The following is a 56925-nucleotide window of genomic DNA, read 5'->3' as shown; positions in this document are numbered from 1 at the left end:
AGTTCTTGTATATCAACGGTTTAAGCCGTGCACAATCCTACCCAAAATCACGAATTAAGGTTCTTTTATTAGAAAACGTGCACCCAGGTGCCGTACAAGCGTTCAAAAAAGAAGGATTCCAAGTAGAACTTTTGAAAGGCGCATTAGATGAGGACGAATTGATCGAGAAGATCAAGGATGTGTCTATCATCGGATTGCGTTCGAAGACGAATTTAACTAAGAAAGTATTAGAACACCCGAATGCCTCTCGTTTGATGTGTGTGGGCGCGTTCTGTATCGGTACGAATCAAATCGATCTTGTGGAATGTGAGAAGCGCGGGATCGCGGTGTTCAATGCGCCGTACTCGAATACGCGTTCGGTAGTGGAATTGTCGATCGGTTTGATGGTGATGTTGACGCGTAATATCTTCGAGAAATCGACGAAAATGCACGCGGGAGTTTGGGATAAATCGGCGACGAATTCCTACGAGATTAGAGGAAAGAAAATTGGTTTAGTGGGTTATGGAAGCATCGGTACACAGATTTCCGTGATCGCGGAGGCGCTGGGTATGGAGGTGTACTTCTATGACATCGTAGACAAATTAGCTTTAGGTAATGCCAAAAAATGTAGCAGCCTAAAGGAATTATTATCACAAGTAGACTTCGTGAGTTTACACGTGGACGGACGTAAGTCGAATACGAATATCATCGGGAAAGAGCAGTTCTCTTGGATGAAAGACAATGTCATCTTCTTGAACTTGTCTCGTGGACACGTGGTCGAGATTTCGGCTTTAGTGGACGCAATCAAGTCAGGCAAGATGTGGGGAGCAGCGATCGATGTATTCCCGTATGAGCCAAAGACGAATGACGAAGAGTTTATCAATGAGTTGCGAGGATTGCCTAACGTAATTTTGACACCGCATATCGGTGGAAGTACGGAGGAGGCGCAGGCAAATATCGGTGAATTTGTTCCAGCGAAATTATTGCAATTCATGAACAACGGTAGCACCTATGGTTCTGTGAACTTCCCAGAATTGCAATTGCCGCCGTTAGAAAACGCACACCGTTTATTGCATATTCACCACAATGTGCCGGGGATTTTGGCCCAAATCAACCAAATCTTTGCGAAATACCACGTAAATATCATCGGTCAATACTTGAAAACGACGGAGAATACGGGCTATGTGATTACGGATGTGGCCAAAGAATACTCGGAAGAAATCGTCAGCGAATTGAAGTTGATCGACAACACCATTAAGTTTAGAATGTTATATTAATATGAGCACCTTTTTTACACCCGGCCCTGCGGCCTTGTTTCCTACGGTTCAGTCCCATTATATGGAGGCTTTTCGCTTAAACCTCGGTTCGATTTCCCATCGTTCCGCGGCTTTCCGTAAGATATACCAGCACGCAGATGAGCAATTGCGCGAATTATTCGCCTTGCCTAAGAGCCACGCAGTCCTGTTTACGGGATCTGCAACGGAGGTGTGGGAGCGTATCATCATGAATACGGTGGAACACGAAAGCTTCCACTTAGTGAATGGATCCTTCTCGAAGAAGTTTTTTGACTTCGCGAAAGACCTGCACAAGTATGCGAATTCGATGCATAAGCCTTTTGGCGAGGGTTTCGATGCGGCAGAGGTCGAGGTTCCAGAATATGCAGAATTGATTTGCTGTACCGCGAATGAGACGAGTTCTGGGGTTCAAATGCGCGCTGCAGAGATTCACAAGATCAAGAAAGCGAACAAAAACAAGTTTGTGGCGGTGGATATGGTTTCCTCTGCACCTTATCCTAATCTGGATTTCGGATTAGTCGACTCTGCGTTTTTTAGCGTTCAGAAATCGTTCGGAATGCCAGCTGGTTTAGGCGTTTGGTTTGCGAATGAGGCGATGCTGGAGAAATCAGAGCGCATGAAAAAACACGAAGGTATTGTAGGGACGTATCACTCGCTTCCGAGCCTTTGGGAAAATTACAAGAATTTTGAGACGCCAGAAACACCTAATGTGATGGCGATTTATGTATTAGGCAAAGTGGCGGAGGATTTTAACCGAATCGGCGTAGAAACGATGCGTAAGGAGACGGATAAAAAAGCGAAGGCCTTGTATGATTTTGCCAAAAAATCAGATAATTTCGAAATATTCGTAGAGAACGAAAATCACCGTTCAGCGACCGTGGTGGTGTTAAATTGCAAAGAAGGAAGCTCGAAAGTGATCTCTACAATCAAGGAAAGAAGTGATATGATTATCGGTTCAGGATACGGAAAGTTAAAAGAAACCCAAATCCGAATCGCGAATTTTCCAGCAGTAAATTTAGAGCAAGTTCAGTCTTTAATAGCTGAATTAAGTTCTTTATAATAAACCTAGAACTATGAAAAACGGAGCACCCATTCGCTGGGGTATATTAGCATGTGGCGGAATTGCCCGTAAATTTGCGGACGATTTAGCCTTCGTAAAAGACGGTTATTTAGCTGCCGTTTCATCCAGAGATATTTCTCGTGCGCAAGAATTTGCGTCCCATTACGGACCAGATGTGAAATGCTTTGGTAGCTACGAATCTATGCTTTCGAGTGGCGAAATTGATGTTGTTTACATCGCCTCTCCTCACGGTCTACATCACGAACATACCTTATTGTGCCTGAATGCAGGACTTCCGGTACTTTGCGAAAAAGCATTCGCGATTAATTCGAAGCAGGTAGCAGAGATGATCAAGACTGCACGTGATAAGAAAATATTCTTAATGGAAGCTTTGTGGACCCGTTTCCACCCATCGATTGTCAAGTTGCAAGAAATTCTAGCTTCTGGCGTAATCGGTGATATTGTTCACCTAGCGGCGGATTTTGGCTTCCATGCGCCCTACGATCCAGAGGCACGTTGGTTTAGTCCCGCATTAACGGGTGGTTCCCTTTTAGATATTGGAATCTATCCTTTATTTATCTCCAAATTCGTTCTAGGAAATCCCCTCGAAATGAAGGCGACGGGTGTTATGGCGCCTTCTGGTGTGGATATGAATACGTCGATTGCCTTGAAATACAGTTCAGGCGTGACGGCGACTTTGTTCTCCACTTTTGCGACTAAGACCGATACGACTTGTGAAATTCACGGGACGAAAGGTAAAATCCACATGCATTCACGCTTCCACGAAACGAAAGGAATCACGGTTACGATTCACGAAACAGAGGAGGAAACGTTCTACGAAACGGAGCGTCTAGGCTGGGGCTATAGTTATGAGGCGGAGGCGGTGCAAGCAGATTTGCGCGCTGGACGTACTGAAAATGCTTTGATGACGCATGCTTTCAGTACGGAATTAATGGCTTTATTAGATGAAATTCGTGCTCAAATCGGTTTAAAATATCCTAATGAATAAGATCCTACTTTTCCTTTTATTGTCTTTCGGCGTATTCGCCCAAAATCGTTTCGAAAAAGAGATTGTGGTCTACGAAAAGCAAGATTCTATCGCATTACCTGCTAAAGGGATGAAGCTGTTTATTGGCTCCTCTAGCTTCCGTTTGTGGAAAAGCTTTGATGCGGATACGAAGGGAATGAATGCTTTTAACCGCGGTTTTGGCGGAAGTACCTTGAAAGATGCCTTGTATTATTTCGATCGGATGGTGGTAAAATACCAGCCCTCTTGGGTTTTTATGTATGAGGGGGATAATGATTTAGCATCTGGCACTAGTCCAGAAGAAATCGCAGCTCAATTCGAAGAGTTCTCTAGCCGACTAGCAAAGCAGGTTCCAGGAGCTAAATTAGTCTTCGTCTCTACTCGTCCAAGTCTAGCACGCGAGACAATGAAAGCAAAGCAACAGGATTTAAATCAACGCATAGCGGCTATTTCAGCTAAGAAAAAAGGACATTATGTGATCGATATGCACTCGCCTTTTTATAATGCAGACGGATCCTTGATGCAAGATATTTTCGTCGCTGATAAATTGCACCTGAATGAAAAGGGCTATGCGATTTTTGCGAAGCAAATTCAAAATTTTGTAGAGAAACATGCCAAATAGAGATGTTTTAAAAGGCGATTGGTTGCCGAATATTTCGGTGGACTGTGTCATTTTCGGATTTCAAGAGAATCAATTAAAAGTGCTTCTGTTGAAATTTAGAAATAGTGATATTTGGTCCTTGCCTGGCGGGTTTATTGGAAGAGAAGAAGATGCGGATGATGCCGCAAAACGCATTTTGTGGCAGAGAACAGGTCTTGAAAATATCTATTTGCAGCAGTTTCACACCTTCGGTGATTTGAAACGGAATATTGGTGCGATTGAAAAGCACGAAGAGATTAATCTCGCCATGGGTCGCTCGAAAGAAGATTTGAAGTGGTTATCCCATCGCTACATAACAGTAGGCTATTACGCCCTGGTGGAATACTCGAAAGTAAACGTAGAATTAAATGATGTCTCAGATGATTCTGCCTGGATGGACCTAGATCAGATTCCTGACTTGTTTTTAGATCACAACGAAATTATAAAAACGGGATTAACCCATTTGCGTAGTTCGATTGATACGAAATTAGCCGCCTTCAATTTGTTGCCTGAGACCTTCACGATGTCAGAATTGCAACATGTTTATGAGACGATTTTAGGTAAAGAATTAGTTCGTACAAACTTCCAGCGCAAGATGTTGAGCCTGGATATTTTGGAACGTATCGAAAAGAAATATACGGGAGGAGCACACAAGGCACCTTATTTGTATCGTTTGGACAGAAAAAAAGCGGAGGCTTTTTTGTCCTCCGCTTCTTAAAGCTTATCCCATGTTATGGTAGACGTTTTGCACATCGTCGTCTTCTTCTAGACGCTCGATGAGTTTTTCTACGTCAGCTACTTGAGCATCTGTTAATTCTTTCGTTTCGTCTGGGATGCGTTCGAAATCAGCACCCATTAATTCGTATCCTTTTTCCTCAAGGAATTTTTGAATCGCACCGAAAGCGGTGAACTCACCATAGATATTAATTTGATTCGTTTCCTCGTCTAAGAAAACCTCATCACCACCTAGGTCAATTAAATCAAACTCTAATTCTTCTAGATCGATCTCAGGCTTCGCTGCGATTTTAAATACTGATTTGCGAGTAAAGATGAAGTCTAACATCCCTGTTGTTCCTAAACTTCCGCCACACTTCGTGAAAGAAGAACGAATGTTTGCTACGGTACGGTTGATGTTATCTGTCGTGGTTTCTACTAGGATGGCGATACCATGTTGTGCGTATCCCTCATAAACAATCTCTTTGTAATCTTCTTGGTCTTTCGAAGTGGCACGCTTGATGGCACGTTCCACGTTTTCCTTCGGCATATTTACCGCCTTCGCATTTTGGATGATGGCACGTAAACGCGAGTTAGAGGAGGGATCCCCACCACCAGCTTTTACAGCAATCACAATATCTTTACCGATTTTAGTAAAGGTTTTGGCCATCTGGCCCCAACGTTTGAATTTTCTCGCTTTTCTAAATTCGAAGGCTCTTCCCATAGTTCTGTATTTTGAATTGCAAAAATAAAACATGCTGATGGAATTCCGCTATTAGAGCTAAAAAAAATCGGCCCACAGAACCGGGTTTAATAGCTGATAAATTTGGCTAAATTGCGAGGATGAAAAAATTCCTCTTCCTATTTTTATTGATTAGTGCCTCGACTCTTTTTGCACAAAAGAAGAATGAAAACTTCAAAATGCATATCAAGCAAAGCACGGGTGCGATTAAGATTGACGGAGTGCTGGATGAAAATGCTTGGTTTCAGGCGGCAGCTGTCAGCGATTTTATGATGTGCAATCCCTTCGATTCCCTTTGTGCTCAGGTGCGGACGGATGTGAAGATGACCTACGACGATAAGTATATCTATATTTCAGCGGAGTGTTTCTTGAAGGAGCCCGGCGCCTTTGTGGTGGAATCAATGAAGCGGGATTTTAGTTTTGGGGTGAATGATAATTTTTTAGTCTTTATTGATACGTTTGAGGATAAGACGACGGGTTTTGCATTTGGGGCGAATGCGGCCGGAGCGCAGTGGGATGGCCAAATGTCTGAAGGATCGAAGGTAAATCTTAACTGGGATAATAAATGGGAGTCGGCGACGACTTATAAGCGGGATTCCTGGATTTTCGAAGCGGCGATTCCGTTTAAATCCATTCGCTACAAGGGGAATGTGAATCGTTGGGGGATTAACTTTTCCCGTTATGATTTGAAGGCCAAAGAAAAGTCCGCCTGGGCCCCTGTTCCACGCCAATTCCCAACCGCTTCATTAGCCTTTGCTGGCGTCTTAGTTTGGGATACTCCTCCACCCACGCCTAAAAAGAATATCTCCTTAATACCCTATGTGCTTTCGGGGGTAACAGCGAATTATGAAGTGAAGGATCCGGCAACGATGCGTAACCAAATTGGGGGCGATATCAAGGTGGCCATCAACTCAGGTTTAAACCTGGACATGACTTTGAATCCTGATTTTTCACAGGTGGATGTGGATCGGCAACAAACAAACCTGGATCGATTTGAGCTTTTTTATCCAGAGAAACGCCAGTTTTTCATTGAGAATTCTGATCTATTTGATGGGTTTGGAACCGATAATATTCGACCATTTTTCTCTAGAAGAATTGGTTTGGCTTTGAATCCGAAAACCGGAATTTATGAGCAAACTCCCATTACGTATGGGGCGCGTTTGAGTGGAAAATTAAACCAAGATTGGCGGATAGGTGCCTTGAATGTGCAGTCTGAGCGCATTGATGCTAAAGGTGTTCCTACCCAAAACTACTCCATGGTTGCGCTGCAACGCAAGTTGTTTGCCCGATCGAATTTTGGGGCTTATATGGTGAACAAGCAATCCTTCATTGATACGGATTTACAGCGCACGAATGGATTTCAATCCTATAACCGGGATCTAGGATTTGAATATAATCTGGCCTCGGCGGATAATTTTTGGACAGGGTCTTTGTTCTATGCGAACACGATTAGTCCTTTGCAAAAAGACCGGAGTTTTTCCCAAGCTGCTTCTTTGGCTTACAAAGACAACAACTGGACATTTGCTGTAAAAGAATCCTGGGTAGGGGAGAATTACAATCCTGAAACGGGTTATGTTCCGCGTGTGAATTATTTCCAGACTCAATTAGACGCTGGGAAGAATTTCTATCCAAAAAATAAATCCACCAATATATTTTACACGACCTTGTCCGCGATGTATATGAGTTACTGGAATAATCAAGGGAATTTTACCGACAATACCTCCTATTTGGCCTATGAAGGGACGATGAAGGACCGGTCTACATTTGGGGCCTATTTATCTTACGACTACGTGAAATTACTGTACGATTTCGATGCGACTCGAATGGGAAATACGGCCTTGAAAAAAGGGACGGAGCATGATTGGTATGCATTAAACATGCGCTACATGTCGTCGCCTATTAAGTTGTTCACTTATTCATTGACGTCTCGTTTTGGTGGATATTATGGCCAAGGCTGGCGTACCGGAATTACTGCTGATATCGGCTATCGCTTCCAGCCTTTCGGTAGTTTGTCTGTCGCAGTTGATTATAACGATATCGTGGATGTGGCTATTCCAGGAACAGAATTAACTGCAGCGAAAAAAGTATCGTCTAATTTTTGGATTATTCGTCCTAAAATTGACATTACTTTCTCGAATAAATTATTCTTTGCCACCTTCTTTCAGCTGAACCAGCAAACGAAAAATATCAACCTAAATGCACGTCTGCAATGGCGTTATAAACCCGCATCTGATCTGTTTTTAGTCTACACGGATAATTATTTTCCGGAGATCATGCAAATTCGTAACCGCGCTTTGGTGTTGAAATTGAATTATTGGCTTAATTTGTAATCAAAATAAAAAAACATCTCTATGAAAAAGTATTTATTGCTATTAATTAGCTTCATCTCATTCAGCGTATTAGCGCAAAAACCAGCTCCTTCACCAGCTGCTGTAGCCTCTCAAAAAGTAGGTAACACGGAAGTAATGATCAAGTATGCACAACCTTCAGTGAAAGGTCGTTTGGTATTTGGTACAAAAGAAGCGAAAGCTTTAGTTCCTTACGGAGAAGTATGGAGAACTGGTGCAAACGAAGCGACGACGATCGAAATTTCAAATGACATCACAGTTCAAGGCAAGACTTTAGCGAAGGGCGTTTATTCTTTATTCACTATTCCAGGTGAAACAGAATGGACTATTATCTTCAACAAAGACGCTAAAATGTGGGGTGCTTATACCTACAAAGAGGCGAATGATGTACTACGTGTGAAGGCACGCGTTAGCGAGCACGCACACACAGAGCAATTCACAATTGGAATCACGGCAGCAGGCCAAGTGACTTTAGATTGGGATAAAGCATCCGTATCTTTTTACTTGAAATAAAATCAAGTACTTGATAAAAAAGCGACTCAGTGATGGGTCGCTTTTTTTATTGCCAAAATTCGTTTGAATTCCACATTCCTTTGGCTATTTTTACTCGCAATTGACGATAAATAGAGAATATATGAAAAAGGTATTGATAGCGGAAGATAGCTCAGTAATCCAAAATCTAGCGAAGAAGATTTTAGAATTTCAAAATTTTGAGATCCATGCCGTAAAAAACGGACAACAAGTTTTAGACGAATTAGCCAAGGCTGAGTTCGATATTATCTTGTTAGATATCAATATGCCTGTCATGGATGGTATGGATTGCGCTCGTGCGGTTCGTGCGTTAGCGGATGCTAAAAAGGCGGCAATTCCGATGATTGCGATCACAGGAAATGCACGTAACTATTCAATGGACGATTTCAAGGCGGCGGGATTCAATGATTTCTTAGCTAAGCCTTTGAACTTTGATTCCTTAGTTTCTCAGGTGAAAGCCTTAACAGAATAATCCCATGTCCCCTACCAAGGTAACGTTTTTAGGAACGGGAACTTCGCAGGGGATTCCGATGATTGCTTGTGGATGTGCGGTATGTAAATCTACAGATGAGCGAGATAAGCGGCTCCGGGTTTCGATGCATGTCGAAATAGGAGGGAAGAGTTTCATCATTGATACAGGTCCTGATTTCCGTCAGCAAGTTTTGCGTGCTGGAATCTCTCGTTTGGATGCTGTTTTATATACCCATGAACACAAAGACCATACGGCAGGTATGGATGATGTGAGAGGGTTTAATTTCCACCAGCGGTCTTCTATCCCGCTATACGCGAGAGCACAAGTCATAGAGCAGTTGAAACGGGAGTTTTCTTATGCTTTTGGCGATAATAAATACCCTGGAGTTCCTGAAATTGATGTGTATGAGATCGATGGCCAACCCTTTACCGTGCAGGGAATCGACATTCAGCCCATTTTCGTAAAACACTATTACCTCGATGTGTTGGGATTCCGTTTTGGCAAGTTTGCCTATGTTACGGATGCGAATTTCATAGCCCCAGAGGAACAAGATAAACTGCGAGATTTAGATGTGTTGGTGATTAATGCTTTGCGTAAAACAACCCACGTTTCTCATTTTACACTGGCCGAAGCTCTCGAATTAATTGCAGATTTAAAGCCTAAAAAGGCCTACATTACCCATATTAGCCATCAAATGGGCTTGCATGCGGATGTAATTACCGAATTGCCCCTGAACGTTTCATTAGCCTACGATGGGCTTACCTTAGACTTTTAATATGTCCTGTAAAGCTGTTTTATTCGATATGGATGGCGTGATTGTAGATAATCTACCTTATCACGTGGAGGCTTGGTTGCTGTTTTGCGAACGAAATTCCATCCCCCTAACGAAAGAAGTATTTTACAAGGAACTGAATGGGATGAATTCGAAGGACACCTTCGAGTGGTTTTATAAAAAAGAGATGACGCGTGCTGAGGTAGAGGTATTAGAAGAGGAGAAGGAATTATTGTACCGGGAATTTTATGCGGCGCACAGAAAACCAGCGGAAGGGCTTTTGGAATTTTTACAAGAATTGCGCTCAAGAGGAATAAAAACGGCCTTAGCTACTTCAGCAGGACCTGGAAATATTGATTTCATAGTGGATGGCTTAGGCATTCGGGATCAATTTGATGCCATCATTGGTGGTGCTGAGGTGACGAAAGGAAAACCTGATCCAGAAATTTATATAAAAGCAGCAGCCCTCGTGGGTGTTGCGCCTATCGATTGTTGGGTGATCGAAGATTCCTTGCAAGGAATTGCTTCAGGGCTCGCAGCTGGTGCTCGGGTGGTGGGGATTACTACGTCTCACACCGCAGAAGAATTAGCGCATACCCAAGTGATTGCCCCTAATTTTGTTGACTTATTTGCTAAAATAGCTGACCTATGAAAAAATTACTACTGTTGCTTTTGTTGATTTGTTCGGCAACCTATGCTCAGAAAGGTCGCTATAAAATGGAGATGGTACCGGGTAAGATGATCGAGGAGTATACGCCGGAATACCTAGGCTTGAAACGGGATTTGCCAGCAGGGTATACGGAATCGATGCGGGCTATTTTAGCACAAGCAGCCGCCATTAAAGTACAGTCAAGCACTCAAACTAAAGCAGCCGCGAACATCGTAGTGACCTATGAAACCGTTCCTCCGGCAGATGTAAAAGCAGTTTTTGAGAAGGCAGCGGCGACTTGGTCTACCGTTTTTTCGTCCGATGTTCCTATAAATGTTAGTGTAAAATGGGCTTCTCTAGCCTCGAATGTATTGGGTAGTGCGGGAGCCTCCGTGAATGTACGCAATTTCGTAGGGGCGAACCGATTGAATACCTTTTATCCGATTGCGTTGGCAGAGAAAATGGCGCATAAGAATTTGAATGGAACGAATCCTGATATTGTGGCCACATTTAATTCAGACTTTACCGCTTGGTACATTGGAACAGATGGCGTGCCGACCATTAATCAAATAGACCTTTATTCTGTTGTTTTGCACGAAATGGGGCATGGTTTAGGTTTCATTGGTCAAGTGAGCGTGGACAATGGCGAGGCGGGTTACAGTTATCCGGGGATATTTGATCAGGCGATGGTGAACACCGCGAACGTTGCCCTGATGGATACGAATAGCTTTAAGAATCCGTCTGCGGCACTTTATACGCAGGTGACTTCGGGTAAAATCAATTTATCTTCACCCTCGATTTTACGAAATAACGGCAGTGCAGGTAAATTGTACACCCCATCCACTTACTCAGCCGGATCAAGTATTTACCACGTTGATCAGGTGAAATACAAGGTAGGTGATGAGAATGCGTTGATGACTCCCCAAATCGCTCGCGGAGAGATTACACGTAGTATTGGCCCGATTGTGACTTCGGCTTTCAATGATTTTGGCTGGTATTCATCGAATTTAATTGGGGAGGAATACAACGATACGGAAGATCAGGCGAATGATAAAGTATTTTCGGTGAAGGTGTATTCGGACACGCTTTGGGAAGAATCATCTCTGAAACTCTATTTAGCCATTAATTCAAACACCTTTAACCCGGTGTCTACTTTTACGAAATCCGGAAATACCTATTCCTATACTTTACCAAAGAATGCTATCGCAAGAAATATAAAGTATTACTGGTACGCGGAGGAGAAATCGGGAAAGAAATTTGTGACGCCGGCGGAGGCCCCAGTGATCTCTGGGACGCGTTTTGGCAGCTTTTTTGAGTTTAATATTGCGCCTGATACCACGAAGCCAGAGGTCGTTTATTCTAATCCTTTGAAATATATATTTACATCTCAGACGAGCGTTCCGCTACCTACCTTGCTAGCGGCGGATAACATAGGAATCGACACGGTCTATATGGAATATTCCATCAATAGTGGTGCTGCGGTGCGTAAAGGATTTACGAAGGTGCCAGGATTATCCTTCAGTTATACGAATAGTTTTGAGTTTGCTTCTGGTTTATTGAAAGCGGGTGATGTGGTGAAATACCGCATTATTGTAAAGGATAAGGCTAAAACAACAAATACCGTCACCCTCCCAGCCACAGGCACGTATGATTTTACGGTCATAGGTTTACAATCTGTCGCGGCGAATTACAAACAGAATTTCGATACGCCTCCTACTGCAGATTTTTATTTAAAAGGGTTCTCCTTTGCTCAACCGTCTGGATTTAGTTCCTCCGGTTTACATAGTGCACATCCTTATGCAGATGGCTCGGAGGAGTCCTACAATGGGGCAGGAGGCTCTGACAAGTTCACGAATAGTGACGCGATTCTTTTAAAACCTATCACTGTTCGTGCGGACACAGCGAGAATATATTTCGATGAGGTGGTGTTAGTGGAACCTGGTGAAGCTGGGGCATCTTTCTTAAATCAAGATGGTTCAGTAAACCGTAGTTTCTATGATTACGTAATCGTTCAGGCTTCGAATGATAATGGCAAAAATTGGTATAATTTAATCAATGGCTGGGATTCGAATTTCTCTACGACTTGGTTGAATGCCTATAATACAGGTTTTGATGCCGCAGGGAATTCCTCCGGTGTAGGAACCTCTACCTTATTCAAAAAACGCGAAATCGATATTCTTTCCTCTGGTAAGTTTAAGGCTGGAGATCAACTCGTTTTCCGATTCCGTTTACATGCAGACGTAGGTGCGCATGGCTGGGGCTGGGCCATTGATAATTTAAATATCCAAGGCTCGGTGGCTCCACCACCTCCCCCTTTAGTACTTGCGACTGAACCGATGTCTTTAGTGCCGGAATTACAAGTATCCCCTAATCCCACTTCTCGCGTAGTTCGCGTGCAATTAGGACTAGCTTCACCGAACGAAGAGGTGCGTTTGGGAATTCTAGGTTCGCAAGGTCAATGGGTGCAGCAGGAAACACTACAGGTGAAAGGTAGCTTTTTAGATAAGCAAATGGATATTTCTTCTTTGCCAGCTGGAATGTATTTTGTTCAAGTGATGACGAATAGAAATGTATATAATAAGCGAATTATTGTGGTTCGCTAAGGCCTAGCAAAGCTTTTTACGTATCTTTGCAGTCTGAATCATTAAATGTAGCATTATGTCTTGGTTTTCAAGAAAAGAAAAAGGAATTGTAACCCCCACAGCTTCTAAATTAGATGCTCCGGATGGATTGTGGTACCAATGTCCTTCTTGTAAAAAAGCGATTCATACACGCGAACACCGCTTGTTTGCCTATACGTGTTCGAGTTGCAACTACCACGAAAAAATAGGTTCACAAGAATATTTCGAGTTATTGTTCGATAATTCTCTTTATACGGAATTAGATCCAATGATGGGCTCAGGTGATCCATTGGAGTTTACTGATACGAAAAAATATACGGATCGCATCAAAGCGACAGAATATAATACGGGCCTAAAGGATGCCGTTAGAACCGCTTACGGTGAAATCAATGGTTTGCCTATTTGTATTTCAGCGATGGACTTTAATTTCATCGGTGGATCGATGGGATCTGTGGTAGGAGAGAAGATTACTCGCGGAATGCGTCACTCTTTAGAGACAGGCAAACCCTTCTTGATGATCTCTCGCTCCGGTGGTGCTCGTATGATGGAGGCTGGTTTTTCTTTGATGCAGATGGCCAAAACCTCTTCCTTAATCGCCCTCCTCGCTGAAGCTAAGATTCCTTATATCTCTTTAATGACCAATCCGACGACGGGTGGTGTGACGGCTTCTTTCGCGATGCTAGGAGATTTCAATATCGCAGAGCCAGGTGCCCTAATCGGTTTCGCAGGTCCTCGTGTGATTAAAGAAACGATCGGTAAAGATTTGCCTAAAGGTTTCCAAAGCGCCGAGTTCGTCGAAGAACACGGCTTCCTAGATTTCATCGTAGATCGCAAAGATTTAAAAGACAAATTGAGTTCCTTGTTAGGGATGTTGAAATAGAAAAAAGCCAGCTGATGAAGCTGGCTTTTTTGTTTCTAAAGTGCATAAAAAAGCCCACTATTTCTAGCGGGCTTTTTCATTCTATGGTCTATTGAAATTACTCAGCGGCCACAACTTCTTTCGTTGCTGCTTTAGCACGAGATTTCTTTTCTTTCTCTGGAGCTGGAATTACATCTTCCACACCTGCGAAGATACGTCCGCAATGCTCGCAAACTAAGATTTTCTTCTTGTCTTTGATATCAGTTTGACGTTGTGGAGGTACTGAGCTGAAACATCCACCACAAGCACCACGCTTTACAAGAACAACCGCTAAGCCGTTACGTGCGTTATCGCGTAATTTTGTGTAAGATTTGAAAAGACGCTCATCAACAGATTTCACTGCTTTTTCGCGGTCTTTTAATGATTTTTGCTCGTCTTCCTCGCTTTCAGCGATGATTACTTGTAATTCGTTTTGTTTGATCTCAAGATCTTTCTTGCGCTCAAATAAGTTTGATTCAACTGAAGCAATTTCGTCGTTTTTGTTCAAAACTTTGAAGTCGATTTCTTTGATACGCTTATCTGCAATCTCCATTTCGATTCCTTGCAATTCAATTTCCTTAGAAATTGCATCGAATTCGCGGTTATTACGCACATTCATTTGTTGTTCCTTGTACTTAATAATTAAGTTATCGGAATTTTTCTTTGCGATTCTGTAGTTAGCGATTTGCTCTTCAAAATCAGCCACATCTTGCTGGAATTTAGCCAAACGAGTCTCTAAACCCATGATCTCATCTTCAAGATCACGAACTTCTTCCGGTAAATCACCGCGTACTTTACGAATGCTATCTAGATTAGTATCGATTGTTTGAAGCTTTAAAAGGGCCTCTAACTTTTGGGCAATTGTTGTTTCGGTAACTGTAGCCATTATTCTAATTTATTTGAATTGTCTAACCTCTCTCATGTTAAGCGAAACGGACCGGATTGGTATTGGTCTCACTTTTCAGAACGGCAAAATTACTAATTTTTTTTGATAAATAGTCATGTACTGCATCAATAATCATGACTTCTGATTCGTAATGCCCTACATCGATTAATAGACATTGATTTTCCGCATCAAAAAACTCGTGGTACTTGATATCTGACGTGATATACGCATCTGCTTTTTGCCTTATTGCTTCTTTAATTAAGAAACTTCCGGCCCCACCGCAGACCGCTACTTTGGAAATAGGCCCTTTAGGTAACGCGGTATGTTTTAAGGCGTCAAGGCCTAAACGTTCTTTGACAAAATGTAGAAAGGCTTCAGGAGCCAGAGGCTTCTCTAATATACCAATGTATCCTGCACCTACGTCTTGCCAAGAATTATCCAAGGAAGTGATAAAATAAGCGACTTCCTCATAGGGATGTGCGGATTTTAAAGCAGCTAAAATCTCACTTGAAAGATAAGATGGAAATACCATCTCCACTTTGACCTCGTTCACTTCGGATAGTTCGTTAGCTATTCCAGTATATGGATTTGCGTCAACGGACGGTTGAAAACGACCCTTGCCCTCCGAAGTAAAACTGCAGGAAGAATATTCGCCTATATTTCCGGCACCAGCCGCGTGCAAGGCCTCGCGAACAGCCTCCTCGTGAGACGCTGGCACATAATATTGAAGCGCTTTTAACGCCTCCTGCATGGGTTTCATCACTTGGCCTTGAATGCCCAGTTTCGAGGCTAAATGATAGCTAACGCCTTTAGGAGCATGATCTAGATTCGTGTGTGAAGCGTACAGCGCAATATTATTTTGAATGGCCTTGATGACCGTTCTTTCGACATACGAGGCGCCAGTGAATCGTTTTAATCCAGAGAAAACGATGGGATGATGCGAAATAATCAAGTTACAGCCCTTTTTGATAGCCTCTTCCAAAACCTCTTCCGTGCAATCGAGACTAATTAATATCCCTTTTGCGGTTGCATTTGCGTCCCCCACCAGTAAACCCGCGTTATCATAGGATTCTTGCCAGGCTAAGGGTGCCCAAGCTTCCATTTCCTGACAAATTTCTCTTATTTGCATGCTATACGTTCATTTTGACTGCAATTTAGGAAATCTAATGGTATATTTATCCTTTCAAATTTTTCAAACCCCATGCGAATTAGACCAGCTGCCCTCATCATCGAAAATAATCACGTGCTTTTCTTGCGCTACGATTATCCGGGAGGTAGCAAGTTTGCTTTACCAGGCGGAAATGTGGATGCTGGCGAAACCTTTCCTGTAACCATTGCCCGTGAATGTGAGGAAGAATTAGGGATTGAAGTGGAGGTGCATGATTTATTGTTTACAGGTCAGGTGCACGCAACGGACGATTTTTCTGCCTGTGTGCACGTGGTTTTCGAAGGTGATATCGTAGGAGGAATTCCACAATTGCATCCAGGTGAAACGACAGCAGACGATTTAGTGTGGGTGCCAGTTGATAAAATTTCGGAATTACATATCTACCCTGCCATGAATGACGCGATTCTTGATTTCGTGCATACCGGGAAGAAAGGGCAATACGTAGGGACGCTTAAGCAGATTTGGCTTTAATTTGATTTCCCACGAGTAAGCCGATTAATCCGGCTACTAGTCCATACCAAACTGCTGGAATTTCGGATGGATTAATGAAATGAAAGTATCCCCAGAAAACTAATCCCAAGACCATACTTAAGTGACTTCCCCAAGGAGTCGTTTTCTTCCACCAAAGTCCTGCATTTAGCGGAATGAAGAGGGAAACGAGGCTGAAGGCGGAGGCTTCGCCTACGAGTTCGAAGATGTTTTGGCGTTCAATAGCCATAATAATACAGGCCAAAGTCACTAATACCACCGATATCCGTATAAATAACAAAACGATTTTATCCGAAGGCTGGCGCATCAAAGGTTTCAACAAATTTTCCCCTAACACAGATGCCGGTGCTAAAATCGCCCCAGAAGTTGTACTCAACAAAGCAGAAAGCAGGGCTCCTAAAAACAAGACCTGCATCGCCCGCGGCGTGAATTTCATCACCAAAGTGGGGATGAGTAAATCGTCTTCAGCCAGTAGCGAAGGGTATAAACGAACGGCGATGAAGGCAATTAAAAGAGGCAATAGCGCCACCGTCAAGTACATGGCACCCGCTGCAATACTCGCTTTTGCGGCAATCATTTCATTCTTTGCTGACATAACCCGCTGAAAAATGTCCTGCTGCGGAATCGATCCGAAGCCGATGGTTATCCAAGCAGCACCATAAACGAGCCAATCTTTCCAGGTATTTTCTTTAGGTGTGGCTCGAAAGAAATCGGCAGGTTGAGAAGAGATGAGTTGATTGAAATCCGGGACTTTGGCCCATAATAAATAGGCTAAAAACAACAGCCCTGCAATCAAGATGATGTTATGAAAAAAGTCCGTCACCGAAATCGACCACATTCCACCCAAAAGGGTATAGGCCATCACTAATAGCGCGCCAATGATGATTCCCATCTCCACAGAAATAGGCAATAAAAGGTGCATGGTAAGCCCTAAAGCCACTAATTGTGCAGAAATCCACCCGAAATAGGAGGGGATCATGATGACTGCCGAAAGCTTTTCGGAAAAGGCGCCAAACCGCAGCCTAAAATAATCACTAAAGGTCAATACGGGTAAGGGATACAGTTTTCGGGCATAAATAGCGCCCACGAGAAATAAACCCAGCGCAGCCCCAAACGGCTCCTCAATAATCGCTAAAACACCGCCATGTACAAATTCTTTAGGCGCACCGAGTATAGTTTCTGATCCAAACCACGTGGCAAAAGTCACCATGGTCGCTAAAGCAAAAGGCAAAGAGCGCCCCGCTAACACGAAATCCTGCGTAGAATGCACCTTTTTGCTAGCCCACCAGCCCACGCCCAGGTTTAAAGCAAGATAGAAAATGACGAAAGCGACCAGCATTCTTTTAGGTAAAATGAGCCCAAAAATACGAAAACCTTTTACCTTTATTGTATGAAAAATCTAGCCTTTTTATTTCTGCTAGCTTTAGCCAGTTGCCAAAGCTCCCATTTGCAAATCGCTTTCAACGAATCAAGCCTTGCTCAGCGGTCGAGCGGCGTGATGATTAAGGATCTTTCGACGGGCAAAGTGCTCTTTGAAAAAAATGCTGACCAGTATTTCATGCCGGCTTCGAACATGAAGCTATTGACATTCTTACAAGCAAACCGAATTTTAGGCAACCAAATCCCTTCTTTCAAATACCGCGAAACAAAAGACACCCTCTTTTTCTGGGGAACCGGGGATATTTCAAATTTACATCCTGGTACAAAAAACACGGCGCTACGCGATTTTTTAGCCGCTTCATCGAAAGTGTTGGTGTATGGAGCACCTTTGAAACCGCTGCCTATTATGGGATCTGGCTGGGCTTGGGATGATTATAATGACCATTATTCGGCGGATATTTCGGACATGCCCTTGTACGGTAATTTAGTGAGCTTCTCCGCTGCTCAGCGTCGTTGGAACATTATGCCAGATGCCTTTGCTTCAGTGGCGAAAACGGGTTCCACGCTGGAAGTCAGAAGAAACCGCTTGAAAAATGAATTCACTTTGCCTGAATTAAAGACGGAAAAATACGGTGAGCAACAGGTTCCTTTCATGACTTCTCCCGATATGACGGCTTTTTTATTAAGCGATACGCTGCATAAATCGGTTGAAACTATGCCTTTAGCCGTTCATCCTGACGCCCGTATTTTCTATGCTGGCAAGATGGATAGCTTGTATGTTCCCATGTTACACGAAAGTGATAATGCGGTGGCGGAGCAATTACTCGTGATGATCGCTGCGGAGAAAGGTTGGGATCCGACTCAGGTGATTGATAATTTAAAGAAGGAACCCGGCAACGAATTCATGAAGGATATTCGCTGGATCGATGGCTCTGGTTTATCTCGTTATAATTTAATTAGGCCAAAAGATTTCATCTATATACTCGAGGCCCTAGCGCGCGAAGTAGCTCCGGAACGCCTGCATGCCCTGTTGCCGGAAGCCAATAAAACCGGAACGATGCGCAATGTACAGGACATTAACCCTGGTGTGCGTATTTGGGCGAAGTCAGGATCATTCGGTAATACTTATGATCTTTCAGGTTATTATAAAACCAAAGACGGTAAGACGCTTGCCTTCTCTGTTTTATCTAATTTAGGCAACACGTCGGTGAGGGAAATCAAGAAATCGGTGGTGGAGTTTTTGAAGGCGATACATTAAATGATTAATGGTAAGTGGTAAATGGAGGACTAAGCTGCGCAGCAGCGACTAAATCGCGAAGCGATGACTAAGACGAAGTCGACTAAACTAAAAACTTTCGATATACTAAATAGCTTACCGCCACAAATCCCACCACGTAAACCACACTCCCCAGATTAGTCACCAAGGTTCCCATTAAGAACAGGGTGGAGATAATTAATAATGTCCAAGGTAAAAAAGGATATCCCCATACGAGGTAAGGTCGCTTTAAGTTAGGCTCTGTAACGCGGAGACGTAAAAGAGACGCGAAGCCGGCTAAATAACTTGCTACGAAAAAGAAGGTCGCGATGTCTGAAAGACGTTCATTAATCTCTTTACCTGCTAATAGAAAAAGGCACGCGGAAAAGATGGTTAAATGAGTAGCGGTGGTGGGAGATCCGGCGGCGTTCACTTTTTCGGCGGCTTTGAAAAATAGGCCATCGCGGCTCATGGAATAGATTACCCGCGGGGCAAACATCACTTGGGTGTTCAAGATCCCTAAGATGCTAAGCATTAAAAAGACCGTAATCCAGCGGCCCATATCTGCCCCAAACAAGGCTTTCATCGCGTCTGCTGCCGCTAATTTGCTGGTGGATAGGGTTTCCAAAGGCAGGCTGTACAGAATCCCTACATTTATCAATAAGTAAATAAAGGCGACGATGATGACGCCGATGAACATGGATTTTGGCATGGATTTTACGGGATCCTTGTTTTCTTCTGTGAAATAACTCGCCGTGTGCCAGCCATCAAAGGCATAAAAAATGGACAAAAGGGCAGTCATGATACCGGTAGCGAGGGGGAGGCCTGTAGGGGCTTTGGCCTGCTCATTAAAAACGCCACCACCTCCATAAAGGAAACAGATGCCAATGAAAATCAACAGGGCAACGGCCTTAATGCCGCTGAGCCATTCCTGGGATTTGCCTGCCATCACCACACCTAATTGATGGAAAAACCACAAAATCGCTAGGATTCCGATGGCGCAGTAGACTAAATAGGGGCTTAGGGAGGGAAATACGATAATGAGGTATTCGCTGAAGGTGTATGATCCAAAACCGAGAGCGGTCACGGTACCTAACCAGCTGGTGAGGCCTACGAGGAATCCGATGTAGCGGCCAAAAGCACGTTCGGCATAACCGTACCAAGAACCTGCTTTGGGGATGGAAAGACTTAATTCTAGTAAGCAGCTTACGCCTAGCAGGGCATAAATGGCCACCAAAACCCACAGGCTAAGGATTAAACCAGGGTCTTGTAGGGAGGCTGCAATGGGGCCCGGTTTACGTAGAATCCCTGTTCCAACGGTTCCGCCTAGCGTGACAGCCACGCCAAAAGTCGTCCCCAGTACCTTCCAGAGCTTATTTTCCATGTAGAATGTATTGGCCTACCGTAGGGAAGTGATCCGAGTATTTGATGTTTCGAAGGGTTTGGAAGTTCGTTGCTTTCCATTCTTTCGAAAAGAATTGATCGTCGATGCGCACTAAATAAGGGCTGCGATTTAGGGTAAAACCAAAGCCTGAGCCTGCTTCTTCGAAGGAATTTTGTAGACGTTCACGGATGGTTCCATAGGCCCAGCCAGAAGGAGTTTCGTTCAAATCTCCCACTACTAGGATTGGATAGGGGCTCTTTTGAATCAGGCGATTAATCTTATCCATCTCCTTTTTGTGCTCGATAAAGCCCTTCCTAAGTGAGGAAATGATCCCGCGTCCTTCTTTCTTCGCGTCGGTATAATCTTGCAAACGAATTTTTGAGGTCATTTTGTTCACTCGAATACCCATCGACCAAAGCTGCAGGTTGATCACCCGAATCGTATCTTGATCCTTCACAATATCAGTTAGTAGATATCCATTCGCTGAATTTTCGAATTGTTCCCCTTCTTCGTGAATGATGGGGTATTTCGAAAATACGACTAAGCCCATCTTTTCGTGTGAATCGAACAATTGCTTTTTTAGTGGAATGAAGGCGTAATGGGGGTACTTTTCTTTTAAAAAGGAGACTGTATGATAGGCTTTGCGATCTGAATGGGAATAAAATTCTTGGAAGCATTTGATGTCCGCATCGTAATCGCGAATGAATTTTTTTAGGTCCTCTAATTGCTCTTTTTTGGCCTCATACTCGTTTGAATACATGCCAAAAACATTATAACTCATCACCGTCAGCGGTTTTTCTAAGGTCGCTACCGGCTGATTGAAGCTAATCGTTCTCCCGATAAATCCATATCCCAGCGCTAGCACGATTAGGGGTAAAAGCGCTCGCTTCGCTCGCTGAAAAGTCCAGTAAATCAAAGAAAAAAAGCACAACAACTGCGCATACGGCATCGTCATCATGATGAACCCCGCGAACCAATGCTCAACGATGAGCGAATAACTTAAAAGATAGGTCAGTAGGGTATAGAGGCACAATGGCAAGGTTCCTAACCAGATCAAGGAAGAGATGATTTTTTTCTTTAGGGGTGCCTTCGAGTTGCGCTTAGCCATACCCAAAGATACACATTGTCAACCATTTTATAAATTTTCGAATGAGGTTTGGGTTATTTCAAATTATTTTCTAATTTTGCAATCCCTTATAGGAAAGAATAATATTAAATAAAAGATAAATAAAAATACGATGGCAAAGGTTTGTCAAATTACAGGACGCAAAACTCAAGTAGGAAACAACGTTTCTCACGCTAATAACAAGACTAAGCGTAAGTTCTACCCGAACTTACAAACGAAGAAATTCTTCTTAGAGTCTGAAGGTGTTTGGGTTCGTATGAAGGTTTCAGCGAAAGCAATTCGCACAATCAACAAGAACGGTTTCGAAAAAACTTTAATTGCTGCTGCTCGTAAGGGTACATTAAGCGTTTAGTTTTCAAAATAATTATCGAAATTAGCCTTCCTGAAATTCAGGAAGGCTTTTTTTATTTGTACCTACCATGTTAAGCGATTTAGAATTCGAACGTTACCGCAAGCAGCTCAATCTGCCGGAATGGCGCAAAGCCCAGCAGATGGCTTTGAAGAACGCGTCTATTCTTGTAGTAGGAGCAGGTGGCTTAGGTTGCGGGGCATTACCTTTTCTGGCTGCAGCGGGGGTAGGGTCGTTGACAATTCTGGATGCGGATGTCATCGAGTTATCTAATCTAGCGCGTCAAGTGCTCTATCGCACGGAGGATGTAGGCGCTTCGAAAGCGCTGAAAGCGGCGGAGGCTTTGCAAGCATTGAATCCGACCATTGCCATCCAAGGAATCGCGGTGAATCTAACGTCGGAAAATGCTGCGACGTATGTCGCTCAGCACGACTTAATCATCGATTGCACCGATAATTTCAAAACGCGTTACTTGATAAATGATACCTGTGTGGAATGGAGGAAGCCTTTTATCTACGGCGCGATTCACGCTTGGGAAGGTCAGTTTGCGGTGTTTCATCCGTCAGGTCCATCCTATAGAAAGTTATTCCCGGTCGAACCGAGCCCACAAGAAATTCCTGCTTGCGATGAAGTAGGTGTGTTAGGTGTATTACCCGGAATCATCGGATTGTTGCAGGCAAAAGAGGCGATCTTCTACCTGGCGGGTTTTGAATCCCCCGCCCAAAAAAGTTTAATGACCTTCGATCTACGCGATATGCGTCTCAGCTCGTTTACGCTATAATATCGCCGTATAAGTCGAATTCTTCGGCTTTATTGATCTTCACATTCACGAAATCTCCCAAACGTGCGTATTGCTCAGCCGGAATCAACACCTCATTATCTACCTCTGGAGAATCAAATTCGGTACGCCCCACGAAGTAGCCGCTCTCTTTGCGGTCGACCATTACTTTTAGGGTTTGGCCTACTTTCTCTTGATTCAACTCCTCTGAAATACCTTGTTGCAACGCCATGATTTCGTCAGAACGGAATTGCTTCACATCTTCTGGTACGTCGTCATTCACTAAATAAGCGTGGGTATTTTCCTCATGGCTATAATTAAAGATACCTAAACGATCGAAACGCATACGTTCTACGAAAGAGTAGGTCTCTTCGAAGTCTTCTTCCGTTTCGCCTGGGTAACCGGAAATAAGTGTGGTACGTAACGCGATTCCTGGCACTTTCTCGCGAATGGTGTGGATTAATTCCTCGGTTTTTTCGCGGGTGATACCACGGCGCATGTGCTTCAACATAGCGTCTGAACCACTTTGGAGTGGCATATCGAGGTATTTACAGATATTATCTCGCTCTGCCATTGTCTCTAAAATCTCCACTGGGAATCCAGCGGGGTAGGCATATTGCAAGCGGATCCATTCGATGCCGTTGACATCTGAAAGGCGCTCTAAAAGTTCTTTTAATTTTCTGCCTGATTTGCCTTCGCCTTTCAAGTCTAAACCGTAGAAGGTTAGGTCTTGAGCGATTAAGATCAATTCTTTCGTACCTTTTTTCGCAAGTGACGAAGCCTCCTTTACTAATTCCTCCATCGGAGTAGAAACGTGTTTTCCACGCATTAAGGGAATGGCACAGAAACTACATGGGCGATCACAACCTTCCGCAATCTTCAAATAAGCATAATGTGCGGGAGTCGTTAATAGGCGCTCGCCCACTAATTCATGCTTGTAATCTGCCTTTAAGGCTTTCAGTAAACGAGGTAATTCATTGGTTCCAAAGAACGAGTCCACCATCGGAATTTCTCTTTCTAAATCATCCTTGTAGCGATGAGATAGGCATCCGGTAACGTATAATTTGTCGATTTTGCCAGCCTCTTTAGCGTCTGCATAGCGGAGGATGGTGTCGATCGATTCTTGTTTGGCATTATCAATAAACCCACAGGTGTTGATCACCACGATGTTCGCCTTGTCCTTTTTCGCCTCGTGCGTCACCTCTAATCCGTTCCCCTTTAATTGGGTGTAGAGTACTTCAGAATCGACTAGATTCTTCGAACAACCGAGGGTGATGATGTTGATGGAGGGCTTTGGGGCTACTTTGGTCTTCATGGATTTTTATATCAGCCTGCAATTTACGAAGTTTTAATGCCAAAATTGCCCGCAGCAGATACAATTGTTGGAGACTTTTAGTAGTATTGCAAAAATCATAAACCTAATAAACATGAACAAATTACTATTAAGTTGTGCAGCCTTCTGCTTCGCAATGACTTCATTTGGTCAAGGAATCAACGAATTGACTAAGGCAGAGAAGAAAAATGGCACCCAATTATTATTTGATGGAAAAACGTTCACAGGCTGGCATAGTTACGGCAAAGGGGATAAAGTAGGTTCTTCTTGGACGATTGAGAACGGTGTGATCGGTTTTGACGCAGCGAAGAAAGACGGTGGCGACTTAATTACGAATGAGTCTTTTGAGAATTATGATTTCTCAGTGGATTGGAAGATTTCTCCGAATGGAAATTCGGGTATCATTTTCAATGTGACGGATGATCCGAAGAAATATTACGCGACTTACGTAACGGGTCCTGAATTTCAAGTATTAGATAACGATGGCCATGCAGATGGTAAAATCACGAAACATCGTGCGGGTGATTTATACGACTTAATAAAGTCATACAAAGAAACGGTAAAGCCGGTGGGCGAGTGGAATACAGGCCGTATTGTGAATAACAAAGGTTTATTGCAATTGTATTTAAACGGAACCTTAGTGGTGGAAACACGCACGGATGACCAAAACTGGAAAGATTTGATTGCTGGTTCAAAATTCAAAGGAATGCCTGATTTCGGTAAAGTAATGGCAGGACACATCGCTTTGCAAGATCACGGCAACCAGGTTTGGTTTAGAAACATTAAGATTCGGAAATTATAAGAAAATGAAAAGGCCTCCTTCAATCGAAAGAGGCCTTTTTTATTGCTATCGCGCGTTGTCGCGGGATAGCGCGCGTTATCGCGCTAAACTCCCACGCTATTTCAGCCCTTTCGTCTTCGTCTTCACGCGCAATAGATTCATTTTCGAAGTGATAAAAAGCGTAGAACCATCCTCACCAAAACCCACATTTGAGTTTGGGTTCCCCGTTTCAATACGTCCTAATAATTTACCGGCTGGACTAATAACTAAAATTCCACCCGGTCCAGTCGTCCAGATGTTTCCTTGCTGATCTAGTTTCATGCCATCATAACCTCCGCGAATTCCTTGTTTGGCTAATTCTGAAGCATCGAAAAAGACTTTTGGCTCGCCTAGATTCCCATCTTTCCCTACCGGGAAAGCCAAGATGTGTGATTCTTGGGGTTCCGATGATCCTACGTACAAGATACTTTCATCTGGGTTCATCGCTAAACCGTTAGGTCTAGCCATCTTGTCGTATTGCAAAATCATGTCGCCCTTCTTGCTGATGCGAAAGACCCCTTGGAAAGGGAGTTCTTTCGCTGGCTCTTCCTTGCCGCGGCCTGGTAAGCCGTAGGGAGGATCTGTGAAGTAATAGTCGCCGTTTTTCGCTTGGATCACGTCGTTCGGGCTATTCAATTTTTTGCCTTCCCATAATCCGCTGAGGGATTTTTTTAATTCGGGTTTTCCCAAAGGCATTTCCGCTATACGTCTATTCCCATGTTCGGCAGAAACCAAGTTGCCTTTTTGGTTAATAATCAACCCATTCGCACCGGGTTCATAGGAATAATAAGTGGAGCCCGTATAACCCGATGGTGTTAAATAAAGCTCAGCTCCTTTTTCTGCAGTCCATTTGTATATTTTGTTCTCCGGCACATCTGAAAACAATAAATAGCCCCCTTTCTTCACCCAAACCGGACCTTCTGACCAGGTATAGCCTTCCGCTACAATCTCAATGGGAGTCGATGGGTCGATGAGTGTTTTCACGGATTCATCATAGACATGAATCTTGCCTATCGTTTTGTTTTGTGCCTGCACCGAAGCCTGTAAGCCCAGGATTGTGATGAGTGGCAGTATAAATTTTTTCATAGCGTTATCTGAGGTTTATAATTCGTAAATTTACCCAAATTCTCCACAAATGAAATTGATTTCAAGTCCAATTCTCATCCAGCAAATCACCGACGCCATTTCGACGCATTACGATGCCACCGAGGCGCGTGCGATTGCTTTTCGCTGTTTGGACGTAGGCTGGAATTTGAGTTCGATGGACATTATCCTGAAAAAGGAGGTGGAATTACCTGCTGATTGGCCCAGCCGTTTAGCGCGTCTCGCTACTGGCGAACCCCTGCAATACGTGATGGGGAAGACCTATTTCCGGGACCATTTATTTGAAGTTAATTCAGAGACCTTGATTCCCAGACCAGAGACGGAGGAGTTAGTGGAGTTGGTACTCGAGAAAGCCTCGAAAAATGCATCGGTTTTAGATGTAGGTACAGGATCTGGTTGCATTCCTATTTCATTGAAATTAGAGCGACCCTCTTTACAGGTAGAAGCTTGGGATATTTCCAGAGGGGCACTAGAGATGGCTCGTCAGAATGCCGAGACCCTGCGAGCAGCAGTTAGTTTCCAACAGCAAGACATTTTCGCTTGGCCTAGCTCGAATGGTCATTGGGATATCATCGTTTCGAATCCTCCCTATGTGACGGAAGAGGAGAAAAAGGAGATGGCGAACCATGTGCTGGATTTCGAACCTCATTTGGCCTTATTCGTGCCTAATGACGATGCTTTAAAATATTATGAAGCCTTAGCTGATTTTGCTATTGAGCGTTTATCGTATGGAGGATACCTGTGTTTAGAAATTAATCAATACTTTGGAACTCAAACCATGGAGCTCTTGTTTAGCAAGGGTTTCCAAGAGGTGCAATTGAAAAAAGACTTCAAAGGAAATGACCGGATGATTGTCGCACAAAAATCAGGTCTTTAAAATTTAACTCGTATTTTTGTTTCAACTAATAACCAATTAAAAATTAACAAGATGAATAAGACAGTATGGATTGTTTTGGGGGTAATTGCTCTCGTAATTTTTTGGGGAATTGGCTCACGTAATAGCATGGCTACCTCAGATCAAGATGTTAAGGCGAAGTGGGCGAATGTTCAAAGTGCTTACCAGCGTCGTGCAGACTTAATTCCGAACTTAGTGAAGACGGTTCAAGGCGTGGCAAATTTCGAGAAATCGACATTAACTGCAGTGATTGAAGCGCGTGCTTCTGCTACACAAATGAAATTAGATTCGAAGGATTTAAGCCCGGAGAATTTGCAAAAATACCAAGCGGCTCAGTCCTCTTTAGGCGGTGCCTTATCTCGTTTGATGGTGGTGGCTGAAAATTACCCACAATTAAAAGCAACAGAGAACTTCTCTGAGTTACAAGCACAATTAGAGGGTACAGAGAACCGCATAAAAGAAGAGCGTGATAATTTCAACTCTGCTGTTCAGGCTTATAATACCTTGATCGTTACCTTCCCCAATAGCTTAATCGCGTCATTCTCTGGATTTGCGGAGAAAGGTTTCTTCCAAGCGGAAGCTGGTTCTGAGAAAGCGCCGGAAGTAAATTTTGACGAGAAGAAATAAGCATGTTGTCAGAAGAACACCAAAACCTGATTTTGCAAGCCATCCAAGACGCTGAACTAAAGACGTCTGGAGAGATTCGTGTGCACGTGGAGAGTCATTGTGCTGGACACCCGATCGATCGGGCGAAGGAACTTTTCTTTCAATTAGGTATGCAGAAAACGGATTTGCAGAATGGGGTTTTGGTATATCTGGCCATGAAAGATCGCAAGTTTAGTATCATCGGGGACAAAGGAATCGACGCGAAAGTGCCGGCCGAATTTTGGGAAACCATCCGCGATGAGATGCGGGCCCACTTAGCAAAAAATGAGTTTGGTGCCGGTTTAGCGCATGGAGTAAAGCGCACAGTCGAAGTCTTAGCAGGCTTTTTTCCTTACCAGGCGGGAGATGTAAATGAATTGTCGAACGAGATCTCCTTTGGCCTCTAATTAGTTTCTATGCGCAAGCTTCTATTTCTATTTCTTTTTAGTGCGCGACTTTTCGCTCAAGAGGGTATTCCAGCAAAACCAGCTGGCTATATTCTCGATGAGGCTGGACTTTTAAATCCAGAGGAAGAGAATGCACTCGAGCAGAAAATGCGGGGCTATGCGGATTCTACTTCTACCCAGTTTGCCATAGTTCTCGTGAATTCGACGAACGGCCGTGATCCTTACGATTACGCGATTGATATCGGTAAAACATGGGGAGTAGGCCAAAAAGGCAAAAACAACGGCGTTGTCATTCTCGTAGCCATGCAAGATCGCAAGCTGCGTATTGTAACAGGTCGAGGAATCGAAGACGTCTTACCTGACGCCATCTGTAAACGTATTATCACTAGAACGCTAAAGCCTACTTTCAAAGCAGGCGCCTATTACCAAGGTTTAGATCAAGCAACTTCTGAAATGATGCGTCGCGCCAGTGGCGAATTCAAGAATGAAGACAGTGGCGAGGAGCCTCAAGGCATCCCTCCCTTCCTGATCTTTTTCCTATTTTTTATCGTCATTGCCATTATCAAAGCGGTTCGTAATCGCGGTGGAGGCGGAGGCCCTGGTTCTCGAGGCGGCGGTATGTTCTTTCCACCTATTTTCTTAGGCGGTGGAGATTATGGTCGTGGCGGTTCCGGTGGTGGCGGAGGCGGTTTTGATTTCGGTGGCTTCGGTGGAGGAGACTTCGGCGGAGGCGGTGCAGGAGGCGATTTTTAATTATCTTTGTCCTATGAATAAGCTCATTACCCAATCCCTTCAAGAATCACAGCAAGTATTAGCTGACTTTTTAGGCAATCCTGCGAAGATAGAAGCTATTGAAAAGGCGGCTGACGTATTAGTGGAAGCCTTGAAAAAGGGAAACAAGATTTTGTCTTGTGGGAACGGGGGCAGTCATTGTGATGCCATGCACTTTGCGGAGGAATTGTCAGGTCGTTACCGCGAGAATCGTCCAGCTTTAGCGGCAATGGCGATTTCAGATCCCTCACACATCTCCTGTGTGAGTAATGACTTTGGGTATAATTACATCTTTTCTCGTTTCATCGAGGGCTTAGGAAACAAAGGCGACGTGCTAGTGGGTATTTCTACCTCTGGGAATTCAGCGAATATCATCGAGGCAGTGAAAGCTGCGCAGTTAAAAGGAATGGAAGTTATTCTTTTAACAGGTAAAGATGGCGGTCAATTAGCAGGCTATGGTTGCCATGAAATAAGAGTGGACCACTTTGGTTACGCAGATCGCATTCAAGAAATCCACATCAAAGTGATCCACATTTTGATTCAGTTGATTGAATCTAAGTTGTTCTAATACGAGGCATCTCCGCCATCATCATCACCCATTACCACATCCACCATTTTGCGGAATAAATCGCCAATGCGAGGAGCTGGTTTCGAAGGTTTTGAATCGGTATAACCGGTTTCTTTCGCCATTTCTTTTACTGGTGCCGCAGCCATCGTAGATTCTTCCGCCTCTGCTGTTTCTTGCTGATCGTAATACACCTGAACTAATCCAATAACCGTTGCAAAAGAAGGGTCTTTAATTTCAGTTGCGATGGCTGGATTTGCCGAAGTGGCATTCGGATCACCGATGCGTGCATCAAGGCCGGTGTATTTTTGGAATAACTCATCAATATACGGCAATTGAGCTCCACCACCCGTTAGGACAAGACCCGCTTTCAATTGTTTGATGTCTGTCTGCTTCGAAATCTCCGCCACGATAATTGCGGCTAATTCCTTCAAACGCTCTTCAATGATGATCGCTAAATTCTTTACAGAAACTGGAGTAGCCTTGCGGCCTGCGATCCCCGGAATCATAACCACCTCACTAACTGGGATATCTTTTTGAATCGCTGATCCAAAACGTACCTTCAATGTCTCGGCATGGTCACGCGAAATCTCTAATCCAGATTGAATATCTTCCGTTACTAAATCACCACCCCAATTTAATACGGTAGCATGCTTTAAACGGTCGTTTTGGAAGATACTGATTTCTGTCGTTCCACTTCCTAGGTCGACAAGAACCACACCTTCCTGCTTCTCTTCTTTATTCAAAACAGAGCTAGCGGTCGCTAAAGAACTGAAATAGACATTTCCTTTCTTTAAGTGTTTCGTCTCCGCAGATTTCAAACATTGGGTTAATAACTCATTCTTGCTTGGATTCGCTGAAATGAAAACGAAATCGGCTTGAATCTTTTGGCCTATTTGACCGATAGGATCTAAGGTGTCAGGTAAATTTCCCACTTTAAAACCGATCGGTAAAGTATGTAAAACGCAAGGGTTTTTGTCTGCAAACGTACGTTTTGCTTCTTCAAAAAGGCTCATCACCTCGTTGTTTGAAACGGGTTCTCTTTCGTTCTTGCGTATTTTAGAAAGGCTAAACGGTTGCACTTTAATATGCGAACCAGATAGGTTAGAGGCGAAAAAGTGCTCTGAATTTTTCCCGTCTAACACGTGGGAAATTTGATTCATTGCCTCTGAAATCGCTGCCGTCGTCTTGTTAATATTGACAATCTCTCCGTTTAAAACGTTATTCGTATTAACGGACGAACCTGTCGCTAAAATTTCTAATCTGCCTCGGTCATTCTGCTTGCCTGCAATCGCTCTCACATGTGAGCTACCAATATCTAAACCGATAATTAAGTCGTTACGCATTATATGTTGTTTGTAGAACGGTTATTAAATTAAAACATTTGGCTATTATTCGCAAATAAGCTGATTCTTATATTTCAGCTGCACCCAGCTGTATTTATTCCAGCCTTTATTCGGTATTACTTTTTGATAGAATATGAATAATTTCTTGAATTTGTTTTCAATATTGATTGGTAGGCCAAAGTCAATCCGGGTCGTCCCTATCGTCGGAATTAACACGATTCCTCCGTCTTTCGCGACGATGATTTGGGAGATTTGGGCTTTCCAAAACTCATTATTTTCAATAAACTGAAAGAACGGAATCAAGGTCTTCCCTCTTTTATCCTGCAAATCTCTTTTGCCATCGAAATAAGGTCCTCCCGTTACGATAATCCGAGGAGTGAACAATGGACTCGTTCCGATGAATTTGCCATCCTCTGAAATGTATTGATCTGGAAAAGGGGACGTGCCGATCGTCGATCGTACAATACGCGCAATAGGCTTGTATTCCTTTACTGAAACCGAGATAACACCGCTGAAATCATGGTGAGCCTCACAAGATTTTACCAATGGAATGCGCTTAATACGCTCCTCAATTTGACGAAGTGAAATCTGGGTGATGGGTTTGTCTAGGAAATAATCTGTTCCCTGCTCAGAAACCATCAATTTGATGTCCTTCTTGCTTAAAAGGGCCTTCTCGTTCTCAGAGTCTAAGGTGATTTCCACCCCTTTGCATACCACCTCATTAAAGCTAATCTCGGCAAAAATGACCGCAGCAAGGACGAGGGCGAATAGAATCACCATCCCGATTACTTGCTTAATTAACGTCGTGTTTGCCTTCATTTTAAAAAATTACACTAAGATAAGCTCAATTTTAAATCATTCAAAAGAAGATCGATATCTCCAGCCCCCATCGTCACTAATAAGGCTGGTTTTTTCTCCTCAATTACGTTAAGCAGGTCTGCTTTTGAGATCACCTGCTTGTTCTCCAGATCGATTTTGCTCAATAACCAATCGGAAGTAACTCCCTCCATCGGAAGTTCGCGAGCCGGATAAATATCCAATAAATATAATTCGTCCGCAATCGCTAAGCTTTTTGCGAAGTCATCGATAAAATCTCTGGTTCTAGAAAATAAATGCGGTTGAAAAACGGCGGTAATTTTCTCGCCCGGATAGAGCGCTCTCACTGAGTTTAAGCAAGCGGCGATTTCCGTCGGATGGTGTGCATAATCATCGATCATGACATGATCGTCTGATTCTACATGGTATTCAAAGCGACGTTTTACTCCTAGGAAAGTAGAGATACCCACCTTGATTTCTTCCCCTGTCACCCCCACCTGCATCGCTAAGGCAGCCGCAGCTAAGGCATTTTCAATGTTGTGAAAGCCTGGAATACGCATCGGGATATCCTTCACCTCACCACCTAGGTATTTCATATCAAAAATCATTCGGTGGTCTTCAATGCGGATGTTGTGCGCTTGGAAATCTCCTTTGTCAATACCAAAAGTAGCATCGCCTATTTCAGAATGCAGGGTTAAGCCCTTTTTCTGGATAAAGAATCCATCTGCTTTGATTTGGTTGACGAATAATTGAAAACTTTCTAACACCGAATCTCCATCCCCATAAATGTCCAAGTGGTCTGCGTCTGTGGAAGTGACTACCGCAGCTTGCGGGTGAAGTGTTAAGAAGGAACGATCGTATTCATCGGCCTCGACCACGCAGACGATATTTTCTTTCGACTGATTTGGGATAAAATTCGTGCCATAATTCACCGTGATGCCGCCTAGGAAGGCCGTCACGTTTTTACCCGCACTAATCAATAAATGGGTTAATAGAGACGAGGTTGTTGTTTTTCCATGCGTTCCTGCCACGGCTAGGGTAGGAATTTGTTGGGTAATCCAACCTAGGATTTCAGATCGTTTGTATAGTCGAATGCCTTTGCCTACCAGGTGATTCATTTCTACATGATCCTTCGGAATGGCAGGTGTGTAAATAAATAAGCTGTGTTCAACGTCTTCTAGGCAGGCTTTCGGGATTAAATCAATGGAATCTTCATAGTGAATCTCCATTCCTTCTTCGGCTAATTTTTTTGTTAGCGGGCTCTCTGTCTTGTCGTATCCGGCCACGGGAAACCCGTTATGCAGAAACCAACGAGCGATGGCAGACATTCCGATTCCCCCAATTCCTAAGAAATAGACTTGTTTTAAATCACTAAGGCTTAACTCTTTTTTCATGCGTGTAGAATGGATTGGGCTATTTCGTGTGCTGCGTTTGGCTTGGCTAAACGAAGACTGTTTTTTTCTAGGGTACTTACATCCGATTGTATGGCTTTCAGGGCCTCCGAAATCAGTTGTTCTTTCACTTCTGTATCGCGAACGAGGATGGCGGCGTTTTGGGAAACGAGGCTCTTCGCATTTTCAGTTTGGTGATCCTCTGCCGCGCTAGGTAAAGGCACTAAAATACTGGCTTTGCCTAATAGGCATATTTCCGAAACGGAAGAGGCGCCAGCTCGGGAGATAACTAGATCTGCCATCGCGTAGGCTAAGTCCATTTCGTAGATGAAAGCGGAAACATAAGCGCTTGAAATCCCTTCAGCTGCCTTTTTTGCCGTCGATTCGAAGGCAATACCGGTCTGCCAAATCACCTGAACACCTGCCTCCCGTAAACGATCTAATCCGGCCAATATTCCCTGATTGATGGTTCTGGCCCCTTGGCTTCCACCAATAATTAAAATCGTTTTAACGGCTGGATCTAAGTGAAAGTGAGCCGCAGCCTGTTCTCTTTTTCCAACCGATTCTAGTAAATCCTTTCGTACCGGATTCCCACTTAAGGTAATTTTCTGTGCAGGAAAGAATCTCTCCATACCAGGGTAGGCCACGAAAATGTGCTCCGCCTTACTAGCTAGGGCTTTATTGGTAATTCCGGCAAAAGAATTTTGTTCTTGTATAAAATAGGGGATACCTAAAAAACGAGCAGCTAACAGAAGTGGCCCTGAAGCATATCCTCCCACTCCCACGGCCACATCGGGTTTAAAATCTTTCAAGATTTTGGCAGATAAAAATAGACTTTTAGCCAGCTTGAAAGGGAAGAAAATATTCTTCCAAACTTGAGTTCTTTGGATTCCCACGATGGGTAAGCCAATGATTTTGAAACCGGCTTTCGGTACTTTTTCCATCTCCATCTTTCCCTCTGCACCTACAAATAAAAATTCAAGGCTGGGATCGATTTCCTTCATGGCATTCGCAATAGAAATAGCAGGGTAAATGTGACCACCTGTTCCTCCTCCAGAAATAATGACACGTTTAATCGACATTAGGCTACAGAAGGTTGTGCAGGTTCAGGATCTTTATCTTTACTCACGGCTAAAATCAGACCTATACTAATGGCGGTAAAAATCAGGGAAGTACCTCCGGCAGATATCATCGGCATCGGTTGTCCCGTTACCGGACCCGCATCGACTGCTACGAGCATGTTAATGAAGGCCTGGAAGACAATCGAGAAAGTTAAGCCGGCAGATAGTAATCCCCCAAAAGGCTTGTTACTATACTGAATGGCCTTCGCCCCTCGGTACATAAAGATCAGGAACAGCAACGGAATGGCTAGTCCACCTACGATGCCATATTCTTCGATAATAATGGCGTAAACGAAATCGGATTCTGCTTGAGAAAGAATGTAGCGTTGTTGACTTTTTCCGGGACCTTTCGGGTGAATCGCTCCAGTGGCAATGGCATACAGACTTCGGGTGATTTGGTAATCCTCGTTCTTCGCTTTGTTTACTTTCGTTTCATTCTTGCCAATACGCTGGATGTAGTTTTCGATACGGGTTTTTACGGTTTGGGCTCTTTGACCAATTCCTAAACCTACAACACTCACCCCTAATAGGGCGACTACAATAATAATAAGATAGATTTTACTCGCTGGAACTCGCCCAAAAAACATCAGAATGATACTCGTCAAGAAAATCAGAATACTCGTCGAAAAGTTCGAGAGCATGATCAAGAAACAGGAGATGCCTATTTTAAACAAAATTCTGAAAAAGGAAACCCAAGTATACGCTTCAGGATCCGCCTGTTTTGAGGAAAAATCCTTTGCTAGGCTCGTAATAAGGCATAATTTCACCATATCAGAGGGCATAAATGAGATAGGTCCTAGATTCACCCAGCGATTCGCACCCCCTTTAGTTGCCCCAAAAACATAGGCCACCATCACTAATCCCCAAGACAAAAACAGCGCTAAATCACTAAACTTCGCCACTCGGCTATAATTCGATTTCGAGAAATAGGACATCAAATAAAAGGAGATTCCTAGGATTACTAAGGTCTTAATGAAACTCGAAAGTGGCTCGAAAGGGCCATCCATTGTCAACTTCGCTTTCGCGGAGAACTGAATCAATAAACCAAACGCGTTCAAAATAAACACGATCAACCAAATCTTATAATCCCCTTTCAGGTGCTCTTGAAAAAAGGCTCTGATTTTACTATCCATGGATTAAGCGTTTAACGGTGTTTTTAAATTGATCTCCTCGATCCTCGTAGTTCTTAAATAAATCAAAACTTGCACAGGCAGGGGAAAGTAAAACCACATCTCCATTTGTGGCCCATTCTTTTGCCTTAATCACCGCATCCTCTAACGAATCAGTGGCAAAAAGCTGAGGAACGATGGATCCGAAATGATGCTTCAATTTTTCGTTATCCGTGCCTAGGCAAATTAATCCTTTCACCTTTTCTTTCACTAATGAGTCTAAGACTTCGTATTCATTGCCTTTATCCACACCCCCCATGATTAAAATCAAGGGTTGCTGATAGCTATTAAGAGCATAAAATACGGCATCTACATTCGTTGCCTTGGAATCATTGATAAACTCCACTCCATTCCATTTGCCACAGGACTCTAATCGGTGCGGAGCATTTTCAAAAAAGGGAAGAGACGCTAAAATTTGGGCATAAGAAACACCAGCCTCATGTGCCGCTAACATAGCCACAGACATGTTGATGGCATTATGCGGTCCTTTTAATGGCGCATCCGCTAAAAGTAGCTCAGTCCCATCAAACTGAATCTTATCTGATGTAATGTAGGCATCAGCTGGCCCATTGAAACTAACTCGTTTCATGGCAGCGGAAGAAGGTATTTGGTTGAGATTAGCTGTAATGACTTCATCATCTGTCCAAAAAATGCAAGGCGTATGAGCGTCCGCGTTTTGGAAGATTCTAAACTTCGAAGCGATGTAATTCTCAAATTTATATTCGTAGCGATCTAAATGATCGGGTGTGATATTCAATAAAACAGCCACATCTGGCTTGAATTCAAAGCAGCGGTCTAGCTGGAAGCTGGAAATCTCCAAAACGTAGATATCGTGCTGGTCTTCCATCACCTGCTTCGCAAAACTTTGGCCTATATTTCCGGCTAAGCCTACCTTTAATCCAGCTGATTTCAAGAAATGGTAGGTTAACAGGGTAGTGGTCGTTTTTCCATTCGATCCGGTGATGGCCACTAATTTCGCTTTTGTATAGCGCGCGGCAAATTCAATTTCAGAAACAAGCGAAATACCTTTTGCCTTGATGGCCTTAACGATATCGGTTTTCTCTGGAATTCCAGGGCTGATGATGATTTCTTGTGAGCCTAAAATGCGGTCCATGGCATGACCTCCAGTCTCGAATTCAATCTGATTTTCGCGTAGCGTTTCTTGATAGGTCGGCTTCAGTATTCCTGCATCTGACAAAAACACCTCAAATCCCTTTGATTTAGCTAATAAGGCGGCTCCTACGCCACTTTCTCCTCCACCTAAGATGCTGATTAATGCCATTCGCGCGTTGAAATTTTCGGAAATTGAATTCAACTACAAGTTAGAAAATGTCCCGCATTCTATCAACTCAAAATGAGCATCTGGCTAGAATTTTAACGACAAAAAAAAGACCCACCGTTTCGGGTGGGTCTTTCTACTAAATTCGAGTTGAATTAAACCAAAGCAATACGCTTGAACGATGAAATCGTTAAGCCTTTTTGCGTTTGCTCTAATAATTGACGAATCGTGATCGATGAGTCTTTTACGAATTGTTGGTTCAATAAAGTAGATTCTTTGTAGAACTTCTCTAATTTACCTACCGCAATTTTCTCTAACATCGCCTCAGGCTTACCTTCTTGACGTGCTTGATCTTTTCCGATTTCGATTTCTCTTTCGATTGTCTCAGCATCTACGCCATCCTTGTCTAAAGCGACAGGCTTCATAGCTGTGATTTGCATCGCGATATCTTTACCTACTTCAGATACATCAGCTCCTTGAACGTTATCGAATGCTACTAGAACACCGATTTTGTTGTTAGAGTGAATGTAAGAAACCACTTTTTCAGCTGATACGTTTTCGTAAGCTGCTAAGGTGATTTTCTCTCCAATTTTACCAGTAAGCTCGATAATGTGACCTTCTACTGAACGTCCATCTGCTAATGGCTCAGCTAATAAATCATGCGCTGAAGGAGCGTGAGACGCTGCTGCTTTGTCAATGATTGATTTTGCTAAGTTATTGAAGTCAGCTACTTTAGAAACTGGTTCAGTTTCACAAGCTAAAGCAATTAATTTACCGTTTGAGTGATCCGCATTAAGTGCTACTAAAACAACACCTTCATTTGTTTCATTATCCGCGCGTTTTGCTGCCACTTTTTGACCTGCTTTACGAAGGATATCTACTGCTGCTTCGAAGTCACCATTGGCTTCAGTCAAAGCTTTCTTGCAATCCATCATTCCCGCGCCAGTCATTTGGCGTAACTTATTAACGTCTGCTGCTGTAATTGACATGTTATGAATATTTATTCTTGTTCTGCTTCTTTTTCGTATTTAGCTGCTACCTTAGCTGCCTCTTGTGAATCGTCGTCTGCTGCTTTTTTAGCTTCCACTTCTTCCGCCTCACGAGCATCATCCTTATCTTGCTTTCTTTCAGCTAAACCTTCTTCGATCGCTTTAGAAATAGCGGTGATGATGATAGAGATAGACTTATAAGCATCATCATTCGCTGGGATTGGGTAGTCAACTAAGTCTGGGTTAGAGTTTGTATCACACATAGCGAAAACTGGGATACCTAATTTCTTAGCCTCAGAAACCGCGATGTGCTCACGCTTAACGTCTACTACGAATAAAGCCGCAGGAAGACGAGTTAAGTCAGTGATACCACCTAACACACGCTTTAATTTTTCTTCTTCACGAGTTAACATTAAACGCTCACGCTTAGCGATTGTCTTAACGATAACTTCGTCTTTTAACATTTTATCAATGCTAGACATCTTCTTGATAGACTTACGTACAGTCGCGAAGTTTGTCAACATACCACCTAACCAACGGTCAGTTACGTACGGCATTTTTAATTTATCTGCTTCTGTAGTCACAATTTCTTGTGCTTGCTTTTTTGTTGCAACGAACATTACCTTACGGCCTGAACGTACAATCGCGCGAAGAGCTGCTGAAGCTTCTTCTAAAGAAGAGATAGTTTTATTTAGATCAATGATGTGGATACCATTTTTCTCCATAAAGATGTATGGAGCCATTTTAGGATCCCACTTACGAGTCAAGTGACCGAAGTGAACGCCTGCGTCAAGCAAGTCGTTGTAGCTTAATTGTGCCATTTTGGTTGTTTAAATGTGTGAATAATAAAAATGTGGAAAAGGCATCGGCAACAGACAAGCCTTTTCCACGAACAAATCTTAACGCTTCGAGAACTGGAATCTCTTACGAGCTTTCGCACGTCCTGGTTTCTTACGCTCCACCATACGTGGGTCACGAGTTAAGAAGCCTTCTTTTTTCAAAGGAGAACGTAATTCTGCATCTTGCGTTTGAAGTGCACGTGAAATCGCCATACGAAGCGCTTCAGCTTGTCCTTTGATACCACCGCCATCTACGTTAGCTGTTACATCAAATGAACCTACTGTGTTCGTTAAAGCGAAAGGTTGATTAACAACAATCTGAAGAATTTCAGATGGGAAGTAATCAGCTAATACACGGCCGTTGATTTTAATCTGGCCTTTACCTGGTGTCATAGAAATACGAGCTACTGCCGTCTTTCTTCTACCGATTTTACTTGTTATTTCTGCCATTTTCTTAGTGTCCGTTAAAACTTAATTTCTTTTGGTTGTTGAGCTGCGTGTGGATGTTCAGATCCTGCATAAACGAATAGGTTGTTGAATAATTCACGACCTAAACGATTTTTAGGTAACATACCTTTCACCGCTGATTCTACAACACCTCTTGGGTTCTTAATTAAAACCTCACGTGGAGTTGCGAAACGTTGACCACCTGGGTAACCCGTGTGACGGATATACACCTTGTCTGTCATTTTCTTACCAGTTAAGCGAATTTTGTCCGCGTTGATAACGATAACTTGATCGCCACAATCAACGTGTGGAGTGTAAGAAGGCTTGTGCTTTCCACGAATAATTTTCGCAATTTCAGAACAAACACGTCCCAAAACTTGATTTTCAGCATCTACAACAAACCAAGCTTTCTGTACAGTAGCTTTGTTTGCGGAGATGGTTTTGTAACTTAAAGTATCCACTTGTTTATAATTTAACTGTTTGAATCGTTTCCACCTAGACCACGGAATTTGTCTAAAGGAATTGATTATGACCTATTTTATCTTTCAAACGGGCATTCAATCGAAAAATGGGAGTGCAAATTTATAAAATCTTGATTTGATATGCAAGTGCTTAATTGAAAATGTTTTAGAACAAAAAAAGGAGACCAGCTGGCCTCCTTTTTCTATCCCTAAAACAGGAAAATTATAAGTCACTCAAATCGAAACTTTCCATGAAAGCCGTTGTGAATTGACCCGACTTAAAGGTAGGATCATCCATTAACTTAATGTGGAATGGAATCGTTGTTTTGATACCTTCGATCACGAACTCTTGTAAGGCACGCTTCATGCGAAGTAAAACCTCTTCGCGGCTTTGGCCTGAAACGATTACTTTCGCAATCATCGAATCGTAATTCGGTGGAATCGTGTAGCCAGAATAGACGTGAGAGTCAATACGAACCCCGTGGCCGCCTGGAAGGTGAAGATTTGTGATCTTACCTGGAGATGGACGGAAACCGTTCGCAGGATCTTCCGCGTTAATACGGCATTCTAAAGCGAATAATTTAGGGAAGTAGTTTTGGCCTGAGATAGGAATCCCTGCTGCCACTTTGATTTGCTCCTTAATGAGGTCAAAATCAGTTACTTCTTCCGTGATCGGGTGCTCTACTTGGATACGGGTATTCATCTCCATAAAGTAGAAATCCCCGTTTTTATCTACTAAAAACTCGATTGTACCCGCGCCTTCGTAACCGATGGCTGTAGCACCTGCGATCGCCGCTTCACCCATTTTCTTACGCAATTCTTCCGAAAGGGCAGGGGAAGGAGTTTCTTCACATAGTTTTTGGTGACGACGTTGGATCGAGCAATCGCGTTCTGATAAGTGACAAGCTTTGCCAAACTTATCGCCCACGATTTGGATCTCAATGTGACGAGGCTCTTCTACGAATTTCTCCATGTACATCGCATCGTTGCCAAAAGCCGCCGCTGATTCCATCTTCGCATCCTCCCATAATTTGTCGAATTCTGACTCCTCACGGATGATACGCATCCCACGTCCACCACCTCCAGCCGTAGCTTTGATGATCACTGGGTATTTAATGGCTTTCGCTAATTCTTTTGCTTCCTCTACGGTATCGATTAAGCCGTCTGAACCAGGAATAACGGGTACACCTGCACGCTTCATCGTCTCTTTCGCTGTCGCTTTGTCCCCCATCGAATTAATCATATCCGCCGAAGCCCCAATGAATTTAATCCCGTGTTCAGAACAAATACGCGAGAATTCTGCATTCTCAGAAAGGAAACCGTATCCTGGGTGAATCGCATCCGCACCAGTTACTTCTGCTGCCGAAATGATCGCCGGAATACTTAAATAAGATTGTCTGCTGGGCGGAGGTCCGATACAAACGGCCTCATCCGCAAAGCGAACATGTAAACTATCGCGATCGGCAGTAGAGAAAACGGCCACCGTTTTGATGCCCATCTCTTTACAAGTCCGAATAATACGCAAGGCAATTTCCCCGCGATTCGCTATTAATATCTTTTTAAACATAGATTACGCTTTTTCAACCAAGAATAACGGTTGATCAAATTCTACTGGACTAGCATTATCAACTAAGATTTTAACGATCTTTCCAGAGATTTCTGAATCGATTTCGTTAAATAATTTCATCGCTTCGATCACGCAAACTGTTTTGCCTGGTGCGATTTCCGTTCCAACCTCTACGAAGTTATCCTTGTCTGGACCTGGAGCACGGTAGAACGTACCGATCATCGGTGATTTAACCGTATATAAGTTGTCTGCTGCTGGTGCCGGAGCCGCTGCTGGTGCTGCTGGCGCCGCTGCTGCCGGAGCTGCTGCTACTGGAGCCGCCGCTGGTGCTGCAGAAACCACACTTACTACTGGAGCTGCTTCCCCGTGTTTCTTAACAGAAACTTTTAAGCCTTCTGTTTCGATGCTAACCTCTGCTAGTGGAGATTTCGCGATATAATCGAGTAATCGTTGAATTTCTTTAGTATCCATTCTTTTTGTTAATTAAGCGCTACAAAGGTAGCTAATTATTTTACACGCTCAGCGTATGAATAGGTTCTTGTATCTACTTTAATTACTTCATCTTGTTCGATGAAAATAGGTACTGTAATCGTTGCACCCGTTTCTACCGTCGCTGGTTTCTTAGGTGAGTTAGCCGTATCCCCACGAACACCTGGTTCCGTATACGTTACCTTCAATTCAACGAATGGTGGCAATTCGCAAGATAAAGCAGAATCATTTTCTGTATTGATCAAAATCTCTACTTCTTGTCCTTCTTTCATCAAATCAGCCATCACACATAGGTTATCGCCTAATAGGATTTGCTCGAATGATTCTTGGTCCATGAAGTTATAGCCAAACTCATCTTTATAAATGAACTGGTATTTTCTACGCTCCACACGAACAGGATAAATGTTTACGCCTGAGTTGAAGGTATTATCGATTACTTTACCCGAAGTTAAAGAACGCAATTTAGTCCGAACGAAAGCCGGTCCTTTTCCTGGTTTTACGTGAAGGAATTCAATGATCGAATATAAATCGTCATTGTATTTAATCACCATACCGTTTTTAATGTCTGCTGTAGTTGCCATTTCTTATTATTTTGGGTCGTATGCCCATTTAACGTAAGCTGATCCCCACGTGAAACCTCCACCGAAGGCCGCTAAGATCAAGTTATCTCCTTTTTTTAGTTTGTTTTCGTAATCCCAAAGACAAAGCGGAATCGTCGCCGCCGTCGTATTTCCATATTTTTGGATGTTCAACATTACTTTGTCATCACTCACACCCATGCGGTTTGCTGTCGCATCAATGATACGCTTGTTCGCTTGGTGAGGCACTAAGTAGGTAATGTCATCCCCCGTCAAGTGATTGCGCTCCATGATTTCTGCCGAAACATCCGCCATACGTGTCACCGCAAATTTAAATACCGATTGACCTTCTTGGCGAATGTAATGCCATTTTGCTTCCACCGATTCCACGGTAGGAGGGTAAGCGCTACCGCCCCCTTTTTGCATTAAGGACTCACATCCTTCGCCATCCGATTTCAAGATAAAGTCTTGCACACCTAGACCTTCGAAATTAGGCTCTAACATCACCGCCGCAGCGCCATCCCCAAAAAGAATGCACGTTGTACGATCCGTATAGTCCACAATCGAAGACATTTTATCAGCTCCCACCACCACGATTTTCTTGTAACGACCTGATTCGATGAAGGCAGTACCTGCACCTAAAGCGTTTAAGAAACCAGAACATGCTGCTGCTAAGTCAAAGGAAGCCGTTTCACGGATGCCTACTGTCTTGCAGATTAAGTTCGAAGCGGATGGGAAAAAGTAATCGGGAGTCACCGTCGCGCAGATTAACATATCTACTTCCTCCGGTTTTGTATTGGTTTTTTTCAAAAGATCCTCCACCGCTTTAGCTCCCATGAATGACGTTCCTAGGCCTTCACCTTTCAAAATACGTCTCTCCTTGATGCCGGTGCGGGTGGTGATCCACTCGTCGTTTGTGTCAATGATTTTTTCTAATTCTTGATTTGTCAGCACATAATCCGGTACATATCCTGCGACTCCGGTGATGGCTGCACTTATTTTTTGGCTCATAATGATTATTGGTTCTCGATGGCGGCCTTAATTTTTCCGCAAACATCTGATTCTACGACGGATCTACATAATTTGATCATGTTTTGTATTGCCAAAGGACTCGACGCCCCATGTGCAATAATCACATTCCCATTAATTCCGATGATCGGGCTACCGCCGTATTTTTCGTAATTCGTATTCTCGACAAAGTCATTCGTGATTCCTTGGTCCTTCATGATCTTGTAGATAGATTCCCCCATTTTCAAAATAATGTTTCCCGTAAATCCATCCGTTACAATCACGTCTGCTTTATTCTTAAAGAAGTCTTTACCTTCTAAGTTTCCAATGAAGTTGATCTTCTTGTTCTCTTTCAAAAGGGCATGGGTCGCTAGCGAAAGGATATTTCCTTTTTGCTCTTCCTCACCGATATTCATCAAACCAACGCGTGGAGATTTCTTTCCCGTAGTGGCTTCAAAATACACCGAACCTAATACCGCAAATTGATCTAACATCTCCGGCTTGCAATCTGCATTCGCGCCAATATCCAACATCAACGCGTAGGTGCCATCCTCTTGAGGAACGAAACCGGCGATTGCCGGGCGAGAAATACCTTCGATGGTTTTGACAGAAAATAAAGATCCGACCATCATAGCGCCGGTATTTCCTGCAGAAGCAAAGACGTCTGCTTTGCCTTCTTTTAAAAGATGAAACCCAACTCCGATGCTGGAATTGGGTTTTTGAGATAATGCCTTGGTCGGATGTTCTCCCATCTCAATTACTTGATCCGCGTGAATGATCGCAATTTGCTTGCCAGCATACCCGTGTTTCGATAATAATTGCTCGATGGTGTCCTTAGGACCTACGGCTACTATAGTGTCGTCGTTTGAAAGACTTGGTAACGATAAAAGTATTCCTTCAATTACAGCTTCCGGGGCATAATCCCCACCCATCACATCAACGGCTATTTTCATTTAATTATGTTTAATTACTAAAGCTTTTGGCAAAAATAGCATTAAATTTAGTCAAAAAATAGCATTTTAACGGGATTTTTTCAGTTTTCCTGAAAAAATAGAGTAAAGCTGCAGTCTACCAGGGAATTACTTAACCGTGAATCCTTCTACGATCATTTTTCCTTTGTAGAACAAGTTACCTTCATGTACGTGAGCACGGTGATAAAGGTGAGTTTCGCCTGTTTGTCCGTCTACTGCTAATTGCTTAGGAGTTCCGAAATCATGCGCTCTTCTAGTATCACGACGAGTAGTTGAGTGTCTTCTTTTAGGATGTGCCATTGTATTGTTATTTAATTATTGTCTGTTAATTTTTTTAATGCTGCCCATCTAGGATCCATTTCTGGCTCCTGATCGGCGTTTTTATCATCTTCTGGGTCTGTTGTATAAATCAACTCGCCATCTACATGCTCTTCAAGTGGTTTCACAAACCGAGGGTGCAATTTCTTCATAGGCACCTGCAAGGCAATGAAATCGAATAAATCTTGCGATAAATCTAATTTAGGCGACTTTCTGTCCAACAAGAACAAGTTGTCTCCCATGTCTTCATTGTGATCCGAATATTTATAAATAATCTTCTCATCTAGGTGAATAGGGAATTCAAATTCCTCATTCGACCGATCGCAAATTAATTTCAAATGGCCGTCGATTACCAGTCTAACCTGAATCATCGTTGCCGATTTATCTAACGTCGCGTTTGCGTTAAATTCGCCCTTTTGAACCCATTCCTGCTCGAAAGCAGCGAAAAATTCCTCGTTCCCGGTGAAGGAATACTGGTATACTTTATCCTCTAAAGAAAGTATCGGTATCTGGTATGCTTCTAGTACGTTCATTTTCACTCTTGGGTAAAAAAGAATGCGAAATTACGAAAATATTCGAAAACAGCAATAGTTGCGCTGAACAAATTCGTAATTTCGAAGCATGAAGCATTGGAGTCCGGCCCTAAAAGCTTTTTTGGGGATTTTTATTTTATTCGAAGTGGTGGGTTGGTTTTTTGTGGGCTCCACTGAGCGCCTGGATCAGCTGCTTTTGATCAATGGGGCCAACAATGCTTTTGCAGACATTCTTTTTCAAGGCTTGACAGCCATCGCAGAAGTTGTTTTGCCCGTTTTGTTTCTGATTTATCTATTCCGATTTCGGAAGGAATTTGCGCTTCCTTATGCTTATTCGTATGCTTTGTCTACCGGTTTGATTCAATTTTTGAAGCATTTTGTTTTTTCGGGTTCCTTACGGCCATTAGCTTATTTTGCTCATTCAGGCATAAAATGGCACATCGTTTCAGGATTAATGATTAGTGAATATAATTCGATGCCTTCTGGGCACACGGGTGCAGCCTTTTTTATGTTCTTTTGGGTGGCGGTGCTTTTAAAGCGTTTTCACTGGGGTTTTATCGCGGGAATTTTAGCCGTGGGAGTAGCCTATTCGAGAGTCTATTTATTTCAACATTTTCCAGTGGATACTTTGGTAGGAGCTTTTCTAGGAACTAGCTCCTCTTATCTTTTTTATTACATAAACTATGCTAAAAGCAGTTCAAAATAAACCATACCTTTTCTGGGCTTTCATCGGAGCGGCGGTATACATTCCGTTTTTAGGTTCGACGCATCTGTTCGATTGGGATGAGGTGAATTTTGCGGAATCGGCGCGGGAGATGATTGTGACGGGGGATTTTTTAAGCGTCCAAATCAATTTCCAACCCTTTTGGGAGAAACCTCCTTTGTTTTTGTGGTTGCAGGCCTTGAGTTTCATGGCCTTCGATTCGTTTTCGGGACAATCCGATATTTCGATGGAGTTTGCGGCACGTTTCCCGAACGCGGTTATTGGCATTTTGACGCTGTGGACCCTGTATGCGATTGGTAAAAAGCAATGGAGTGCGAATTTTGGTAATCTTTGGGCCTTCTCGTATTTAGTCGCGATCACACCTCATGTGTATGCGAGTTCAGGGATCATTGATCCCCTTTTTAATCTATTGATTTTTCTGGGCGTTTATTTCTTTTCGGAGTTCTTTCAAGATTCGACAAAATATAGAAATGTTATTTTTGCCGGAATCGCTATTGGTTTAGCCTTGTTGACAAAGGGGCCGGCGGCGCTTTTACTGTGGGCGTTGACTTTATTAGTTGTAGGAATCCTCTACCGCTCGAAAGTCACTGGACGGCTTTTCACGGGAGCGGTTATAGCAGGTTTCATCTCCGTTTTATTCTTCGTTGCTTGGTATGGTTTGATTGCCTACAAGTTCGGTTGGCAGATTATCGAAGACTTCTTTACCTACCAGGTGCGCTTGATAACGACGGGTGATGCGGGACATGGTCAGCCTTTTTATTACCATTTTGTTGTCTTGTTGATCGGCTGTTTTCCGGTGTCGATTTGGGCGGGGGCAAGATTGTTTAGGCTTAAAAAGGAAGAGCATGATTTCTCGAACTGGATGAAGGTCTTGTTTTGGGTGGTCTTGATTCTATTTAGTATCGTGAAGACGAAGATTGTGCATTATTCATCGATGTGCTGGATACCCTTGACCTATTTCTCAGCGGTGGTTTTGCAGGAATGGCAGTGCGGCGAATTTCGGTTTAATTGGAAATATGTAACGGCTATCGGTTTTGTGGGATTAATCTTAGCCACCGTTTTAACGGCGGTTCCGTTGATAGGCCAAAACGCGGGCATCATTGCTCCTTATATCAAAGACGTATTCGTTCAGGGAAATTTACAAGCTCCGGTGTATTGGGCTGGATGGGAATTTTTGATCGGAGTGGCTTTTGCCCTGGCCGTGATTTATTTCTTATTTACGAAGAAGTTGCACACCTTGTTTGCCGCTACGCTGATCACCATTATGGCTTATATGGCAATTGTGGTGCCTAAAATCGAGGGATATACGCAAGCGACGGTGATTGATTTCTATATCGCGAAAGTAGGCCAAAAAGTCTACATCGAACCGGTCGGATTCAAATCCTATGCCCAGCTCTTGTATTTTCAAAAGCCCGCAGGAAGTCCCGCGGGCGATGTATTGTTAGAGGCTAAAAAGCTGGATAGGCCTGCCTATTTTATCATGAAAGCGGATGCGGAGGACAAGTTCAAATACCATCCGAACTTGATTTTCCAAAAAGAAGAGAATGGATTCCTGTTCTACAAGCACCGTTAAACTCCTGGGAAGAAGAAAGCGCCTTCGATAGCCGCATTCTCATCTGAATCAGATCCGTGAATCGCGTTTGCTTCTAAAGATTTAGCAAACTGCTTTCTAATTGTACCTTCTGCTGCTTCAGCTGGATTCGTGGAACCGATGAATGTACGGAAATCAGCGACCGCATTTTCTTTTTCCAAAATCATCGGAATAATCTCGCTCTTCGACATGTAGTCGCACAAACTTTGGAAGAAAGGACGCTCGCTGTGTACTGCGTAAAACTGACCTGCCATTTCTGGGCTCATTTTTAGTTTAGTGATGGCGATGATTTTATATCCGGCTTTTTCAATTTGTTGAATGATGGGACCTGTGTGACCGTCTGCGACTGCATCCGGCTTAATCATAGTGAAAGTTCTATTTGTTGACATGGGCATAATTTTAAACAAATTTATCTCTAACTTTGCGTTCGCCCAAATTTATTTACGGCACCTCCCTTTTTATGACCTCCATCTCAGCGCTAAAATCACTCCTTATTCCCGGTACGAAAGTCGTCATTACCGCTCATTATAATCCGGATTCGGATGCGATCGGTTCGACGCTTGCTTTTCAAAGGTATTTATCGAAAAAGGGGATTCATGCCACCGTGGCAGTTCCTTCTGCAGTAGCGGGGAATTTGAAATGGATGCTCGGTGCGGAGGATATTTTAGCCTATGATGAGCTCGTTCACAAGTTGCAAATCGATGCCCTAGTGGAGGAAGCTGATTTTATTTTCTGTTTGGACTTTTCAGGCATCCAGCGTTTGCACAATATGGCGCCGCTGGTGCGCAAGTCGAGGGCAAAAAAGGTGGTAATTGATCACCATTTAGATCCGGAGGACTTTGGTGATTATTATTACCACCGTACCATTGCAGCTTCTACCTGTGAATTAATCTACGATTTAATTCTAGAATGGGGAGATCAGGATTTGTTAGATGCGTCGATCGGTGCCTGTCTTTATTCTGGGATTATGACCGATACCGGTTCTTTTCGCCATCCGAATACGACAGCCCATGTGCACACGGTCGTAGCGGCTTTGATTGATTTGGGTGTAAATACAAATGAGGTGCATCGCAAAGTATTTGATTCTTCGAGTATCGATCGCTTGAAGTTTATCGGTCATGTGTTAGGCCAAAGAATGGAATACCTACCCGAATACCATTTAGCTTTTATGTGGATCACCGCGGAGGATTTAACAAAATTTAATTCTCAAGCTGGAGACACGGAAGGTATCGTCAATTATGGTTTGCAAATTACGGGATGTGTCTGGTCTATCTTGATGATAGAGCGTCCAGATGGCGTGAAGCTATCTTTTAGATCCATTGAGCCTTTTGCAGTCAACACATTCGCAGCCACTTATTTCGAAGGTGGTGGGCATAAAAATGCGTCTGGTGGACGTTTTTCTGGGGGAAGTTTAGTGGAGGCGAAGAAAAAACTAATGGAAGTGTTACCTTTGTATCTTTCTGAAATAAATCGAGTTAAAAATTTATAAAATAAAAATCATGCGTAAACAACTAGCAGTAATTTTAGTAGCGGCAATGGCACTAGCATCGTGTAACAATGTCGAAGTAGTAGACGGAGTTAAAATCCAAAAACACGAACATGATGATAGCGCCGCTAAATTAAAAGAAGGTGACATCATTACGTTTGATTTAGTGATCAAAAATGACGCGGATTCTACGATCAAGGATTCTCGCAAAGAAGGTAAGCCATTACAAGATTTAGTACCTCCAGCTGCGCCTGCAGGCTCATTTAAAGGTTCTTTTGAGAACGGTTTACGTTTATTATCTGTAGGAGATAGTGCAACGATCTTCGTTCCAGTAGACAGCTTATTTAAAGATGCGAACCAAGCAATTCCTCCATTCTTGAAGCGTGGTACAGATGTTCGTTTCATCGTAAAAATCAAGAAATCTCAATCTCGTTCAGAATTCGAAAAAGAGATGACGAAATTATCTGCAGAACAAACGGGTAAAGACGCAAAATTAATCGAGGCATACGTGGCGAACTCAGGTAAGAAGTTTACAAAAACTTCAACGGGTCTTTATGCCTCTATTTCGAACCCAGGTGCTGGTGAAGGGCCACAAATGGGCGAGTCTTGGGAAGTAAACTACATCGGAACTTTCCTAGATGGAAAAGAATTCGATAAAGGTGCTGGTGTTGCTTTGCCTCCAGTAGGTCAATTAGTTCCAGGCTTCAACGAAGCATTAATGTTATTGAAAAAAGGAGGTAAAGGTACTTTTGTGATCCCATCAGCGTTAGGTTATGGTGCACAAGGAGCTGCTCCTCGTATCCCTGCAAATGCTATTTTAGTATTTGAATTAGAAGTATTGTCTAAGAAATAATTGAATGAAAGTTTTCGGATTCCTATTTATTGCCTTTTTTACGTTTTCATGCCTGTCTGATATCGCTTTAGAGGACGATGTGAAAGCGAAAGAAAATGAAACACAGATTTTAGCCTACTTTGCTAGTCAAAATCAAAGTCCATCTGGCTTAACAGATGGGAGCTATTATTTCGTGACTAAATCGAATCCATCGGGAGAATTAGCGACGAAAGGCGATTCGCTGTATGTACACTATGAGTTTTCTAATTTGGCAACAGGTAAGGTGCTTGATAGTACAAACCGAGCGACTAATTCTCCTTATTTTTTACGTTATGGTTTTGGAAACCCGGTGTTTGTTACCTTGATGACCGCCTTGCGGGAAGGGGAGCAGGCTACTATGGTTATCCCAGGTACCGCTCAAGCGTTTCCTGATTTGCCAGCCTATACGCCTATGAAAGTGAAGATTAAGTCGTATGTGGTCCGCACGCAAGACGATATGATTCGCGAATTTATTACGCGGAATGGCTATACGGTAACAGAATCCCAAGCCGATGGACTTCGTTACATTCGTTTGAAAGCCGGTACAGGAGATATCCCTGCACAAGGTAAAGTTGTTAAAATTAAATACACAGGCCGTTTTTTAAGTTCCAAAGCCTTTGATGGCAACATGGCTCGCACAGATAGTTTAAGTGTTACAGTCGGTGGAACGCAAACCGTTCCTGGCTTTCAAATGGGCATCGAAAAAATGCGTTTAGGAGAGAAGGCTGTCATTGTATTCCCATCAGCTTTAGGTTATGGAGTTAATGGTAACTCCAGTATTCCAGGTTATACACCCTTAAGTTTCGAGATTTACGTTGCAAAAATTGAGTAGTATGTTGAAGTATGTGGTTTTATTTTTCGCTTTGGCGATCGGTATCACAAGTTGTTCTGTAGATAATCCTGTCGAGCAGGAGGTAGCAAAGAATGATACAGATATTCAAAATTACCTAAAGCAACGGAACTTATCTTACACGAAAACGGCAGATGGAATGTATTATTCTATCACTCCTTCTGGCGCTACGACTGCTCCTGCAGCCACTGATTTAGTGACTTTGCACTACAAGCTAAGTCTGTTAGATGGAACTTTCGTGGATTCTACCTCTCGATCAGCTAGTCAATCGAAATCTATTATTTTCGGGGTATCCCAAAGCATGTTTACTTTGCCTGTTTCGTTGATGAAAGCTGGGGACAAGGGTACCTTTTTATTGCCCTCTTCTTTAGCTTTTGGTGGAAATACGTTCGGTAATGTTCCGGCTTATTCGGTTATCAAAGCAGAGGTTGAAGTGCTTTCGATTAAAAACCAGACAGAACAAATAACTGCCATGCAAAGTACGTATGGATTTACGGCTCCGGAGAAAACCTCCTCAGGTTTAGTTTTCCAAAAAACGCTAGAGAATCCAACGGGTGCTGCGGTTGTTAATGGACAATTGGTGAAGCTTAACTACCTAGGTCGTCTAGGCTATGGTTATATCCAAACAGATGCAACCAACAAGGTGATTTATGATTCTAAATTCGGTTCTGGTACCTTGACCTTCACGGCAGGCGCTGGTCAATTAATCCCTGGTTTCGAGGAGACGGTGCTGAAAATGAAAGTGGGTGAGAAAGCGAAAGCAATTTTGCCTTATACCATCGCTTATGGTACCGCAGGTAATTCCACCATTCCGGGTTATTCGCCATTGTACTTCGAAATCGAGGTAGTTTCAGCTCAATAATGCATCCAGTTATTTATTTAGCGACCCAAAATAAGCACAAAGTGGAGGAGCTTAGCTCTTTACTTCAAGATCACTTTACGGTTCGTGATTTAAGTACACTTAACCTCACCGAGGAGATTCCGGAGACGGGATCCACCTTAGCAGAAAACTCCCTACAAAAAGCGCAATATATCGCCGAAAAATTTCAGGTCACTTGCTTAGCAGATGACTCTGGATTGGAAGTTGATAGCTTAGGCGGTGCTCCCGGTGTGTATTCAGCTCGTTACGCGGGAGAGCCCAAAAACGATCAAGCAAATCTGGAATTGCTGTTGCAAAATCTACAAGGAAAGGATACAAGAAAAGCTCGTTTTGTGACCGTATTAACCTACCATCATCAAGGAGTCTACCATCAATTTGAAGGAGAAATAAGGGGAGAAATTGTGGAGGCCCCGAGAGGTAATCAAGGTTTTGGATATGATCCTGTTTTTCAGCCTGAAAAGGAAAACAGAACCTTCGCTGAAATGACCTTGTCAGAAAAGAATCAAATCGCCCACCGGGCGCGTGCGTTGGAGAAATTCAAAATCTTCTTAGACGAAATACAGAAATGTGCCGACGAATAGCATAAAATTCGTTTAGCTTGCTATTTTTGTAACGTTTGCACAATAAAAACCCTTAGATGAAATTCAAATTCAGCATTTTGCTGGCTTTATTCTTGTCGTTCGCTGTATTACCGGTTTTTGGTCAATATGTGATCAAAGGTCGCATTACTGATGCGAAAAACGGGGATCCTATTCCTTTTGCCTCTGTGGGATTCGTGGGTGTGAGTCAAGGTACGACGACTAATTTTCAAGGGGAATTTACCTTAAACTCTAAGTATACTGCCGATAGTCTATTCGCTTCTTTTGTCGGTTATAAGAAACGTGTAAAGAAAATTTCCAGAGCCGCTAAGTGGCAAGAGGTTGATTTTCAATTAGAGCCCACGGGTCGCGAAATGGCCGAAGTAAAAGTTTATTCAGGCGAAAATCCGGCTTTTAAAATACTTCGTGGAGTCGTTAAAAATAGAGAAAAGAACGATCGTTCGAAATTAACCGCCTACGAATATGATTCCTACGCTAAGATGGAATTAGATGTGGACAATATCTCGGAGAAATTCAAGGAGAGAAAGGTGATGAAGGATATCGCTCAGGCGATTAAGAAGTTTGAGAAAATAGCAGGGGAGGATGGTAAATTAATCATACCTACTTACATATCAGAATCGGTCGGTAAGTTCTATTATTTAGAAAGCCCTCAGCGCAAGAAAGAGGCAATTTATAAGACGAATATTAAAGGGGTAGGTGTAAAAGATGGATCCTTAATTTCTCAGTTAGTGGGTGGAAATTTAGTGGCTAACTATAATTTCTACCAAAACTATGTCGGCTTTTTCGGTAAGGATTTTGTCAGTCCGATCGGGGAAAATTGGAAAGGGAATTATAGCTACTTTCTCGGGGATACCGTGAATGTGGATGGCCACGTGTGCTACCAGCTGGATTTTGACCCTAAAAATCCGATGGATTTAGTCTTCAGAGGCCAAATGTGGGTAGATACCACGTCCTTTGCCTTAGTTCAAATTGATGCTTCAGTAGACAAGGGAGCGAATTTGAATTTTATTGATAAGATTAAGATCTCACAAGAATTAGAACAAACGAGTTCTGGGGCCTGGTTGCCAGCGCGCACCCGTTTCCTGATTGACTTGGAAGAAATTACGAAAGGTAGTGCGGGGATGTTGTTGAAGATGTACATTTCAAATAAGGATTTTGTGGTGAATAAACCTCACGAGCTGGGATTCTATGATTTAGTGACCGAAGTGGCAGAGAATGCGATGCAGCCTAATCCGGAGTTTTGGAAAAATGCGCGACACGAGCCACTAAGCACGCAAGATCTGATGGCGTCTGCGTTAATTGATTCCGTCCAAAACCTTCCCGTAGTTCGCACTTACGTCGAGATTGCAGAGATTATTTTGAGTGGTTACAAGAAGTTTAATGACATTGAAGTCGGTCCTTATGTTTCTAGTTTTGCCATCAATAAAATTGAAGGAGCTCGCTTTAGACTAGGCTTTAGAACCAATGCGAATTTCGATAAGCATTGGATTTTGCGCGGGAATGTGGGATTCGGGACAAAAGATTTAATTCCCAAATATGCCGTAGAAGTAAACTATCTTTTCTCTAAAAAGAAGTGGACCGTTGCTGGGTTGAAACATTCCTATGATATCGAGCGGGTAGGTTTAACGCCTGAGCTTATTGGGGATAATAAGTTGTTTTATTCCTTCACCCGTTGGGGAGCGTTTTCTGGTGCATTTTTCAGACGAGAATCTGAAGCATTTTTCTCCTCAGAAATCACAAAAGGTCTTCGGGTTACGACCTCTCTGAATACCCGGTCCTTTGATCCTTTATTCCGTTTTCAGTTTCGTTTGAACCCGGAATTAGGCCGCGCATCTGCCGTACAAGACTATTACCAGGAAACGTTTGCGACGGTGGAGTTGCGTTTTGCGAAAAACGAGACGTTCATCATGAATGGAAATGAGCGGATTACTTTGGCAACGAAGCGTATTCCAGTGGTTACATTTAAATACCAGCATGGCTTCAAAGGATTTTTAGGAGGTGATTTCAACTACGATCGCTTCACCTTGAAAGCGTATCAAACCTTTCGTGTAGGATCCTTAGGTCGCTCCGATTACACCTTTACAGCGGGTTATACTCCTTCGAATTTACCAGCTCCTTTGTTGTTTCCTCATTTAGGAAACGAAACTTTCTTTTTCGTACGCTCTGCGTATTCCACGATGAGCTATTTTGAATTTGTGAGTGATCGCTATGCCTCTATTCAATACAATCATAACTTCGATGGATTGCTCTTTAATCGCATCCCACTTATCAAGAAATTGAAGTGGAGATTAATTGCCTCAGGTAATATTTTGATGGGAAGTCAACGGGCAGCGAATCAGGAGATTATGCGGGATGTAAATAGCCCATTGCGCTCTAAATTCCTAGATCAATATGCCTTTGATTCCTTAGATCCGAATAAGCCTTTTGCTGAGGTAGGTTATGGTATTGACAATATTTTCAAGATTTTACGTGTTCAGGCCTTTCATCGTTTGACCTATTTAGATCACGGTAATCCCCAAAAATTCAGGCTAATGGCCTCCGTTAATTTCTCTTTTTAGAACATTATAAAGACGAAAATTTAAACATTTCAAGAATATTTTTAATGTGTTTGATTTCGTAAACTCAGCGACCTATATTTACAAGGTTCCAATCCAAAATATATGCTTTTAATACTTGTAGGGCTCAGTTTATTAAGTTACCTGTTAGGATCAATTCCGACGGCAATTTGGTATGGAGACCGTTACCATGGTATTGATATTCGTCAGCATGGCAGTGGAAATGCCGGTGCGACGAACACCTTCCGGGTGCTAGGTAAAAAAGCGGGTAGCATCGTGTTGTTTGTGGATGCTTTGAAAGGATTTGCGGCAGCAAGCTTAGCCACGGTTTTATATACTTTCAATTTAGTGGATTGGCAAACCTGCGTAACACTGAAGATTTTATTCGGCTTCTTAGCCATTATTGGACATTTACTTCCCGTTTTTTGTGATTTTAAAGGAGGAAAAGGCGTAGCTACCACCTTAGGAATGGTCATTGCTCTTCATCCCCAGGCCGCTTTAGTGAGTAGTTTGGTCTTCCTATTGGTCTTTGGGTTTTCACATTACGTATCTTTAGGTTCGATGGTAACCTCGTTGGTATTTCCACTCTTACTTCAGTTTGGGGTATTTGGGAAGGAATTGCCTATTTTGATTTATTTCGGATTCATCATTTCCTTTTTAGTGATATTTACGCACCGTAAAAATATTGGGCGAATCATTTCAGGAACGGAAAATCGGATGTATCTTATTCCTCGAAAAGGCCGTTTATAAGCCTTTAAATTTTCATTTACTATGCAATCAACACACGAATTTATCGCCTCCCAAAAGGATCGGTTTTTAGCGGAGCTATTAGACTTATTACGTATTCCTTCTATTTCAGCAGACCCGGCTTATGCAGGTGATGTGAGAAAGGCAGCGGAGTGGATAGCAGAGAACCTTCGAAATGCGGGTGCAGATCACGTGAGATTAGAAGAAACACCAGGGTATCCGATTGTTTATGGAGAGAAAATGGTGGATCCTGCCGCTCCTACAGTGCTAGTTTATGGGCACTATGATGTGCAGCCGGCGGATCCTTTGGAGCTTTGGGATAATCCTCCCTTCGAACCCGTGATTAAAGATGACGTGATATATGCGCGTGGAGCTTGTGATGATAAGGGTCAGGTTTTTATGCACGTGAAGGCATTCGAGGCCATGTGTGCTACGGGTAATTTAGCCTGCAATGTGAAGTTTATGATTGAGGGAGAAGAGGAAGTGGGCTCAGATAACCTGGGGAACTTTGTGGCGGCGAATAAGGAATTGCTAAAAGCAGATGTGATTTTAATCTCTGATACCGCCATTATTGCGAATGATATTCCGTCGATTGATGTTGGTTTACGTGGTTTGAGCTACATGGAAGTGGAAGTGCAAGGGCCTAACCGCGATTTACACTCAGGTGTTTATGGTGGTGCGGTGGCGAATCCGATTAATATTTTATGCCAAATGATCTCGTCCATGCACGATGAGTTCAATCACATTACGATTCCTGGATTTTACGATGGAGTAATGGAAGTGAGTGCGGCGGATAGAGCAGCGATGGCTCAGACTCCTTTTGATTTAGAAGCTTACCAAAAAGATTTAGGTATCGACACCGTTTACGGGGAGAAAGGCTTCACGACGTTAGAGCGTGCTTCTATTCGCCCTACCTTGGATGTCAATGGAATTTGGGGTGGTTATACAGGCGAAGGAGCGAAGACGGTTTTGCCTTCTAAGGCTTTCGCGAAAATCTCTATGCGATTAGTGCCTAATCAGTCTTCGGCTGAAATTACTCGTTTGTTTACAGAGCATTTTATTTCGATTGCACCTAAAGGAGTTAAGGTTAAAGTGACCGCTCACCATGGTGGCGAAGGATATTTAATGCCGACAGACAGTATTGCTTTTCAAGCGGCATCGGATGCGATGACAACGACATTTGGAAAAGAACCTGTTCCTACACGTGGAGGTGGAAGTATTCCGATTGTGGCCTTGTTCGAGAAAGAATTGGGAATTAAGTCGATCTTGATGGGTTTTGGCTTAGATTCAGATGCGATTCACTCCCCTAACGAGCATTATGGCCTATTTAATTTTTACAAAGGGATAGAAACGATTCCTCATTTCTTCCAAAACTTCGCGGAATTATCGAAATAAGATGGCAGAAAACTTAAGTGCTTTAGCGACGGAATCATCCTCGACCTACCAAGATTTAGAAAAACAGACGGTCGACACCATCTTACGCCAAATCAATGCGGAAGACAAAACCGTGCCACTAGCGGTGGAAAAAGTTATTCCAGCCATCGAGCCACTTGTGCATGAAATCGTGAAGCGCATGAAGCAAGGCGGTCGTCTTTTTTACATTGGTGCCGGTACTTCTGGACGTTTAGGCGTTGTCGATGCGTCCGAATGTCCACCCACTTACGGCGTACCCCATGATTGGGTGATCGGTCTAATTGCGGGAGGAGATTCGGCGATTCGAAAAGCAGTGGAGAATGCGGAGGATGATGAAAAACAAGCTTGGTTAGACATGGAGGCCTATGGCATTGATACCTTAGACACCGTCATCGGAATTGCAGCCTCTGGTCGAACCCCTTATGTGGTGGGAGGATTGCGTGATGCGAATGCAAGAGGAATTCTAACGGGCTGCATAGTTTGCAACGGAGGAAGTGTGGTGGCTGCAGAGGCAAAATACCCGATTGAAGTGATTGTAGGTCCAGAATATGTGACAGGTAGTACAAGAATGAAGTCAGGTACGGCCCAAAAACTGGTCTTGAACATGCTTTCCACTGCGGTCATGATTCAGCTAGGTCGTGTTCGGGGGAACAAAATGGTAGATATGCAGTTAAGTAATCACAAGTTAGTGTTGCGCGCGATCCGCATGGTACGAGAAGCGACAGGAGTGAGTGATGAGGTGGCTGCGGAACTTTTGGAAAAACACGGCAGTGTGCGAAATGCA

General features: G+C 43.1%; 59 protein-coding genes (2 of these 59 cut by a window edge). 33 read left to right on the top strand and 26 right to left on the bottom strand.

What is annotated here, in order from left to right:
* The 5 genes in view from serA to V7S74_RS09705 are tightly spaced (at most 13 nt apart) and all read left to right on the top strand, a layout consistent with a single transcriptional unit that may run on beyond the window.
* A protein-coding gene (gene serA, locus V7S74_RS09725) for a phosphoglycerate dehydrogenase (RefSeq protein WP_406778566.1) crosses the window boundary here: on the top strand, positions 1-1256 show its 3' portion. Its footprint begins 655 nt before the window's first position; the window shows 1256 of its 1911 coding nt (coding positions 656-1911); its start codon lies off the left edge, out of view; the stop codon is at positions 1254-1256.
* Between the two features lies 1 nt (position 1257).
* Complete coding sequence (locus V7S74_RS09720) at positions 1258-2334, top strand: aminotransferase class V-fold PLP-dependent enzyme (protein WP_406778565.1); 1077 nt, start codon at positions 1258-1260, stop codon at positions 2332-2334.
* Between the two features lie 13 nt (positions 2335-2347).
* Positions 2348-3343 carry a Gfo/Idh/MocA family protein gene (locus V7S74_RS09715; protein WP_406778564.1) on the top strand — a complete coding sequence of 332 codons (996 nt, stop codon included), beginning with the start codon at positions 2348-2350 and terminating at the stop codon, positions 3341-3343.
* Entirely contained in the window at positions 3336-3983 is a 648-nt protein-coding gene (locus V7S74_RS09710; RefSeq protein ID WP_406778563.1) for a GDSL-type esterase/lipase family protein, read from the top strand. Before V7S74_RS09715 ends, V7S74_RS09710 begins: the two co-directional genes overlap by 8 nt.
* The gene (locus V7S74_RS09705; protein ID WP_406778562.1) at positions 3973-4719 is read left to right on the top strand and encodes an NUDIX hydrolase; all 747 of its coding nucleotides are present in this window, start codon (positions 3973-3975) and stop codon (positions 4717-4719) included. The genes V7S74_RS09710 and V7S74_RS09705 overlap by 11 nt, the downstream gene beginning before the upstream one ends.
* 3 nt (positions 4720-4722) lie before the next feature.
* On the opposite strand, the gene V7S74_RS09700 is transcribed toward V7S74_RS09705, so the two are convergent.
* Positions 4723-5439 carry a YebC/PmpR family DNA-binding transcriptional regulator gene (locus V7S74_RS09700; protein ID WP_406778561.1) on the bottom strand — a complete coding sequence of 239 codons (717 nt, stop codon included), beginning with the start codon at positions 5437-5439 and terminating at the stop codon, positions 4723-4725.
* Positions 5440-5558: 119 nt separating this feature from the next.
* On the opposite strand from V7S74_RS09700, the gene V7S74_RS09695 reads away from it, so the two are divergent.
* From V7S74_RS09695 to accD, 7 genes are all read left to right on the top strand, one after another.
* Positions 5559-7787 carry a DUF5916 domain-containing protein gene (locus tag V7S74_RS09695; protein WP_406778560.1) on the top strand — a complete coding sequence of 743 codons (2229 nt, stop codon included), beginning with the start codon at positions 5559-5561 and terminating at the stop codon, positions 7785-7787.
* Between the two features lie 21 nt (positions 7788-7808).
* Positions 7809-8318, top strand: a complete 510-nt coding sequence (locus V7S74_RS09690; RefSeq protein ID WP_406778559.1) for a DUF2911 domain-containing protein — start codon at positions 7809-7811, stop codon at positions 8316-8318.
* A gap of 121 nt (positions 8319-8439) precedes the next feature.
* A complete protein-coding gene (locus V7S74_RS09685) occupies positions 8440-8808 on the top strand; it encodes a response regulator (protein WP_406778558.1) in 369 nt (122 codons plus the stop codon).
* A gap of 4 nt (positions 8809-8812) precedes the next feature.
* Positions 8813-9583 (top strand): MBL fold metallo-hydrolase, encoded by a 771-nt coding sequence (locus tag V7S74_RS09680; protein WP_406778557.1) that lies wholly within the window; start codon positions 8813-8815, stop codon positions 9581-9583.
* Position 9584: 1 nt separating this feature from the next.
* Positions 9585-10232, top strand: coding sequence for an HAD family hydrolase (locus tag V7S74_RS09675; protein WP_406778556.1), 648 nt, complete (start codon positions 9585-9587; stop codon positions 10230-10232).
* Positions 10229-12832 carry a T9SS type A sorting domain-containing protein gene (locus V7S74_RS09670; RefSeq protein ID WP_406778555.1) on the top strand — a complete coding sequence of 868 codons (2604 nt, stop codon included), beginning with the start codon at positions 10229-10231 and terminating at the stop codon, positions 12830-12832. The genes V7S74_RS09675 and V7S74_RS09670 overlap by 4 nt, the downstream gene beginning before the upstream one ends.
* A gap of 55 nt (positions 12833-12887) precedes the next feature.
* Positions 12888-13730 (top strand): acetyl-CoA carboxylase, carboxyltransferase subunit beta, encoded by an 843-nt coding sequence (gene accD / locus V7S74_RS09665; RefSeq protein WP_406778554.1) that lies wholly within the window; start codon positions 12888-12890, stop codon positions 13728-13730.
* A gap of 97 nt (positions 13731-13827) precedes the next feature.
* On the opposite strand, the gene V7S74_RS09660 is transcribed toward accD, so the two are convergent.
* Complete coding sequence (locus V7S74_RS09660; protein WP_406778553.1) at positions 13828-14634, bottom strand: zinc ribbon domain-containing protein; 807 nt, start codon at positions 14632-14634, stop codon at positions 13828-13830.
* A 37-nt stretch (positions 14635-14671) separates the two neighbouring features.
* Complete coding sequence (locus V7S74_RS09655; protein WP_406778552.1) at positions 14672-15763, bottom strand: Nif3-like dinuclear metal center hexameric protein; 1092 nt, start codon at positions 15761-15763, stop codon at positions 14672-14674.
* A 72-nt stretch (positions 15764-15835) separates the two neighbouring features.
* On the opposite strand from V7S74_RS09655, the gene V7S74_RS09650 reads away from it, so the two are divergent.
* Positions 15836-16273, top strand: a complete 438-nt coding sequence (locus tag V7S74_RS09650) for an NUDIX domain-containing protein (protein ID WP_406778551.1) — start codon at positions 15836-15838, stop codon at positions 16271-16273.
* Here the strand turns inward: V7S74_RS09650 and V7S74_RS09645 are convergent.
* Positions 16254-17630 carry a high affinity choline transporter 1 gene (locus V7S74_RS09645; protein ID WP_406778550.1) on the bottom strand — a complete coding sequence of 459 codons (1377 nt, stop codon included), beginning with the start codon at positions 17628-17630 and terminating at the stop codon, positions 16254-16256. The two genes, V7S74_RS09650 and V7S74_RS09645, sit on opposite strands and share 20 nt — an antisense overlap.
* A 51-nt stretch (positions 17631-17681) precedes the next feature.
* On the opposite strand from V7S74_RS09645, the gene V7S74_RS09640 reads away from it, so the two are divergent.
* Positions 17682-18929, top strand: coding sequence for a D-alanyl-D-alanine carboxypeptidase (locus V7S74_RS09640; protein WP_406778549.1), 1248 nt, complete (start codon positions 17682-17684; stop codon positions 18927-18929).
* Between the two features lie 82 nt (positions 18930-19011).
* Here V7S74_RS09640 and V7S74_RS09635 read toward each other — a convergent pair whose 3' ends face one another.
* A complete protein-coding gene (locus V7S74_RS09635; protein ID WP_406778548.1) occupies positions 19012-20310 on the bottom strand; it encodes an APC family permease in 1299 nt (432 codons plus the stop codon).
* Positions 20300-21418 (bottom strand): endonuclease/exonuclease/phosphatase family protein, encoded by a 1119-nt coding sequence (locus V7S74_RS09630; RefSeq protein ID WP_406778547.1) that lies wholly within the window; start codon positions 21416-21418, stop codon positions 20300-20302. The genes V7S74_RS09635 and V7S74_RS09630 overlap by 11 nt, the downstream gene beginning before the upstream one ends.
* Before the next feature lie 130 nt (positions 21419-21548).
* Between V7S74_RS09630 and rpmB the strand changes: the two genes are divergently transcribed.
* Together rpmB and V7S74_RS09620 are read left to right on the top strand one after the other, a co-directional pair.
* The gene (rpmB, locus tag V7S74_RS09625; RefSeq protein WP_130894998.1) at positions 21549-21788 is read left to right on the top strand and encodes a 50S ribosomal protein L28; all 240 of its coding nucleotides are present in this window, start codon (positions 21549-21551) and stop codon (positions 21786-21788) included.
* A gap of 67 nt (positions 21789-21855) precedes the next feature.
* A complete protein-coding gene (locus V7S74_RS09620) occupies positions 21856-22566 on the top strand; it encodes a HesA/MoeB/ThiF family protein (protein ID WP_406778546.1) in 711 nt (236 codons plus the stop codon).
* On the opposite strand, the gene rimO is transcribed toward V7S74_RS09620, so the two are convergent.
* Complete coding sequence (gene rimO, locus V7S74_RS09615; RefSeq protein WP_406778545.1) at positions 22556-23878, bottom strand: 30S ribosomal protein S12 methylthiotransferase RimO; 1323 nt, start codon at positions 23876-23878, stop codon at positions 22556-22558. The two genes, V7S74_RS09620 and rimO, sit on opposite strands and share 11 nt — an antisense overlap.
* Positions 23879-23990: 112 nt before the next feature.
* On the opposite strand from rimO, the gene V7S74_RS09610 reads away from it, so the two are divergent.
* Positions 23991-24698 carry a 3-keto-disaccharide hydrolase gene (locus V7S74_RS09610; protein ID WP_406778544.1) on the top strand — a complete coding sequence of 236 codons (708 nt, stop codon included), beginning with the start codon at positions 23991-23993 and terminating at the stop codon, positions 24696-24698.
* Between the two features lie 96 nt (positions 24699-24794).
* On the opposite strand, the gene V7S74_RS09605 is transcribed toward V7S74_RS09610, so the two are convergent.
* Complete coding sequence (locus tag V7S74_RS09605) at positions 24795-25802, bottom strand: SMP-30/gluconolactonase/LRE family protein (RefSeq protein ID WP_406778543.1); 1008 nt, start codon at positions 25800-25802, stop codon at positions 24795-24797.
* A 49-nt stretch (positions 25803-25851) separates the two neighbouring features.
* Between V7S74_RS09605 and prmC the strand changes: the two genes are divergently transcribed.
* From prmC to lpcA, 5 genes are read left to right on the top strand one after another with little or no spacing between them, the layout of a single operon-like run.
* A complete protein-coding gene (gene prmC, locus V7S74_RS09600; RefSeq protein WP_406778542.1) occupies positions 25852-26697 on the top strand; it encodes a peptide chain release factor N(5)-glutamine methyltransferase in 846 nt (281 codons plus the stop codon).
* Positions 26698-26748: 51 nt separating this feature from the next.
* Positions 26749-27342 (top strand): LemA family protein, encoded by a 594-nt coding sequence (locus V7S74_RS09595; protein ID WP_406778541.1) that lies wholly within the window; start codon positions 26749-26751, stop codon positions 27340-27342.
* Between the two features lie 2 nt (positions 27343-27344).
* On the top strand, positions 27345-27767 hold the full coding sequence (locus V7S74_RS09590; RefSeq protein ID WP_406778540.1) for a TPM domain-containing protein: 423 nt from the start codon (positions 27345-27347) through the stop codon (positions 27765-27767).
* A gap of 9 nt (positions 27768-27776) precedes the next feature.
* Positions 27777-28520 (top strand): TPM domain-containing protein, encoded by a 744-nt coding sequence (locus tag V7S74_RS09585; RefSeq protein WP_406778539.1) that lies wholly within the window; start codon positions 27777-27779, stop codon positions 28518-28520.
* 13 nt (positions 28521-28533) lie between these two features.
* Positions 28534-29106 carry a D-sedoheptulose 7-phosphate isomerase gene (gene lpcA / locus V7S74_RS09580; RefSeq protein ID WP_406778538.1) on the top strand — a complete coding sequence of 191 codons (573 nt, stop codon included), beginning with the start codon at positions 28534-28536 and terminating at the stop codon, positions 29104-29106.
* Here the strand turns inward: lpcA and ftsA are convergent.
* The 17 genes from ftsA to V7S74_RS09495 form a co-directional block, all read right to left on the bottom strand.
* On the bottom strand, positions 29103-30449 hold the full coding sequence (ftsA, locus tag V7S74_RS09575; protein ID WP_406778537.1) for a cell division protein FtsA: 1347 nt from the start codon (positions 30447-30449) through the stop codon (positions 29103-29105). The two genes, lpcA and ftsA, sit on opposite strands and share 4 nt — an antisense overlap.
* 45 nt (positions 30450-30494) lie before the next feature.
* Complete coding sequence (locus V7S74_RS09570) at positions 30495-31268, bottom strand: cell division protein FtsQ/DivIB (RefSeq protein ID WP_406778536.1); 774 nt, start codon at positions 31266-31268, stop codon at positions 30495-30497.
* 14 nt (positions 31269-31282) lie between these two features.
* Positions 31283-32659 (bottom strand): UDP-N-acetylmuramate--L-alanine ligase, encoded by a 1377-nt coding sequence (gene murC, locus V7S74_RS09565; RefSeq protein WP_406778535.1) that lies wholly within the window; start codon positions 32657-32659, stop codon positions 31283-31285.
* A complete protein-coding gene (gene murG / locus V7S74_RS09560) occupies positions 32656-33738 on the bottom strand; it encodes an undecaprenyldiphospho-muramoylpentapeptide beta-N-acetylglucosaminyltransferase (RefSeq protein WP_406778534.1) in 1083 nt (360 codons plus the stop codon). Before murG ends, murC begins: the two co-directional genes overlap by 4 nt.
* Entirely contained in the window at positions 33738-34910 is a 1173-nt protein-coding gene (locus tag V7S74_RS09555; RefSeq protein WP_406778533.1) for an FtsW/RodA/SpoVE family cell cycle protein, read from the bottom strand. The genes murG and V7S74_RS09555 overlap by 1 nt, the downstream gene beginning before the upstream one ends.
* The gene (gene murD / locus V7S74_RS09550) at positions 34903-36228 is read right to left on the bottom strand and encodes a UDP-N-acetylmuramoyl-L-alanine--D-glutamate ligase (RefSeq protein ID WP_406778532.1); all 1326 of its coding nucleotides are present in this window, start codon (positions 36226-36228) and stop codon (positions 34903-34905) included. The genes V7S74_RS09555 and murD overlap by 8 nt, the downstream gene beginning before the upstream one ends.
* A gap of 152 nt (positions 36229-36380) precedes the next feature.
* A complete protein-coding gene (gene tsf / locus V7S74_RS09545) occupies positions 36381-37214 on the bottom strand; it encodes a translation elongation factor Ts (RefSeq protein WP_406778531.1) in 834 nt (277 codons plus the stop codon).
* 11 nt (positions 37215-37225) lie between these two features.
* Positions 37226-38035, bottom strand: coding sequence for a 30S ribosomal protein S2 (gene rpsB / locus V7S74_RS09540; RefSeq protein WP_406778530.1), 810 nt, complete (start codon positions 38033-38035; stop codon positions 37226-37228).
* A gap of 78 nt (positions 38036-38113) precedes the next feature.
* Positions 38114-38503 (bottom strand): 30S ribosomal protein S9, encoded by a 390-nt coding sequence (rpsI, locus tag V7S74_RS09535; protein WP_130895016.1) that lies wholly within the window; start codon positions 38501-38503, stop codon positions 38114-38116.
* Positions 38504-38517: 14 nt separating this feature from the next.
* Entirely contained in the window at positions 38518-38961 is a 444-nt protein-coding gene (gene rplM, locus V7S74_RS09530) for a 50S ribosomal protein L13 (protein ID WP_406778529.1), read from the bottom strand.
* Between the two features lie 223 nt (positions 38962-39184).
* A complete protein-coding gene (accC, locus tag V7S74_RS09525; RefSeq protein ID WP_406778528.1) occupies positions 39185-40528 on the bottom strand; it encodes an acetyl-CoA carboxylase biotin carboxylase subunit in 1344 nt (447 codons plus the stop codon).
* 3 nt (positions 40529-40531) lie between these two features.
* The gene (gene accB / locus V7S74_RS09520; RefSeq protein ID WP_406778527.1) at positions 40532-40999 is read right to left on the bottom strand and encodes an acetyl-CoA carboxylase biotin carboxyl carrier protein; all 468 of its coding nucleotides are present in this window, start codon (positions 40997-40999) and stop codon (positions 40532-40534) included.
* Positions 41000-41034: 35 nt separating this feature from the next.
* Positions 41035-41598 carry an elongation factor P gene (gene efp, locus V7S74_RS09515; RefSeq protein WP_406778526.1) on the bottom strand — a complete coding sequence of 188 codons (564 nt, stop codon included), beginning with the start codon at positions 41596-41598 and terminating at the stop codon, positions 41035-41037.
* A gap of 6 nt (positions 41599-41604) precedes the next feature.
* A complete protein-coding gene (locus tag V7S74_RS09510) occupies positions 41605-42606 on the bottom strand; it encodes a beta-ketoacyl-ACP synthase III (RefSeq protein WP_406778525.1) in 1002 nt (333 codons plus the stop codon).
* Positions 42607-42611: 5 nt separating this feature from the next.
* Complete coding sequence (gene plsX, locus V7S74_RS09505; RefSeq protein WP_406778524.1) at positions 42612-43556, bottom strand: phosphate acyltransferase PlsX; 945 nt, start codon at positions 43554-43556, stop codon at positions 42612-42614.
* A 126-nt stretch (positions 43557-43682) separates the two neighbouring features.
* A complete protein-coding gene (gene rpmF / locus V7S74_RS09500) occupies positions 43683-43874 on the bottom strand; it encodes a 50S ribosomal protein L32 (protein ID WP_406778523.1) in 192 nt (63 codons plus the stop codon).
* Positions 43875-43885: 11 nt separating this feature from the next.
* Positions 43886-44425: a YceD family protein gene (locus V7S74_RS09495; protein ID WP_406778522.1), complete on the bottom strand. Its 540-nt coding sequence runs from the start codon at positions 44423-44425 to the stop codon at positions 43886-43888.
* A gap of 88 nt (positions 44426-44513) precedes the next feature.
* On the opposite strand from V7S74_RS09495, the gene V7S74_RS09490 reads away from it, so the two are divergent.
* Together V7S74_RS09490 and V7S74_RS09485 are read left to right on the top strand one after the other, a co-directional pair.
* Entirely contained in the window at positions 44514-45131 is a 618-nt protein-coding gene (locus V7S74_RS09490; protein WP_406778521.1) for a phosphatase PAP2 family protein, read from the top strand.
* Positions 45109-46722 carry an ArnT family glycosyltransferase gene (locus V7S74_RS09485; protein ID WP_406778520.1) on the top strand — a complete coding sequence of 538 codons (1614 nt, stop codon included), beginning with the start codon at positions 45109-45111 and terminating at the stop codon, positions 46720-46722. Before V7S74_RS09490 ends, V7S74_RS09485 begins: the two co-directional genes overlap by 23 nt.
* Here V7S74_RS09485 and V7S74_RS09480 read toward each other — a convergent pair.
* Positions 46719-47129: a nucleoside-diphosphate kinase gene (locus tag V7S74_RS09480; protein ID WP_406778519.1), complete on the bottom strand. Its 411-nt coding sequence runs from the start codon at positions 47127-47129 to the stop codon at positions 46719-46721. The genes V7S74_RS09485 and V7S74_RS09480 overlap by 4 nt on opposite strands.
* A gap of 32 nt (positions 47130-47161) precedes the next feature.
* Between V7S74_RS09480 and V7S74_RS09475 the strand changes: the two genes are divergently transcribed.
* The 9 genes from V7S74_RS09475 to murQ all read left to right on the top strand — a co-directional run.
* The gene (locus V7S74_RS09475; protein WP_406778518.1) at positions 47162-48229 is read left to right on the top strand and encodes a DHH family phosphoesterase; all 1068 of its coding nucleotides are present in this window, start codon (positions 47162-47164) and stop codon (positions 48227-48229) included.
* 10 nt (positions 48230-48239) lie between these two features.
* Entirely contained in the window at positions 48240-49079 is an 840-nt protein-coding gene (locus V7S74_RS09470; RefSeq protein WP_406778517.1) for an FKBP-type peptidyl-prolyl cis-trans isomerase, read from the top strand.
* A 4-nt stretch (positions 49080-49083) separates the two neighbouring features.
* Positions 49084-49929, top strand: a complete 846-nt coding sequence (locus tag V7S74_RS09465) for an FKBP-type peptidyl-prolyl cis-trans isomerase (RefSeq protein WP_406778516.1) — start codon at positions 49084-49086, stop codon at positions 49927-49929.
* Position 49930: 1 nt separating this feature from the next.
* Entirely contained in the window at positions 49931-50809 is an 879-nt protein-coding gene (locus V7S74_RS09460) for an FKBP-type peptidyl-prolyl cis-trans isomerase (RefSeq protein ID WP_406778515.1), read from the top strand.
* Complete coding sequence (gene rdgB, locus V7S74_RS09455) at positions 50809-51408, top strand: RdgB/HAM1 family non-canonical purine NTP pyrophosphatase (RefSeq protein WP_406778514.1); 600 nt, start codon at positions 50809-50811, stop codon at positions 51406-51408. Before V7S74_RS09460 ends, rdgB begins: the two co-directional genes overlap by 1 nt.
* A gap of 56 nt (positions 51409-51464) precedes the next feature.
* Positions 51465-53984, top strand: a complete 2520-nt coding sequence (locus tag V7S74_RS09450) for a DUF5686 and carboxypeptidase-like regulatory domain-containing protein (RefSeq protein ID WP_406778513.1) — start codon at positions 51465-51467, stop codon at positions 53982-53984.
* A gap of 102 nt (positions 53985-54086) precedes the next feature.
* The gene (plsY, locus tag V7S74_RS09445; RefSeq protein ID WP_406778512.1) at positions 54087-54731 is read left to right on the top strand and encodes a glycerol-3-phosphate 1-O-acyltransferase PlsY; all 645 of its coding nucleotides are present in this window, start codon (positions 54087-54089) and stop codon (positions 54729-54731) included.
* Positions 54732-54752: 21 nt separating this feature from the next.
* Positions 54753-56123: a dipeptidase gene (locus V7S74_RS09440; protein WP_406778511.1), complete on the top strand. Its 1371-nt coding sequence runs from the start codon at positions 54753-54755 to the stop codon at positions 56121-56123.
* A 1-nt stretch (position 56124) separates the two neighbouring features.
* A protein-coding gene (gene murQ, locus V7S74_RS09435) for an N-acetylmuramic acid 6-phosphate etherase (RefSeq protein ID WP_406778510.1) crosses the window boundary here: on the top strand, positions 56125-56925 show its 5' portion. It continues 24 nt past the right edge of the window; the window shows 801 of its 825 coding nt (coding positions 1-801); the start codon lies at positions 56125-56127; its stop codon lies beyond the right edge, outside the window.

This window comes from Aquirufa novilacunae (assembly GCF_045310505.1).
GTDB lineage: Bacteria > Bacteroidota > Bacteroidia > Cytophagales > Spirosomataceae > Aquirufa > Aquirufa novilacunae.
This window is presented reverse-complemented; position numbering and strand designations above follow the sequence as displayed.

Excerpts from the sequence above, each read along its gene's own strand:
- V7S74_RS09720 (WP_406778565.1), top strand. The coding sequence starts at position 1,258 with ATGAGCACCTTTTTTACACCCGGCCCTGCGGCCTTGTTTCCTACGGTT.
- V7S74_RS09715 (WP_406778564.1), top strand. The coding sequence starts at position 2,348 with ATGAAAAACGGAGCACCCATTCGCTGGGGTATATTAGCATGTGGCGGA.
- V7S74_RS09710 (WP_406778563.1), top strand. The coding sequence starts at position 3,336 with ATGAATAAGATCCTACTTTTCCTTTTATTGTCTTTCGGCGTATTCGCC.
- V7S74_RS09705 (WP_406778562.1), top strand. The coding sequence starts at position 3,973 with ATGCCAAATAGAGATGTTTTAAAAGGCGATTGGTTGCCGAATATTTCG.
- V7S74_RS09700 (WP_406778561.1), bottom strand. The coding sequence starts at position 5,439 with ATGGGAAGAGCCTTCGAATTTAGAAAAGCGAGAAAATTCAAACGTTGG.
- V7S74_RS09695 (WP_406778560.1), top strand. The coding sequence starts at position 5,559 with ATGAAAAAATTCCTCTTCCTATTTTTATTGATTAGTGCCTCGACTCTT.
- V7S74_RS09690 (WP_406778559.1), top strand. The coding sequence starts at position 7,809 with ATGAAAAAGTATTTATTGCTATTAATTAGCTTCATCTCATTCAGCGTA.
- V7S74_RS09685 (WP_406778558.1), top strand. The coding sequence starts at position 8,440 with ATGAAAAAGGTATTGATAGCGGAAGATAGCTCAGTAATCCAAAATCTA.
- V7S74_RS09680 (WP_406778557.1), top strand. The coding sequence starts at position 8,813 with ATGTCCCCTACCAAGGTAACGTTTTTAGGAACGGGAACTTCGCAGGGG.
- V7S74_RS09675 (WP_406778556.1), top strand. The coding sequence starts at position 9,585 with ATGTCCTGTAAAGCTGTTTTATTCGATATGGATGGCGTGATTGTAGAT.
- V7S74_RS09670 (WP_406778555.1), top strand. The coding sequence starts at position 10,229 with ATGAAAAAATTACTACTGTTGCTTTTGTTGATTTGTTCGGCAACCTAT.
- accD (WP_406778554.1), top strand. The coding sequence starts at position 12,888 with ATGTCTTGGTTTTCAAGAAAAGAAAAAGGAATTGTAACCCCCACAGCT.
- V7S74_RS09660 (WP_406778553.1), bottom strand. The coding sequence starts at position 14,634 with ATGGCTACAGTTACCGAAACAACAATTGCCCAAAAGTTAGAGGCCCTT.
- V7S74_RS09655 (WP_406778552.1), bottom strand. The coding sequence starts at position 15,763 with ATGCAAATAAGAGAAATTTGTCAGGAAATGGAAGCTTGGGCACCCTTA.
- V7S74_RS09650 (WP_406778551.1), top strand. The coding sequence starts at position 15,836 with ATGCGAATTAGACCAGCTGCCCTCATCATCGAAAATAATCACGTGCTT.
- V7S74_RS09645 (WP_406778550.1), bottom strand. The coding sequence starts at position 17,630 with ATGCTGGTCGCTTTCGTCATTTTCTATCTTGCTTTAAACCTGGGCGTG.
- V7S74_RS09640 (WP_406778549.1), top strand. The coding sequence starts at position 17,682 with ATGAAAAATCTAGCCTTTTTATTTCTGCTAGCTTTAGCCAGTTGCCAA.
- V7S74_RS09635 (WP_406778548.1), bottom strand. The coding sequence starts at position 20,310 with ATGGAAAATAAGCTCTGGAAGGTACTGGGGACGACTTTTGGCGTGGCT.
- V7S74_RS09630 (WP_406778547.1), bottom strand. The coding sequence starts at position 21,418 with ATGGCTAAGCGCAACTCGAAGGCACCCCTAAAGAAAAAAATCATCTCT.
- rpmB (WP_130894998.1), top strand. The coding sequence starts at position 21,549 with ATGGCAAAGGTTTGTCAAATTACAGGACGCAAAACTCAAGTAGGAAAC.
- V7S74_RS09620 (WP_406778546.1), top strand. The coding sequence starts at position 21,856 with ATGTTAAGCGATTTAGAATTCGAACGTTACCGCAAGCAGCTCAATCTG.
- rimO (WP_406778545.1), bottom strand. The coding sequence starts at position 23,878 with ATGAAGACCAAAGTAGCCCCAAAGCCCTCCATCAACATCATCACCCTC.
- V7S74_RS09610 (WP_406778544.1), top strand. The coding sequence starts at position 23,991 with ATGAACAAATTACTATTAAGTTGTGCAGCCTTCTGCTTCGCAATGACT.
- V7S74_RS09605 (WP_406778543.1), bottom strand. The coding sequence starts at position 25,802 with ATGAAAAAATTTATACTGCCACTCATCACAATCCTGGGCTTACAGGCT.
- prmC (WP_406778542.1), top strand. The coding sequence starts at position 25,852 with ATGAAATTGATTTCAAGTCCAATTCTCATCCAGCAAATCACCGACGCC.
- V7S74_RS09595 (WP_406778541.1), top strand. The coding sequence starts at position 26,749 with ATGAATAAGACAGTATGGATTGTTTTGGGGGTAATTGCTCTCGTAATT.
- V7S74_RS09590 (WP_406778540.1), top strand. The coding sequence starts at position 27,345 with ATGTTGTCAGAAGAACACCAAAACCTGATTTTGCAAGCCATCCAAGAC.
- V7S74_RS09585 (WP_406778539.1), top strand. The coding sequence starts at position 27,777 with ATGCGCAAGCTTCTATTTCTATTTCTTTTTAGTGCGCGACTTTTCGCT.
- lpcA (WP_406778538.1), top strand. The coding sequence starts at position 28,534 with ATGAATAAGCTCATTACCCAATCCCTTCAAGAATCACAGCAAGTATTA.
- ftsA (WP_406778537.1), bottom strand. The coding sequence starts at position 30,449 with ATGCGTAACGACTTAATTATCGGTTTAGATATTGGTAGCTCACATGTG.
- V7S74_RS09570 (WP_406778536.1), bottom strand. The coding sequence starts at position 31,268 with ATGAAGGCAAACACGACGTTAATTAAGCAAGTAATCGGGATGGTGATT.
- murC (WP_406778535.1), bottom strand. The coding sequence starts at position 32,659 with ATGAAAAAAGAGTTAAGCCTTAGTGATTTAAAACAAGTCTATTTCTTA.
- murG (WP_406778534.1), bottom strand. The coding sequence starts at position 33,738 with ATGTCGATTAAACGTGTCATTATTTCTGGAGGAGGAACAGGTGGTCAC.
- V7S74_RS09555 (WP_406778533.1), bottom strand. The coding sequence starts at position 34,910 with ATGGATAGTAAAATCAGAGCCTTTTTTCAAGAGCACCTGAAAGGGGAT.
- murD (WP_406778532.1), bottom strand. The coding sequence starts at position 36,228 with ATGGCATTAATCAGCATCTTAGGTGGAGGAGAAAGTGGCGTAGGAGCC.
- tsf (WP_406778531.1), bottom strand. The coding sequence starts at position 37,214 with ATGTCAATTACAGCAGCAGACGTTAATAAGTTACGCCAAATGACTGGC.
- rpsB (WP_406778530.1), bottom strand. The coding sequence starts at position 38,035 with ATGGCACAATTAAGCTACAACGACTTGCTTGACGCAGGCGTTCACTTC.
- rpsI (WP_130895016.1), bottom strand. The coding sequence starts at position 38,503 with ATGGCAGAAATAACAAGTAAAATCGGTAGAAGAAAGACGGCAGTAGCT.
- accC (WP_406778528.1), bottom strand. The coding sequence starts at position 40,528 with ATGTTTAAAAAGATATTAATAGCGAATCGCGGGGAAATTGCCTTGCGT.
- accB (WP_406778527.1), bottom strand. The coding sequence starts at position 40,999 with ATGGATACTAAAGAAATTCAACGATTACTCGATTATATCGCGAAATCT.
- efp (WP_406778526.1), bottom strand. The coding sequence starts at position 41,598 with ATGGCAACTACAGCAGACATTAAAAACGGTATGGTGATTAAATACAAT.
- V7S74_RS09510 (WP_406778525.1), bottom strand. The coding sequence starts at position 42,606 with ATGAGCCAAAAAATAAGTGCAGCCATCACCGGAGTCGCAGGATATGTA.
- plsX (WP_406778524.1), bottom strand. The coding sequence starts at position 43,556 with ATGAAAATAGCCGTTGATGTGATGGGTGGGGATTATGCCCCGGAAGCT.
- rpmF (WP_406778523.1), bottom strand. The coding sequence starts at position 43,874 with ATGGCACATCCTAAAAGAAGACACTCAACTACTCGTCGTGATACTAGA.
- V7S74_RS09495 (WP_406778522.1), bottom strand. The coding sequence starts at position 44,425 with ATGAACGTACTAGAAGCATACCAGATACCGATACTTTCTTTAGAGGAT.
- V7S74_RS09490 (WP_406778521.1), top strand. The coding sequence starts at position 44,514 with ATGAAGCATTGGAGTCCGGCCCTAAAAGCTTTTTTGGGGATTTTTATT.
- V7S74_RS09485 (WP_406778520.1), top strand. The coding sequence starts at position 45,109 with ATGCTAAAAGCAGTTCAAAATAAACCATACCTTTTCTGGGCTTTCATC.
- V7S74_RS09480 (WP_406778519.1), bottom strand. The coding sequence starts at position 47,129 with ATGTCAACAAATAGAACTTTCACTATGATTAAGCCGGATGCAGTCGCA.
- V7S74_RS09470 (WP_406778517.1), top strand. The coding sequence starts at position 48,240 with ATGCGTAAACAACTAGCAGTAATTTTAGTAGCGGCAATGGCACTAGCA.
- V7S74_RS09465 (WP_406778516.1), top strand. The coding sequence starts at position 49,084 with ATGAAAGTTTTCGGATTCCTATTTATTGCCTTTTTTACGTTTTCATGC.
- V7S74_RS09460 (WP_406778515.1), top strand. The coding sequence starts at position 49,931 with ATGTTGAAGTATGTGGTTTTATTTTTCGCTTTGGCGATCGGTATCACA.
- rdgB (WP_406778514.1), top strand. The coding sequence starts at position 50,809 with ATGCATCCAGTTATTTATTTAGCGACCCAAAATAAGCACAAAGTGGAG.
- V7S74_RS09450 (WP_406778513.1), top strand. The coding sequence starts at position 51,465 with ATGAAATTCAAATTCAGCATTTTGCTGGCTTTATTCTTGTCGTTCGCT.
- plsY (WP_406778512.1), top strand. The coding sequence starts at position 54,087 with ATGCTTTTAATACTTGTAGGGCTCAGTTTATTAAGTTACCTGTTAGGA.
- V7S74_RS09440 (WP_406778511.1), top strand. The coding sequence starts at position 54,753 with ATGCAATCAACACACGAATTTATCGCCTCCCAAAAGGATCGGTTTTTA.